General features: G+C 49.0%; 55 protein-coding genes, 2 rRNA genes and 1 pseudogene (1 of these 58 only partly in view). 28 read left to right on the forward strand and 30 right to left on the reverse strand.

The genetic code is table 11. The annotated features are described in order from the left end of the window. The 3 genes from H6F68_RS04225 to mnmE all read right to left on the reverse strand — a co-directional run. A protein-coding gene (locus H6F68_RS04225; RefSeq protein ID WP_190556659.1) for an ELWxxDGT repeat protein crosses the window boundary here: on the reverse strand, window positions 1-3,384 show its 5' portion. Its footprint begins 1,227 nt before the window's first position; 3,384 of the gene's 4,611 nt are visible here — the first part of the coding sequence; the start codon lies at window positions 3,382-3,384; its stop codon lies beyond the left edge, outside the window. Window positions 3,385-3,701: 317 nt separating this feature from the next. Next, on the reverse strand, window positions 3,702-4,478 hold the full coding sequence (locus tag H6F68_RS04230; RefSeq protein ID WP_190556661.1) for a TIGR00297 family protein: 777 nt from the start codon (window positions 4,476-4,478) through the stop codon (window positions 3,702-3,704). Between the two features lie 93 nt (window positions 4,479-4,571). Then, window positions 4,572-5,963, reverse strand: a complete 1,392-nt coding sequence (gene mnmE / locus H6F68_RS04235) for a tRNA uridine-5-carboxymethylaminomethyl(34) synthesis GTPase MnmE (protein WP_190556663.1) — start codon at window positions 5,961-5,963, stop codon at window positions 4,572-4,574. A gap of 85 nt (window positions 5,964-6,048) precedes the next feature. Here mnmE and H6F68_RS04240 point away from each other — a divergent pair, with 85 nt between their 5' ends. Further along, complete coding sequence (locus tag H6F68_RS04240; RefSeq protein WP_190556665.1) at window positions 6,049-7,134, forward strand: mechanosensitive ion channel family protein; 1,086 nt, start codon at window positions 6,049-6,051, stop codon at window positions 7,132-7,134. A 6-nt stretch (window positions 7,135-7,140) separates the two neighbouring features. Next, entirely contained in the window at window positions 7,141-8,247 is a 1,107-nt protein-coding gene (locus H6F68_RS04245) for a mechanosensitive ion channel family protein (protein WP_190431078.1), read from the forward strand. Window positions 8,248-8,270: 23 nt separating this feature from the next. On the opposite strand, the gene H6F68_RS04250 is transcribed toward H6F68_RS04245, so the two are convergent. Together H6F68_RS04250 and H6F68_RS04255 are read right to left on the reverse strand one after the other, a co-directional pair. Continuing rightward, window positions 8,271-9,707 carry a YdiU family protein gene (locus H6F68_RS04250; protein ID WP_190556666.1) on the reverse strand — a complete coding sequence of 479 codons (1,437 nt, stop codon included), beginning with the start codon at window positions 9,705-9,707 and terminating at the stop codon, window positions 8,271-8,273. Between the two features lie 89 nt (window positions 9,708-9,796). After that, a complete protein-coding gene (locus H6F68_RS04255; RefSeq protein ID WP_190556668.1) occupies window positions 9,797-12,046 on the reverse strand; it encodes a bifunctional (p)ppGpp synthetase/guanosine-3',5'-bis(diphosphate) 3'-pyrophosphohydrolase in 2,250 nt (749 codons plus the stop codon). A 384-nt stretch (window positions 12,047-12,430) separates the two neighbouring features. Here H6F68_RS04255 and patD point away from each other — a divergent pair, with 384 nt between their 5' ends. From patD to H6F68_RS04275, 4 genes are all read left to right on the forward strand, one after another. Next, the gene (gene patD / locus H6F68_RS04260; protein WP_190556670.1) at window positions 12,431-12,802 is read left to right on the forward strand and encodes a heterocyst frequency control protein PatD; all 372 of its coding nucleotides are present in this window, start codon (window positions 12,431-12,433) and stop codon (window positions 12,800-12,802) included. Window positions 12,803-12,876: 74 nt separating this feature from the next. Then, complete coding sequence (locus H6F68_RS04265; RefSeq protein ID WP_190550879.1) at window positions 12,877-13,470, forward strand: zf-TFIIB domain-containing protein; 594 nt, start codon at window positions 12,877-12,879, stop codon at window positions 13,468-13,470. Between the two features lie 251 nt (window positions 13,471-13,721). Next, window positions 13,722-15,443, forward strand: coding sequence for an ABC transporter ATP-binding protein (locus H6F68_RS04270; RefSeq protein WP_190556672.1), 1,722 nt, complete (start codon window positions 13,722-13,724; stop codon window positions 15,441-15,443). A gap of 173 nt (window positions 15,444-15,616) precedes the next feature. After that, the gene (locus H6F68_RS04275; RefSeq protein ID WP_190556674.1) at window positions 15,617-15,805 is read left to right on the forward strand and encodes a hypothetical protein; all 189 of its coding nucleotides are present in this window, start codon (window positions 15,617-15,619) and stop codon (window positions 15,803-15,805) included. A gap of 15 nt (window positions 15,806-15,820) precedes the next feature. Here the strand turns inward: H6F68_RS04275 and H6F68_RS04280 are convergent, their stop codons facing one another. Both H6F68_RS04280 and nrtS read right to left on the reverse strand, forming a co-directional pair. Beyond that, entirely contained in the window at window positions 15,821-16,582 is a 762-nt protein-coding gene (locus H6F68_RS04280; RefSeq protein WP_190556676.1) for a methyltransferase domain-containing protein, read from the reverse strand. Window positions 16,583-16,663: 81 nt separating this feature from the next. Beyond that, complete coding sequence (gene nrtS / locus H6F68_RS04285) at window positions 16,664-16,933, reverse strand: nitrate/nitrite transporter NrtS (protein ID WP_190556678.1); 270 nt, start codon at window positions 16,931-16,933, stop codon at window positions 16,664-16,666. A gap of 304 nt (window positions 16,934-17,237) precedes the next feature. Between nrtS and H6F68_RS04290 the strand changes: the two genes are divergently transcribed. Continuing rightward, window positions 17,238-17,957: a methyltransferase gene (locus H6F68_RS04290; RefSeq protein WP_190556680.1), complete on the forward strand. Its 720-nt coding sequence runs from the start codon at window positions 17,238-17,240 to the stop codon at window positions 17,955-17,957. 130 nt (window positions 17,958-18,087) lie between these two features. Here the strand turns inward: H6F68_RS04290 and H6F68_RS04295 are convergent, their stop codons facing one another. The 3 genes from H6F68_RS04295 to H6F68_RS04305 form a co-directional block, all read right to left on the reverse strand. After that, window positions 18,088-19,212: an iron-containing redox enzyme family protein gene (locus H6F68_RS04295; RefSeq protein ID WP_190556682.1), complete on the reverse strand. Its 1,125-nt coding sequence runs from the start codon at window positions 19,210-19,212 to the stop codon at window positions 18,088-18,090. A gap of 359 nt (window positions 19,213-19,571) precedes the next feature. Next, window positions 19,572-19,715: a hypothetical protein gene (locus H6F68_RS04300; protein WP_190556684.1), complete on the reverse strand. Its 144-nt coding sequence runs from the start codon at window positions 19,713-19,715 to the stop codon at window positions 19,572-19,574. Window positions 19,716-19,851: 136 nt separating this feature from the next. Continuing rightward, window positions 19,852-20,085 carry an acetyltransferase gene (locus tag H6F68_RS04305; protein WP_190431066.1) on the reverse strand — a complete coding sequence of 78 codons (234 nt, stop codon included), beginning with the start codon at window positions 20,083-20,085 and terminating at the stop codon, window positions 19,852-19,854. A gap of 368 nt (window positions 20,086-20,453) precedes the next feature. On the opposite strand from H6F68_RS04305, the gene H6F68_RS04310 reads away from it, so the two are divergent. Then, window positions 20,454-20,624: a hypothetical protein gene (locus tag H6F68_RS04310; RefSeq protein ID WP_190431065.1), complete on the forward strand. Its 171-nt coding sequence runs from the start codon at window positions 20,454-20,456 to the stop codon at window positions 20,622-20,624. 145 nt (window positions 20,625-20,769) lie between these two features. On the opposite strand, the gene H6F68_RS04315 is transcribed toward H6F68_RS04310, so the two are convergent. After that, window positions 20,770-20,970, reverse strand: a complete 201-nt coding sequence (locus H6F68_RS04315; RefSeq protein WP_190550864.1) for a chlorophyll a/b-binding protein — start codon at window positions 20,968-20,970, stop codon at window positions 20,770-20,772. A 313-nt stretch (window positions 20,971-21,283) separates the two neighbouring features. Here H6F68_RS04315 and H6F68_RS04320 point away from each other — a divergent pair, with 313 nt between their 5' ends. Together H6F68_RS04320 and H6F68_RS04325 are read left to right on the forward strand one after the other, a co-directional pair. Then, the gene (locus H6F68_RS04320; protein WP_190556686.1) at window positions 21,284-21,775 is read left to right on the forward strand and encodes a hypothetical protein; all 492 of its coding nucleotides are present in this window, start codon (window positions 21,284-21,286) and stop codon (window positions 21,773-21,775) included. A gap of 188 nt (window positions 21,776-21,963) precedes the next feature. Further along, entirely contained in the window at window positions 21,964-22,119 is a 156-nt protein-coding gene (locus H6F68_RS04325) for a hypothetical protein (RefSeq protein ID WP_190556688.1), read from the forward strand. Here H6F68_RS04325 and H6F68_RS04330 read toward each other — a convergent pair. Genes H6F68_RS04330 through H6F68_RS04340 form a run of 3 tightly spaced genes read right to left on the reverse strand, consistent with a single transcriptional unit; the run spans window position 22,116 to window position 26,715 of the window. Continuing rightward, window positions 22,116-23,258 carry a CO2 hydration protein gene (locus tag H6F68_RS04330; protein WP_190556690.1) on the reverse strand — a complete coding sequence of 381 codons (1,143 nt, stop codon included), beginning with the start codon at window positions 23,256-23,258 and terminating at the stop codon, window positions 22,116-22,118. The genes H6F68_RS04325 and H6F68_RS04330 overlap by 4 nt on opposite strands. Window positions 23,259-23,262: 4 nt before the next feature. Next, window positions 23,263-24,831, reverse strand: coding sequence for an NADH-quinone oxidoreductase subunit M (locus tag H6F68_RS04335; protein WP_190556692.1), 1,569 nt, complete (start codon window positions 24,829-24,831; stop codon window positions 23,263-23,265). Between the two features lie 12 nt (window positions 24,832-24,843). Next, the gene (locus H6F68_RS04340; RefSeq protein WP_190556694.1) at window positions 24,844-26,715 is read right to left on the reverse strand and encodes an NAD(P)H-quinone oxidoreductase subunit F; all 1,872 of its coding nucleotides are present in this window, start codon (window positions 26,713-26,715) and stop codon (window positions 24,844-24,846) included. An 825-nt stretch (window positions 26,716-27,540) separates the two neighbouring features. On the opposite strand from H6F68_RS04340, the gene H6F68_RS04345 reads away from it, so the two are divergent. The 6 genes from H6F68_RS04345 (at window position 27,541) to H6F68_RS04370 (ending at window position 32,491) form a co-directional block, all read left to right on the forward strand. Then, the gene (locus H6F68_RS04345; RefSeq protein WP_190431058.1) at window positions 27,541-27,849 is read left to right on the forward strand and encodes a carbon dioxide-concentrating mechanism protein CcmK; all 309 of its coding nucleotides are present in this window, start codon (window positions 27,541-27,543) and stop codon (window positions 27,847-27,849) included. Between the two features lie 78 nt (window positions 27,850-27,927). After that, window positions 27,928-28,275, forward strand: a complete 348-nt coding sequence (locus H6F68_RS04350; protein WP_190431057.1) for a carbon dioxide-concentrating mechanism protein CcmK — start codon at window positions 27,928-27,930, stop codon at window positions 28,273-28,275. Window positions 28,276-28,281: 6 nt separating this feature from the next. Next, window positions 28,282-28,584, forward strand: a complete 303-nt coding sequence (locus tag H6F68_RS04355; RefSeq protein ID WP_190431056.1) for a EutN/CcmL family microcompartment protein — start codon at window positions 28,282-28,284, stop codon at window positions 28,582-28,584. Window positions 28,585-28,744: 160 nt separating this feature from the next. Next, entirely contained in the window at window positions 28,745-30,823 is a 2,079-nt protein-coding gene (locus H6F68_RS04360; protein ID WP_190556696.1) for a ribulose bisphosphate carboxylase small subunit, read from the forward strand. Between the two features lie 85 nt (window positions 30,824-30,908). Further along, window positions 30,909-31,559, forward strand: coding sequence for a transferase (locus H6F68_RS04365; RefSeq protein WP_190556698.1), 651 nt, complete (start codon window positions 30,909-30,911; stop codon window positions 31,557-31,559). 92 nt (window positions 31,560-31,651) lie between these two features. Continuing rightward, window positions 31,652-32,491 (forward strand): BMC domain-containing protein, encoded by an 840-nt coding sequence (locus tag H6F68_RS04370; protein ID WP_199295738.1) that lies wholly within the window; start codon window positions 31,652-31,654, stop codon window positions 32,489-32,491. Window positions 32,492-32,524: 33 nt separating this feature from the next. Here H6F68_RS04370 and H6F68_RS04375 read toward each other — a convergent pair whose 3' ends face one another. Together H6F68_RS04375 and H6F68_RS29575 are read right to left on the reverse strand one after the other, a co-directional pair. Beyond that, entirely contained in the window at window positions 32,525-33,133 is a 609-nt protein-coding gene (locus tag H6F68_RS04375; RefSeq protein ID WP_190556700.1) for a LuxR family transcriptional regulator, read from the reverse strand. Window positions 33,134-33,506: 373 nt separating this feature from the next. After that, the gene (locus tag H6F68_RS29575; RefSeq protein WP_190556702.1) at window positions 33,507-35,138 is read right to left on the reverse strand and encodes a mechanosensitive ion channel family protein; all 1,632 of its coding nucleotides are present in this window, start codon (window positions 35,136-35,138) and stop codon (window positions 33,507-33,509) included. Between the two features lie 427 nt (window positions 35,139-35,565). Between H6F68_RS29575 and H6F68_RS04385 the strand changes: the two genes are divergently transcribed. Next, window positions 35,566-36,666: a hypothetical protein gene (locus H6F68_RS04385; protein ID WP_190556704.1), complete on the forward strand. Its 1,101-nt coding sequence runs from the start codon at window positions 35,566-35,568 to the stop codon at window positions 36,664-36,666. A 205-nt stretch (window positions 36,667-36,871) separates the two neighbouring features. Here H6F68_RS04385 and H6F68_RS04390 read toward each other — a convergent pair whose 3' ends face one another. The 3 genes from H6F68_RS04390 to H6F68_RS04400 form a co-directional block, all read right to left on the reverse strand. After that, on the reverse strand, window positions 36,872-37,351 hold the full coding sequence (locus H6F68_RS04390; protein WP_190556706.1) for a hypothetical protein: 480 nt from the start codon (window positions 37,349-37,351) through the stop codon (window positions 36,872-36,874). Window positions 37,352-37,501: 150 nt separating this feature from the next. Then, a complete protein-coding gene (locus H6F68_RS04395) occupies window positions 37,502-38,089 on the reverse strand; it encodes an SMI1/KNR4 family protein (RefSeq protein WP_190556708.1) in 588 nt (195 codons plus the stop codon). 39 nt (window positions 38,090-38,128) lie between these two features. Further along, window positions 38,129-40,537, reverse strand: coding sequence for a PhoD-like phosphatase (locus tag H6F68_RS04400; protein WP_190556710.1), 2,409 nt, complete (start codon window positions 40,535-40,537; stop codon window positions 38,129-38,131). A gap of 135 nt (window positions 40,538-40,672) precedes the next feature. On the opposite strand from H6F68_RS04400, the gene H6F68_RS04405 reads away from it, so the two are divergent. The 3 genes and pseudogenes from H6F68_RS04405 to H6F68_RS04415 form a co-directional block, all read left to right on the forward strand. After that, window positions 40,673-41,020, forward strand: a complete 348-nt coding sequence (locus H6F68_RS04405; protein WP_206755495.1) for a hypothetical protein — start codon at window positions 40,673-40,675, stop codon at window positions 41,018-41,020. A gap of 109 nt (window positions 41,021-41,129) precedes the next feature. Further along, entirely contained in the window at window positions 41,130-41,333 is a 204-nt protein-coding gene (locus H6F68_RS04410; RefSeq protein ID WP_313930018.1) for a DUF433 domain-containing protein, read from the forward strand. Window positions 41,334-41,349: 16 nt separating this feature from the next. Continuing rightward, window positions 41,350-41,541 (forward strand): annotated as a pseudogene (locus H6F68_RS04415) (DUF5615 family PIN-like protein); the annotation flags it as partial. Here H6F68_RS04415 and H6F68_RS04420 read toward each other — a convergent pair. Then, entirely contained in the window at window positions 41,525-42,751 is a 1,227-nt protein-coding gene (locus tag H6F68_RS04420) for an FAD-dependent hydroxylase (RefSeq protein ID WP_190556717.1), read from the reverse strand. The pseudogene H6F68_RS04415 and the gene H6F68_RS04420 sit on opposite strands and share 17 nt — an antisense overlap. 318 nt (window positions 42,752-43,069) lie before the next feature. Between H6F68_RS04420 and panB the strand changes: the two genes are divergently transcribed. Beyond that, entirely contained in the window at window positions 43,070-43,852 is a 783-nt protein-coding gene (panB, locus tag H6F68_RS04425; RefSeq protein WP_190550838.1) for a 3-methyl-2-oxobutanoate hydroxymethyltransferase, read from the forward strand. Window positions 43,853-43,856: 4 nt separating this feature from the next. On the opposite strand, the gene H6F68_RS04430 is transcribed toward panB, so the two are convergent. From H6F68_RS04430 to H6F68_RS04450, 5 genes are all read right to left on the reverse strand, one after another. Then, window positions 43,857-44,234, reverse strand: a complete 378-nt coding sequence (locus H6F68_RS04430) for a hypothetical protein (protein WP_190431041.1) — start codon at window positions 44,232-44,234, stop codon at window positions 43,857-43,859. 7 nt (window positions 44,235-44,241) lie between these two features. Continuing rightward, window positions 44,242-44,646 carry a helix-turn-helix transcriptional regulator gene (locus tag H6F68_RS04435; protein WP_190556719.1) on the reverse strand — a complete coding sequence of 135 codons (405 nt, stop codon included), beginning with the start codon at window positions 44,644-44,646 and terminating at the stop codon, window positions 44,242-44,244. A 222-nt stretch (window positions 44,647-44,868) separates the two neighbouring features. Next, window positions 44,869-45,243: a hypothetical protein gene (locus H6F68_RS04440; RefSeq protein ID WP_190550835.1), complete on the reverse strand. Its 375-nt coding sequence runs from the start codon at window positions 45,241-45,243 to the stop codon at window positions 44,869-44,871. A gap of 108 nt (window positions 45,244-45,351) precedes the next feature. After that, on the reverse strand, window positions 45,352-45,630 hold the full coding sequence (locus H6F68_RS04445; protein ID WP_190550833.1) for a hypothetical protein: 279 nt from the start codon (window positions 45,628-45,630) through the stop codon (window positions 45,352-45,354). Window positions 45,631-45,712: 82 nt separating this feature from the next. Continuing rightward, window positions 45,713-46,096 carry a hypothetical protein gene (locus H6F68_RS04450; protein ID WP_190556722.1) on the reverse strand — a complete coding sequence of 128 codons (384 nt, stop codon included), beginning with the start codon at window positions 46,094-46,096 and terminating at the stop codon, window positions 45,713-45,715. A gap of 278 nt (window positions 46,097-46,374) precedes the next feature. Here H6F68_RS04450 and H6F68_RS04455 point away from each other — a divergent pair, with 278 nt between their 5' ends. From H6F68_RS04455 to H6F68_RS04470, 4 genes are all read left to right on the forward strand, one after another. Further along, window positions 46,375-47,946 carry a sodium:proton antiporter gene (locus H6F68_RS04455; RefSeq protein WP_190556725.1) on the forward strand — a complete coding sequence of 524 codons (1,572 nt, stop codon included), beginning with the start codon at window positions 46,375-46,377 and terminating at the stop codon, window positions 47,944-47,946. Between the two features lie 113 nt (window positions 47,947-48,059). Next, a complete protein-coding gene (ahcY, locus tag H6F68_RS04460) occupies window positions 48,060-49,337 on the forward strand; it encodes an adenosylhomocysteinase (RefSeq protein ID WP_190431036.1) in 1,278 nt (425 codons plus the stop codon). A gap of 85 nt (window positions 49,338-49,422) precedes the next feature. Beyond that, a complete protein-coding gene (locus H6F68_RS04465; protein ID WP_190556727.1) occupies window positions 49,423-50,025 on the forward strand; it encodes a DedA family protein in 603 nt (200 codons plus the stop codon). Window positions 50,026-50,108: 83 nt separating this feature from the next. Continuing rightward, window positions 50,109-51,839, forward strand: coding sequence for an ABC transporter ATP-binding protein (locus H6F68_RS04470; RefSeq protein ID WP_190556729.1), 1,731 nt, complete (start codon window positions 50,109-50,111; stop codon window positions 51,837-51,839). Here the strand turns inward: H6F68_RS04470 and H6F68_RS04475 are convergent, their stop codons facing one another. After that, complete coding sequence (locus H6F68_RS04475; protein ID WP_199299867.1) at window positions 51,840-52,256, reverse strand: cytochrome c; 417 nt, start codon at window positions 52,254-52,256, stop codon at window positions 51,840-51,842. 192 nt (window positions 52,257-52,448) lie between these two features. Here H6F68_RS04475 and petG point away from each other — a divergent pair, with 192 nt between their 5' ends. Then, window positions 52,449-52,562 (forward strand): cytochrome b6-f complex subunit V, encoded by a 114-nt coding sequence (gene petG / locus H6F68_RS04480; protein ID WP_190431032.1) that lies wholly within the window; start codon window positions 52,449-52,451, stop codon window positions 52,560-52,562. Window positions 52,563-52,736: 174 nt separating this feature from the next. Here the strand turns inward: petG and rsmD are convergent, their stop codons facing one another. Both rsmD and hisH read right to left on the reverse strand, forming a co-directional pair. Continuing rightward, a complete protein-coding gene (gene rsmD, locus H6F68_RS04485; protein ID WP_190556731.1) occupies window positions 52,737-53,285 on the reverse strand; it encodes a 16S rRNA (guanine(966)-N(2))-methyltransferase RsmD in 549 nt (182 codons plus the stop codon). 57 nt (window positions 53,286-53,342) lie between these two features. Further along, window positions 53,343-53,987, reverse strand: coding sequence for an imidazole glycerol phosphate synthase subunit HisH (gene hisH, locus H6F68_RS04490; RefSeq protein WP_190556733.1), 645 nt, complete (start codon window positions 53,985-53,987; stop codon window positions 53,343-53,345). Between the two features lie 62 nt (window positions 53,988-54,049). On the opposite strand from hisH, the gene H6F68_RS04495 reads away from it, so the two are divergent. Beyond that, window positions 54,050-54,562 carry a peptidase C15 gene (locus H6F68_RS04495; RefSeq protein ID WP_190556735.1) on the forward strand — a complete coding sequence of 171 codons (513 nt, stop codon included), beginning with the start codon at window positions 54,050-54,052 and terminating at the stop codon, window positions 54,560-54,562. A 106-nt stretch (window positions 54,563-54,668) separates the two neighbouring features. Next, window positions 54,669-56,042 (forward strand): DUF3370 domain-containing protein, encoded by a 1,374-nt coding sequence (locus H6F68_RS04500; RefSeq protein ID WP_190556737.1) that lies wholly within the window; start codon window positions 54,669-54,671, stop codon window positions 56,040-56,042. A gap of 63 nt (window positions 56,043-56,105) precedes the next feature. On the opposite strand, the gene rrf is transcribed toward H6F68_RS04500, so the two are convergent. Further along, a 5S ribosomal RNA gene (gene rrf, locus H6F68_RS04505) occupies window positions 56,106-56,222 on the reverse strand. 67 nt (window positions 56,223-56,289) lie between these two features. Beyond that, window positions 56,290-56,508, reverse strand: a 23S ribosomal RNA gene (locus H6F68_RS04510); the annotation flags it as partial.

Raw genomic sequence — 56,508 nt, forward strand, 5'->3', positions numbered from 1 at the left:
ATTAACATTGGCTGCCGGATAGGGGGAAGAGCTGCCAGCACCAGGGTCGATATCTCTCACTATAGTAGGTGAGCCACCACTGGTCACAACTTCTAGAGCAAAGCTACTGTTGAGTGTGGTTGCGCCATCAGTGACGCTGAAGTCGAAGCGATCGCTGCTCACCTCTCCACTTGTATTTTGATAGGTGAGACGACCGCCGTTGATATCATCTTGCGTGAAAGTTTGTCCTGCGGCGAGAGCAACATTATTGAAGCTGAGAATACCCTCCGTTGGTAATTGGTTAAGGGTATAAATAATTTGAGTTGCAGGGGTTTCCTCATCAGTCACTAGCAGAGAGAAGTTACTGATCGTGACCGTTTGTCCCGGTCGTACCGTTCGGCCTGTGTTTTTGGTAATGATAGGCGCATCGTTCAGAGGATTGACTGCAATCTGAAAGCTGTTGTCCCTGAGAGTATTTCCTGCCGCATCCACCACACTAAAGCTGAACTGATCAATGCCCACTGAATATGGCTTTCCATTGTGCTGATAGCTGAGGCGATCGCTATCAATATCCTCTTGGGTAAAGGTTTGGTTAGTACCCACCAAAACACCGTTGAGCTTCAAAATGCCTTGGTTAGAAGCCTCTTTGAGTGTGTAAACCAATTGAGCTGCATTGTTGTCTGTATCAGTCACTTGCAGTTGGCTTGCAGTCAAAGTAACACTATCGCCTTCATTCAGTGTTAAACCTTGATTAATCCTGAGAGTCGGTACTGCATTGGCTCCAAAATTGATGTTCTCAACGGTCTGGTTATTACTCAAATTGACAGTGCGGGTGCCAGGACGTCCCAAACCAAACATTCGCACGCCCGCAGTTGTAGACATGAACAAGAACTGCCCATTATCACTCACGGTCATCATGCCAGTGCCATAAGGCGTAGACGTATTGCCATAGAAGTCAGAAGCGATGTCTTCACCAATATCGAGGCGATATAACTCCTCCCAAGTTTGGGTGTCAAAAGCAATGATCTGATCAGCAGCAGAACTAGCCCCATAGAGAATATCTCGAACTGGATCAAACGCAACACCACTGTCAACTCCAAATAGAGTTTGAACTCCAGCCAAGTTTTCATCCAGAATAGAAACTCCGTTCCCCCACTCCAATGCAATTAGCGAGCCGTTCCGATTGGCAGCAGACAAACTGCTACCAAGATAAGTATTTGTCAGTTTTGCTGATGAGAATTGATTCTGAGTCGTGTTGTAAGTAGAAAGAGGCCCAGTGGAGATGCCATCTTGAGTAATGAATAGCAAAGAGCGGTCTGCACTGCGGGTAATTTGAGCGCCCCCATAGTAAGAACCTACATCGGTTCGCTGGGTAATGGTGTCCGTACTTAAGTCAAGCTGACGAGGCTGCGCCCACCAACCAAAAGACCTCACAATAGCTAGGCCATTACTACCAATGGCTACATCACTGGGGAGGTCATCGTAGTTCAAATCAAAAGTCAGATTGGTGACAGTCCCATCATTGAGGTTCACCTTACGAATGAAGCCTTGAGCTGCGCCTTGCTGCCCCTCGGCCACATAGACAGTACTACTATCTACAGTAATATCGCCACCCACTAAAGAACTACCCACATCAAAAGGTGTCAACAGGGTACGAGTGGTAGCATCAAAACGCTCTAGATCTCCATCGTCAGTCGTGATATAGAGATAGTTGCGCTTTGGATCAAAGATCAGATCGTTATGATTAGTGATAGGAATAAGTAAGCTTTGGCCAGGGAATGTTTGTCCCCACCTAGATTGAGGTATCTCAGCCACAGTATAGACACCTGGAGCTAGGGCAACAAAGCTGTAATCACCGTTAGCATCCGTAGTGGTAGAAAGCTCATTAGTATCCAATTGGTTGTTTTGGTTCTGATCGAGATAGATCGTCCAGCCTGCTAAACCTGCCTCATCTGTATCCTGAATACCATCACTGTCGCGATCGCTCCACTTTGTACCTTGAATAGAGGCAGTGGCGGGAGCAGGAACAGATGTAGGCGTAACTGAGAGATTGAGATTGTAGTTGGTGTTTGTGTATTCTGTTTCAGGAGAGACCTGTAAATAGTAGGTACCTGGTGCTAAAATCTCGACAAAATCTGGCACGAAAGTATTGGAAATCGTAGTTATGGTTTGGAGAACTTCACCCTCATCCACTACCCCATTATTGTTAGCATCCTGAGCCAGCTTTAAACTGACTACCCCACCCCCACCAGTAAAACTAAGCGATTGCCGCCATTCTTGAGCCGTTGACAAAGTGAACTCATACCAGTCAGAACTGTCGCTGTTGCCCACAAAGTCAGTTAGACTAAGTGGCGTAGAGCCAAGGCCAATCGCGCGAGCAGTAGCTTCGGAATTACCTGCATAGTCACTGCCTGGACGACCTTCCCCTTGACCAAACGTTAGGTAGTGTTCATAGGCTTGCTGGTAATTGAAGCCTGCTGAAATCAGGTCGGGATTGTTCGCCAGATAAACTTGAACATCAAAGTTAGGAGAAGCCAGTCGCCCTTCTGCCAAACCATAGCGCTGGAAGTGCTCATATATGCCTCGTTCGTTAAGCCCAGCCGCCACTAAATCTGGATTGAGAGAGCGATAGTAGTTCAAGTCGAAGGCTGGCGCAAAAACTCGGCTCTCCCGCAACCCGTACATCTGAAAGTGCTGTAGCAACTGAGTATTGTTCAGTCCAGCATCAATCAAGTCTAGGTTGTTCGCCTTATAGTAGTTGAGATCAAAGAAGGGAGTGAACTTTCGGCTTTCATTCAGCCCATAAGTTTGCAAGTGCTCTAAAGCCAGGTGGCGATTGCCTGCAAAGGCTTGATTCACATCTGGGTTATTCGCCAAGTAAAAATTGAGATCTACAAACGGAGAAAACGCTCGGCTTTCATTCAACCCATACATCTGTAAGTGCTGCAATACTCCAAATCGGTTATTGCCATAGAAGGCAGCTACATCTGGATTATTGGCTAGATAGAAGTTGAGGTCTACAAAGGGAGAGAAAATGCGAGCTTCGCTCAAGCCATAGGTCTGTAAATGTTGAAGAGCCTGCTCGCGATTCCCTGCAAAGGCTTGGTTGACATCGGGGTTATTGGCCAGATAAAAGTCAAGATCTAAGAAGGGAGAAAACGCTCGACCTTCTGCGACACCAAAATCTTGCAGGTGCTGGAAGAGCTGCTGATTGCTAGTTAGACCTGCTGCTGCCAAGTCAGGATTACGAGCTTGATAAAACTGGAGGTTGACAAAGGGAGAGAAGATGCGACCTTCACTCAAGCCGTAGGTAAGGAAGTGAGAAGATGCCTGCTCATCTGTAAGGCCAGCCAAATCAGAATTAAAGGCACGATAAAAATTAGCATCGAACAGCTGGGCAGGCATAAATTATCTTCCTTGCAAATAACGACAAACCGCAACACTAGCAGCAAGCTCTAGTTTCGTCACTCAGGTAGAATAGAGCGCAACTAGGCTTTATGAGCAAAAAATTGAGGGCTGATATGGCTCAGTTTAGGTATAGCTTTCGCTTTCAACTGAGACTAGTGAAACTACAAAGATTCACAGGGATTTTACGGAAGCCTCAAAGATTTCAATGTCTTTAAACATTACTCTTTCTCAGATATAATCCTTGTTTTTTCTGGTCAGTACTAGTGATATGGCTTCAGGAATGCGATCGCCTCAATCTCTATTTCTGCAAGGATCTAAGGAGAAATTAACCAAGCTAGTGAAATTGCTGCAACTGCCCCAATCAAGGTATTCAAGATATTCACCACTTCGTTGGTGAGCCAATCATATTTAGATTGCAGTGTTGCCCCGATCACACTTTCTAGATTAGTGGCAATGAAGGCTGCAATAATGCACAAAGCAACGCCTAACAAACTAATTAAACCCACGCCCCATCCGACAAGGGCGATCGCGGCAGAAGCTAAGATGCCCGCTAAAGTACCTTCTAAACTGACAGCGCCTTCAGTTCCGCGTGGTACGGCTTGGAGGGTAGTAATCAAGAAAGTGCGTTTACCGTAGGCTTTTCCTACTTCACTGGCTGAGGTATCCGAGAGTTTGGTGCTAAAGCTAGCTACATAACCGAGGAGGAAGAGAGGGATAAAGAGACGATCGCTATTAGCAGGATTCAAAAGAGGAACAAGAAACGCTCCTAACGCACATAAAGCACCTACTAATGCAGAACCCCAGACATTTTCTGGACCTCTTGCGCCAGAACGTTTTTCAGCAATTCCTTCTGCCTCCTTTTGGGCCATGCCAATCCGAGTTACAGCAGAGCCAACCAAGAAATAAAACATCACGACTACATATCCCTGCCAGCCTAATGTCCCCCAAATTAGGACACCCAGAAACCAGGCATGGAGTAGACCTGCTGGAGTGAGAAGTTTCTTGGGAGCGAACCATGCGATCGCCGCTAGAACAGAGTTAAGAGCCAGAGCAATTAGCCAGGGATTGAAGGACGCGAGTTCAGCAGGCATATCTCAGGTTGCATTAATGGGGATGTAGTCATTCAAGCAAAAATTATTGAGCTTGCACCTCTGCTTTGAATTTTTTGAAGATTGCTTCCGGGGCTATTTACCGATACAAAAACGACTAAAGATGCGATCGAGCACGGATTCGGTGACTTCTTCGCCTGTGATTTCTCCTAAGGCTTGAATGGCTCCCCGTAGGTCGATTGTCCAGAAGTCGAGGGGGAGGCGATCGCTCATCGTGGCTTGGACCTGCTGGAGGGCAGTTTTAGCGCGAGTGAGGGCGGCGGCTTGGCGTTGGTTGATGGCTAAATCGAGGTTGGCAGCTTGCAAATTTTCAGTTTGGACAGTGGCGAGGATGGCTTGCTCTAAGTCAGCAATGCCTTGATTTTGGGCGGCGGCTGTCCTCACAACCCGCCAGATCGGTGCAGGATAAGTGATGGATTCTAGATGGGAAGTGGCGACTAGATCGATTTTGTTGATGACTAAAATTAGCGGTCGGTGCTGCACTTGGTCGTAGATGGTTTGGTCGGCCTCTGTCCAACCTGCTTGAGCATCGATGGTAAATAGCACCAAATCAGCGGCTTGGGCTGCTGATCGCGATCGCTCTACGCCAATTTTTTCCACTTGGTCTTCAGTGTCGCGGATTCCCGCAGTATCCAACACTTGCACGGGGATACCACCGACTACTAGCTGAGACTCGACCACATCACGGGTGGTGCCAGGGAGATCGGTAACGATGGCGCGATCGCTGCGGCTCCAAGCATTGAGCAAGCTGGATTTACCAACATTGGGACGACCGACGATCGCGACTTTTAGGCCAGCCCGCAGCAGTTCTCCTTGTTCGGCAGTTGCCAGAATCCGAGTTACTTCAGCCACTACTTGATGCATTTGGGCTTGAATTTCGGGTTCATTTAAAGGTGGGAGGTCTTCTTCAAAGTCAATCCGGGCTTCAATTTCGGCCAAGATGTCTAAACAAGTGGTTCGGAGTTGACGGATGGGATGGGCGAGTTTACCTTGCAAGCCTGCTAGAGCAGTTTGAGCAGCCTGAGGCGATCGCGCTCCGACTAAATCGGCAATACTTTCGGCTTGAGTCAAGTCGAGTCGGCCATTCAGGAAAGCTCGGAGGGTAAATTCTCCTGGTTGGGCCAGTTGTGCTCCCTGTTCTAGGCAAAGCTGCAAAACCTGCTGCACCGCCATGATGCCACCGTGACAGTGAAACTCGACGACATCTTCACGGGTGTAGGAACGGGGAGTCAGCATTAGTAGTAGTAAGGCTTCGTCTACCACTTGTTGGGTTTCGGGGTGGCGCACATAACCATAGAGAATTTGGTGACTCTGCCAAGTTTGGTGTCCAGGGGCATGAAACAAGGTTTTGGCGATCGCAACTGCTTCAGCCCCAGACATACGAACAATGCCGACGCTACCTTGTTGCGGCACAATGGCGGTGGCGATCGCGGCGATCGTTTTTCCCTGTGTGACTCTCCTAGACATGATTGCTCCGTAACTAGAAGGCTTCAATTACTTGCCTACCCTTCATAATAGGGGCTGGGATGGAAACGCCAAGAGGAATCGTCCAATGTTAGATGCTTTGGGCACTGGCACCGGAATTGAGTTAAGTTTGCTCGCATTGGTGGGGCTGCTGCTAGTGTTTGGCAGTCGTCGGCTTCCTGCCTGGGTTAACTGGATGCTCGATCGCTTTGCCTCGCCAGGGGTGAAAGAGTTTTACCAAAAAGTCGTGGAGCCACACCAAGAACTGGGATGGATAGTGGCGATTTTGGGATTGGTAGAACTTCTAGCACTATTGATTCCTGAAAAGCGGGGGCAGGCGTTTGTTGAAGTGCCCGTCAGCCTGGGTCTAACTATTACAGCAAGTTGGTTTGTTTCCCGGTTATTCAAGCAATTTTTTGAGTTTTATATTTTAGAAGCAGTTATTAAAAGTGGGCGGAAGTCGAATAGTGAATTCCTGATTTTGATGCAACTGCTGGTGAATATTGGCATTGTCATCATCGCGATCGTACTCTTTGCCCAAACACACCGCATTAACATCGTTGGCTTAATTGCTAGCTTAGGCATTGGCGGTTTGTCTGTGGCTTTTGCCGCCCAGAAAACACTAGAACAACTCTTAGGAGGAATTGTTTTATATCTCGATCGCCCCTTTGTCGTAGATGACTATATTGGCTTACCAGATGGTGTGTTTGGACGAGTGGAATCGATCGGTTTACGCTCAACTAAAATTCGCACATCTGGCAAAGGAACTTTAGTAATTGTGCCTAATAGCTCTCTGACACAGTTAACAATTGAGAATTACACAGGCGGCAAGAAAGTGATGGCTTTGGTTTACTTGAATTTCTATCAAGTCATTGCGATCGCTGACCGAGCTTTAGTCCAACAAATCATTATTGATAGTACAGATGATATTTTTGGCATCGATACCCAGAATACTATTGTTACGTTTAAGGACTTCACCGATGCTTTAGGACAGGCGCGATCGCAAGCTCAAGTTACCTTCTTTATTTTGGGCTCAGAAGAAGTTTCGATGACGCTGCGGCGGCAACTTCTTTACATTGCCAATCAAACCATTACAGAAAAACTTAAAACCTACGGCATTACATTTGATATTGAAGAGCCAACCATTTATGTGGATGCTCCCATCACCATCTAAATCTAGATGAACATCGCTAATTCAGTTTCTAGCTTCCTGCAAGTTGATGTTGCCAGAGCAATATTGCAAAGAGCAACCGTTTTCTTATTATTTTTGCTGCTCTCTTTACTAGTTGGCCGCTACACTCCTGAAATTGTCAAGTTAGTAATTCGACGGTTTTCGCCAGAGCAAGTTGCGGAAATTTACGATCATTTAATTGAACCAATCAAACCAATTTTCAAGGTTGCTGGCACGTTCGTTTTAATTTCCTGGTCTCTAGCTTGGATTCGAGTCTATCCTGCGTTTTATGGCTTTATTAAGCCGTTTATTGATCTAGCAGTCGTTATAAGTTTAGCTTGGCTTGCTTCTAGGTTATTTCGGCAATTTGTTCGCACCTATGGCATTGATTTAGTGCGGAAAGTGGGCCGAGAAGTCGATGAGCTGTTGCTGGTGGTAGAAACGTTAGCCAATGTCTTAATTGGATTTATTGCTGTCTTTGCTTTTGCTCAGAGTCAGCAGTTTAACTTAATTGGCTTGATGGCAAGCTTAGGTTTAGGGGGGTTGGCGATCGCCTTTGCTGCCCAAAAAACCCTGGAGCAATTGCTAAGTACTGTGGTGTTGTATCTCGATCGCCCCTTTGAGCCAGGTGACTATATTCGCTTGCCGAGCGGGTTGTTTGGTCGTGTCGAATCGATTGGCTTGCGGTCGACTAAAATTCGCACTGCGGCTAAAAGTACGCTGTTTATTGTGCCAAATTCGACTTTGGCTAATTTAGAAATCGAAAATATCACTAGGGGCAAGAAAATCATGGTCTTGCTCTATCTAGACTTCCTAAATAATCTGCAAGATCGAGAGCAAGCTTTAGTACAACAAGTAATTATCGAAAGTACAGATTCAGTGTTTGGGATTGACCCAGGCAGCACCAATATTACTTTTACTCAACAAGCTCCACCTCAAGCGACGCAAGCCAGAGTCACATTTTTTATCTTGGGTTCTAGTGAAAACTCCCTGCAACTCAGGAAGCGATTGCTAGAGGTTGCCAATACTAAAATTTCTCAACAACTGAGAAACTTCGGTATTGAGTTTGTACTACAAGAACCCACAATTTATATTGAATCTCCCATCACCATATAGCGTTGATTGAAGCGCGATCGCGCTTAATTTCCGGTGCGAATCTTAGCTAGCAAATCGTAGAACGGTTGCCAGTTATCTTCTTCGGTGATTGGTGCCCAAATCGCTTCAATTTCAGGGCGGATCAATGGTGTCGTGGGGTTATGTCGGTTGAGTCTTTGAGCGATGTGCTCCATTTCCTCGATGGGCTGGCTGATTAGCAGGGTGTGATAATGCTGCCGCCAGCTATCCAAACAGGCTTTTTGCTCATCAATGGTAGCAAAGTCAGCAGTTTGAAGAATGCCGCCATCTTCTCGCCAACTGGCGTTGAACTGTTGTTTTAGCTCACGGAAGAAAGCGTGATATCCCACTTCACACACTTCCAGCAATTGCAGCGTCCGTTTAATGAGTTCATCGGTCTCAGCTTCTGGTAGCTCAGCGAAGCCGAGTTTCTGCAACATACGTTGGCGGTAAGTGGCATAGTAGTAGTCACCAAACTTCGCTAAGCCCGCTTCCATATCTGCAAGCTCAATCACCGCAGACAGCGGAGTTTGCAGCATTTCCAAGTTTAACTGACAGATTCCGGGTTGGTTGCCATAGCAGTAGCGCCCAGAATAGTCAAAATATGCTGCCGTAAACCGCAGATCGTAGCGATCCATAAAGGCATAGGGGCCGTAGTCGAAGCTCTCCCCAGTGATCGACATATTGTCTGTGTTTAGCACCGCATGACAGAACCCTACGGACATCCACTGCGCTGCTAGTTCTGCCACCCGCTGCACTAGCTCTGCATAGAACAGGACATAGCGATCGCTCTTTCCTTGCAAGTGAGGATAGTAGTATTCGATCACATGGTCTAGCAGCTTTTGAATCAGATCTTTGCGTTTCAAGTAATGCAATCGCTCAAAGGTGCCAAAGCGGATATGCGATCGGTTAAAGCGCACCATTACCGAGGAGCGAGTCGGAGAGGGTTCGTCGCCGCGCCACAAGTTTTCTCCAGTTTCAATCATGCTTAAGCAACGAGAAGTCCGTACGCCTAAATAGTTGAGTGCTTCTGCTGCTAAGACTTCCCGCACGCCACCTTTTAGCGTCAATCTGCCGTCGCCACCGCGAGAGTAGGGAGTAGTGCCAGAGCCTTTGGTGCCAAAGTCGTAGAGTTCACCATCAGTACCGCGCACTTGACCGTAAAGGAAACCGCGACCATCCCCCAAAAAGGCATTATATTCGCCAAACTGATAGCCGTGGTAACGCATTGCCAGCAGCGGTTGGCGGCCCTCAAATCTCCCAAACGCCTCAATGAAGTCTTCGTCTGTCACCGCTTGCGGGTCGAGGCCGATTTTGGGCAGGAGGTCATCGTTGCGCCACCGCAAAGTTTGGGCAGGAAACGCAGCGGCAGCAACCACATCAGAGTAGTCTTCCCCCAGCGATTCAAACGCAGGTTCGTAGTTGAGAGCCAGGAAGGGATTGGTACGAGCAGCGGGGGTCATGCAAGATCACAGGTAGTCGTCCGGACTCCTTCATCCTGCCACTGATTCACCTGACTTGTGTGCTGGGTTAGTAGCGCGATCGCCTTGGCTTAATCTTCGATTTGGTTCAGGCGACGAATATTCAGCACATCACTCAGTTTCTTAACTTGGCTAAAGGTACGCTCTAGCTGAGCATGGTCGCGAATATCAATGCCGAGGTTGATCGTCGCTGTTTGGTCGGGGAAGGTCTTCACTTGAGCATTGCGGACGTTGATGTTGTTGTCGGTCAGACGAGACAGAATATCCTTCAGCACCCCGACGCGATCGATCACATCAATTTGAATATCCACCGGATAGTTCTGAGGTCTAGCTCGCTCCTCGTCAATCGGGTTCCAACTCACAGGAACGAGGCGATCGCCGGGAATTTGGTCGCTGTTGTGGCAACCTTGACGATGAATCGAAATGCCATGACTCCCGCGCGTCACCACCCCAATAATGCGCTCACCAGGGACGGGGTTACAACAACCCGCCAAGTGATACAGCAACCCTTCGACTCCGGCGATCGGCGACTTGCTAGTGGGGGCGACAGGGACAGGCCGAGTGCTGGTATGCAGTGGCAACACTTCTGGCACAGGTACTACAGGTTGTTGCGCCTTGACTGTTTCTCGTAAACGGTTAACGACCAAGCTGAGGGTGACTTCTCCATACCCCAAAGCTGCTAGCAAATCTTCCACACTGTGATAGTTGCAGCGCTCTGCCGTCACTTGCATGGGTTGAGACTTAAGCAGAGCATCAAAGCCGCTCTTGCCCAATTCTTTTTCTAACAGTTCTCGACCCCGCAATAGATTCTCATCTCGGTGCGATCGCTTGTACCACTGCCGGATGCGGTTGCGAGCACCACTGGTGACAACAAAGTTCAGCCAGTCGAGGCTGGGGTGTGAGTTTTTCTGTGTCAGAATTTCAACAATATCGCCGTTCTGCAATGGCGTATCTAGCGTGACGATGCGGCCATTCACCTTAGCGCCCGCACAGTGGTTGCCTACTTCGGTATGAATGCGGTAAGCAAAGTCAACCGAGGTCGCACCAGGACAGAGAGGCACCACATCGCCTTTGGGAGTAAAGGCGTAGACATCGCCATCAAATAAGTTATCTTTGACGCTCTCTAAATATTCCTGAGCATCCTTGAGATCACTTTGCCACTCTAGTAACTGCCGCAGCCAGGTGAACTTTTCATCAGAGGCTGTCAGCAGCGTACTACTGCCCCCTGTTTCCTTATATTTCCAGTGAGCGGCGATCCCGTATTCTGCCACATGATGCATTTCGACAGTCCGAATCTGGACTTCCAACGGACGTCCATTCAGGCCGATGACGCTGGTATGCAGAGATTGATAGCGGTTGGACTTGGGCAAGCCGATGTAGTCTTTGAAGCGACCGGGGATCGGGCGAAACGAGTCGTGAACCACGGCTAAAGCGCGATAGCACTCATCGTTGTTTTGCATGATCACCCGCACCGCAGCTACATCGTAGATCTCATGGAATTCTTTTTGCTGCCGCTGCATCTTTTGATAGATGCCGTAAAGATGCTTAGGACGACCACTAATCTCCGAATGCTGCACCCCAATTTGCTGGAGGCGATCGCGCAAAATTTCTGCTACTTTGTTGAGCCGCTCTTCGCGATCGGTGCGCTTTTCGGACACCAACTGCTGCATTTCGCGGTAGGCTTCGGGCTCTAGGTACTTAAACGATAAATCTTCCAATTCCCACTTAAACCGTCCGATCCCCAAGCGGTTGGCGAGTGGTGCAAAGATTTCTCTGGTTTCCTGGGCAATGCTGCGGCGCTTCGCTTCGGGTAGGTGCTCCAGGGTCCGCATATTGTGCAAGCGATCGGCTAGCTTCACCACAATCACCCGAATATCTTGAGCCATTGCCAGAAACATGCGACGGAAGTTCTCGGCTTGACGTTCTCGCTTGCTAGAGAAATTAAACTTCGACAGTTTGGTGACTCCTTCTACCAACCGCCTCACCTCTGGGCCAAAGCGTTCCTCAATTTCCTCGGCTGTCACTTCGGTATCTTCTACCACATCATGCAAGAAGCCCGCAGCAATCATGGCGCTGCTGCCTCCCAAGTCTCGCAGTAACCCTGAAACGGCAACAGGATGAGCGATGTAAGGTTCCCCAGAGGCGCGGTACTGCCCTTCATGCAGTTGATAGGCAAACTCGAATGCCCGACAAATGAGGTCTGTTTCCTCAAAATGACCAGTCGCATTGGCCTCAGAAGCTTTTTGCTGTGTGAGCAAGCATTCCTGAAGCCAGTCAGGAACGACAAAGGGGGTAGTGGGAACTGTTGCCGTTACGTTCATGCTGTGGAAGTGAGGGAAGAATAAGGGGCGGTAGAGTATGGCTGATTCTACTGCATCTAAATGTGTTTAGATATACAAGCATGCCCAGCCAGTAAGCAATTAGCTATTGTGATAGAGGTTGTATAGAGATGCGATAGCTGTTGCAATAGAGGGGACTTGCGGTGCAAATCCACGGAAAATAATCGAAAAACCGTGATCCCCGCCTCGCTGAAGCCAAATCACGATGATATTTGAGTTAAAAAATACTAACGAATATAAGGTTGATTTAATTAAAGTTGGTAGCTTGCCTTTAAACCTTAAGGTCGCAGCCTCAAAGCTGCATCAAACCTTAGGTTTAATAGTAGGAACAAACTCTTATTCTAATCTTAACTAAAGACGCGCCGAATGTTGCCAGAGGCTCATCGCCAAATCTATCAAGAATTTCTGCGATCGCTAGAGCAGCTTCAAGTAAAAGCGACTCAAGCGAAGCCTGATCCCGCTGCCTTAATCGTGGCATTTCAAGAGATCCAGCAGTTTTTTCAGCGCCAAGTTCTAACGCTCAGTTGGGAAAATCATCCTGATACGACGGTGGAACAGCGTGTACAGTCTTATCAAATTGAAATGAATAAACAACTCAAGTTGATGGGAACGGACGTCATGTTCTTGCAAGCAGCTCGCCAATCGAGTACGGCTCAGCAGCGCCAGGTGCAGATTAGCGATCGCCTGAATTTGCTGATTGGGTACTGTAATGTGCTGTTGCAAGTGGATGAGGGGTGACGTTTACCCTGATTCCCCAACCTGATACCCTAATCGTTAAATCGGCAAGTTCTACTGGAGGGGGAAGCTAGCCTGTGCAATGTCCCAAAGATCGACGAGTAGAGCTGGTAGATAGTACGCTGGCTCCTGCGTTGGCAGCGAAGTGCTGCCCTGATTGTCAAGGTACTTGGATTCCAGCGACGGAGTACGAATCTTGGCAAGCTCATCAACCTCAGCCAACGGTTGATGCACTGCCGAAGGTGCTGGATGTGGAGTTTGTCCAGTCTCCGTTTGATACGAAGGCTGCGTTGTGCCCGGAGTGCGGTCGCTACTTATCGCGGGCAAAGGTGGGCGTGAGAATTCCTTTTTATGTGGAACGCTGCCTGGATTGTGGCGGAATCTGGTGCGACCACGGGGAATGGGATGTTTTAGAGAAGATGGGGCTGCATACGGTAATTCAGCAGCTTTTCTCTAGTGAGTGGCAAACCCGCATTCGAGAGAAGGAGTACGCGATCGCGGAGCAACAGGCGACAATTGATAAGTTGGGGCCAGAGTTGGCGGCGCGGGTGTTTGAGTTGGCGGAATATTTGCAGGCACATCCAAATGGGGATTTTGGGGTGGCCTATTTGATGCGGCGGTTTGATAAGCCGGAGCCGTTAAAGAAGATTTCTATGAGTCAGGGGCCTTAGTTTTTTTGTCTAGAACCGAACCCTTGGGGGCGCTTGCCCCCAAACCCCCGCTGAGGGACGGTTGCGTCCCCCAGACCCCCTCCAAACGAATCTAGCTGTCAGCGTTTCGATACTTTTGGTTCTTCTGTTTTCTCATTCCTGCCCCCGTTATCTACCCCTATCCTCCTAAACTCCTAACTCTTCACTTCTGACTCCTCACTTCTCTCCCCTTTCATCATTCATCCCTCCTCTCTCCTTCATCCTTCTTCCCTATGGCTTCCGACGCTCTGTTTTGTGTAGAAAATCTCCGAGTTGCCTATCCTGCTTCAAGTCGGGGGCAGACGACTACTGGGGGAATCTATTGGGCGGTGGATGATGTGTCGTTTACACTGCAACCGGGCGATCGCTTGGGATTGGTGGGGGAGTCGGGCTGTGGGAAGTCTACCCTGGGGCGGGCTGCGATGCGGTTGTTACCTCCTGCAAGTCAGGTGGAGGGGCGGGTGACGTTTCGGGGGCAGTCGGTGTTTGATTTGTCTCCGGGGGAGTTGCGGCGGTTTCGGGGTGAGGCGGTGGCGCTGATTTTCCAAGATCCGATGACTCGGCTTGATCCGTTGATGACGATTGGAGAGCATTGTCTGGAGACGCTGCAAGCTCATCAGCCGCAGTTGTCACGGCGAGAGGCAAAGGAGCGGGCGACCGCAACATTGGAGGCGGTGAAGATTCCGGCGAGTCGTTGGTCGCAGTACCCGCATGAGTTTAGTGGGGGGATGCGGCAGCGGGTGGCGATCGCGTTGGCGCTGTTGCTAGACCCGAAGCTGATTGTGGCGGATGAGCCGACGACGAGTTTGGATGTGACGGTTTCGGCCCAGATTTTGCAGGAGCTGACACGACTGTGTGCAGAGCGGGAGATGGCGCTGCTGCTGATTTCGCACGATTTGGCGATGGTGGGGGAGTACTGCGATCGCATTGCGGTGATGTACGACGGCAAGATGGTGGAAACGGGACCAACTGCTTTGGTGCTAGAGAAACCCCAGCATCCCTATACCAAAGCTTTGTTGGAATCGGCGCTGCATATTCAGGCAGTTCCGGCGGATGCACCGATTCCATTACCAGATCTTTCGAGTTCTGAGTCTGCTGGCGATGAGTTAAGTTCAAGGGCGATCCCCGACCCTTGGGCCTCCCCGGAAGCGTTGCTGCGGGTAGAAGATTTGAAGCAGTATTACACGCTGGAGCAAAATTTCATCGCGCGTCTGTTTAACAAAGAAGAGCAGACGATTAAGGCGGTGGATGGAATCAACCTGGATCTGTACCCAGGTGAAACGCTGGGCTTGGTGGGTGAGTCGGGTTGTGGCAAGAGTACGTTGTCACGCACGATTTTGCAGTTGATTCAGCCTACGAGCGGCAAGGTTGAGTTTCTGGGAGAAGACCTAACTCGCCTCTCTAAGGAAGCCATGCGGCAGCAACGGCGACAAATGCAAATGGTGTTTCAAGACCCGCGTGCTTGCCTCAACCCGCTGATGACGGTAGGTCAGAGTATTGGCGATCCGCTGGTGATTCACCAGTTGGCAAACTCGGTTGAGGTGAAGCAGCAGGTTTTGTACATGCTGAAGCGGGTGGGACTCACGCCTGCTGAGGAATTTTACCAGCGCTACCCAGCAGATCTCTCTGGAGGCCAGCAACAACGAGTAGCGATTGCCCGTGCCCTAATTACTCGCCCGAAGCTGCTAATCTGCGATGAGCCTGTGAGTATGCTGGATGCAACGGTGCAAACGCAAGTATTGGAGCTGATGCGGGAGCTAAAGCAGGAGTTTGAACTCACCTATCTCTTCATCACTCATGATCTCTGGGTGGCGCGTTTCTTCTGTGATCGCATTGCGGTGATGAATGGCGGCAAGATTGTAGAAATCGGCTCAACCAAGGAGATTTTTACCAATCCGAAGCACCCCTACACTCAAACGCTACTGGGGGCGGCTCCGCTACTAGCTCGACACTAATCGCTTGGCACCCAGTAACGCAACTTGTGAGGAAGCATTGCAATTTAGGCTAGCGACCTCAATCGTGATCTAGCTTGAAGGTAAGCTCTGCGATCGCAACATAGGCAGAGTTGGAATAGATCGTAGCCAGGCGTTGCGATCGGGAGCATAACCTATGGCAGAACCGGAAGTATTTGGACTGTCCCAAGTGTGGCAAGAAGGGCTTGGTGCGGTGCTTGCACAGCGAGGATGATTTGTTTCAGTGCGTCTATTGTGACTACAGCCACGACTTAACGAAAGCTAAAGACGCTGATGGAGGGACAGGCACAGTGTTTCTAGCGATCGCATCTGCTCTTCTAATCGCTTTACTCTTGCTGGGTTAAGGATAGAAGCTAGGTTTAAGGCTTGAGGGCGATCACGCGAATCCGGCGGTAATCGGCTACCCAAATGCCGTTTTGGTAGAGTTGAGGACGGATGTGCTCAGCAATTCGGGCAAGAAAAGTTGCTTGTTGTTCAGTGGGAACGGCTTGCAGAAAAGACTGGGCGAACATCTTGATCCAATTTTGGATGCCGTCTGCGTCGGTGAGGGGCGTAGGGCGATCGAACAACGCCGCAAAACAGACTTCAAAGTCTTGCTTTTCCAATAGGGCTGTATATTCGCCAATGCTAGGGAAGTACCAAGGGTTAAGGGCTTCGGGGTTGGGATGGCCGCTCTCTTTCAAGCCTTGCTCTAAGGCAGAAGCGATCGCTTGCACATTGCCTTTGCCGCCGAACTCGACCACCAAGCGGCCTCCTGGTTTCAGGGCTTGCCACATACTAGCAATCGCAGCTTCGGGTGGCTTGACCCAGTGCAGCACGGCATTGGAGAAGATGGCATCAAACTCTTCTATAAAAGGTAGGTTGGTGGCATCAGCGACTTCAAAGCGTAAGTTGGGATAATTTTGCTGGGCTTGGGCAATCATGCTGGCGGCACTATCAATGCCAAGAACTTCAGCACCGCGATCGCTAATCTTTTGAGTGAGTGACCCAGTGCCACAGCCTAAATCGAGAATCTGTTCCTCTAGTTGCGGATCGAGTAAATCTAGTAATGCCGCACCATACTCAGCGACAAAACTATGTTTGCGATCGTATAGGTCAGCGTTCCACTGATGAGTTGTCATCGTCTTCATTCCCCAAAACTGCTGTTGGTTCAGTTTATTCGTGGGGGCATCAATTCCAAGGAGAGCCGAGATAATTCTTGTTTAAATCTCCTGTGTACTGACTTCAATCAAGGGCCTGCTTTGCTGCCCTCGACAGCGGCTAGTATGTTGCCCGTAGACATTCACGAGATAAGGCATGAGATAAGTTAAGGCTCCAGAGATCCAGCGATCGCGGGTCATGTCACCTCGGAGCGTCGCAGAACCGTGATTGATCACAAACAAGAGAGAGCCAACGAATAAAGCTGTTTTCAGGCCAGTGGGAATAAACTCTTTGTCGAACAAGCTAGCCAGATAGCCTTTGATTCCCTTCATCGCCAATGAGCCATCACATCTAATGCTCAAGTTAAACTATTTCGCCTATTGAAGCTGTGGAACAAATAGCAAACATTTTGAACAAAATGTGGTATGAGCAGCGATATAACTGCTTTAGTTAGTAACTAGTTGATCTAAGGAGTGATCGCCTCTTGAAGCTAGAGATTATCACTTTCTTTACTTTGAGAAACAATGATCCCAATCACAAGCAGACAAACCAAACCTTTAGATATAGAACTGGTGGCAGAGGTTACAGAAATGCTGAGCAACTATCTTTTGGATAGGTGTTTAGTTAAAATACTTCATGCTTCTCTCATCTAGACCGCTAAAAGATATATTCTTCTGTCCTGAAGAGTCAAACTTTTATTCAAACTGTATAGAAAATCTAGTTCTCAAGCATTGCGTTGGTTCAGAATCTATTATTGAATTTGGCTCAGGCGACGGTAGTCCCGTAATCCAAGCTTTACTCAGAACTGAATTTGAAGGCACTGTTCACGGTTTTGAAATCAACCCTTTAGCTTCTGACGTTGCCAACGAAAAGATTAGCGAACAAGGATTAAGCGATCGCTATCAAGTGCACTGCAAATCCTTCTTCGATTCCCTTAAGTTTCAGGCGGATTACTTAATCTCAAATCCCCCTTACTTACCCGCTGTAGACAACAAACTTTATCAGCCTTTACTACATGGCGGCGTTGATGGAATCACTATCACCAAGAAGCTACTCTCTTGCAATCATAAAAATGTCTTAGTCATGGCCGCTAGCTATTCCGATCCTCAAGGATTGGTAGACTACGCCAGTGAGCAAAACTACTTCGTTTCCGACTTCATCATTTCACCCTTATCCTTCGGTTACTACAGCTCTGACCCCAAAGTGCAAAGTAGAATCGCTGAAATGCGTCGAGAGAACCGCGCCTTCTACTCCGATAACCTATATCTCCTAGCTGGAGTGCTATTCACCAAGCAAGAAACCACCGATAAGGAAGATGTCTCCCCGGAACTCATGCGGTTGATGACAGCGCTGTAAAACTTACACTGTGGTATCTCTCCCCAAAGTCCCTCTCTTTTTAGGAGAGGGACTTTTAATATGTTTTTGCAATATATTCTTTAACTCCCCTTCCCTGGTAGGGAAGGGGCCGAGGGTTAGGTCTTATATCTCAATCTAACGTCGCTGCCGTATCTGCTTCTCGCACCGATCGCACCATTGCATCTCCCGCGCGATCACCAATCAGCTTCTCTTGGTCATATCCCAATACAATCTGCCAAGCCTCATTGGGATAGCGATCGGCCAGAGGCAACGCCACATCATCAATCATCCAACGACCATGACGCTCGTCCTCACGGATATGTAGCTCCCAGTAACCAGAGGCCGTATCCGACAGGTTCAAGCGTTGTGCCGCCGTCATGTAATTACGATAAATCCAAGGGCCAGCAATTTCAAAATAAGCTAAGCCACCGTTGTAACGGAGGTAGTGCTGCTTGCACTCAGTTAGCAAGAAGTTATGGTTAATGCTCGCCAACACTTCCCAAGGCACCAGGTCAAAATACGCCTCTGGCTCTGTGCTCAAGCCCAACTCAGCCATCATATTTGCAAAGAAAGTTGAGTGCTTGCGGTTCAGCCGTCCGTTGCCGTACTCCTCCAACAACACCCGCACCAACGTGCAATGCACCTCATTGCTGGCACCGCCCAAAATCCGTACTAGTCGGCTCGCTTCCACCAAGCCATCAAAAGACGCGATCGCCAACAAACGACGATACCCGGCCAAAGTCGCTTCTTCCCGGAGATAACAGCTACTCGCATTCAGAGGTGGATCGAGGTCAGCATCAGAGCGCTCAATCAGCGCTTGCTTCACCGCTGCCAGATCCAACTGCCGCAACGCCGCCACATCCAACTGCTGGCCTTCCCAGACCTGCCAAACCGACTCAATCCGGTTGCGAATTTGTTGTAGATAGAACGATCGCTCATTGATGTAATGGCGTAGATCGTCATACCAGAAAAACTTGAGGCGATTAATTCGATACAGCACCCGCTGCACAAAACGATGAGCCGCTTCTGCTTCAGGCTGCTCATTTACATAAGCTGCATCTAAAGCGATCGCTAACACTCGCTCAAAATCTTGAACCAATCCTGGCTCCGCCTGCACTCTCTGGTCCAGATCTTCTAGTTCCAGTAACCGAACAAATTGTTGCTCCGCCTCCAAGTAGTTGGGAGCTACTTGAGCTTCGGATACAGCGCTGACTCCAGCCTTCGGGTTCTGGAGCATCATCGTACTGCTCTGCATGAAATCTTCCTTTGTGTTGAAAACAGCTAATCGCGATCGCTCAAAAGCTCTCCGCTACGAAACCTCAGGACACGAGTGCCAAAGCAGTGCCAGAAGTTTACTGTCTTCAAAGTAACGAAACCACACAAACTCTCCGTCCATCCCCAGAAGGACAGCGACTTCTACCTTTTGACGTGTCGGAAAGAAAGAATGAAAGGTAACAAGCTAGAAGCCAAAGTATCAAAGCGCTCACACCTTAAACTCGTCTGGAAGGGGGTCTGGGGGACGCAGCCGTCCCTCAGTGAGGGCTTGGGGGCGAGTGCCCCAAAGGTTCGGATTTACCAGAAGCTAAGCGTGGCAAACCTAAACATGACAAAACCCTAAACCACCACTCCCGCAAAGAAAACCATCATTACCAGCCAAATCCCCAAACCACAAGCCAAAATCACCATCACCTCCCAGGCCAACGAATGACCCGATGATCCTGGCACACCCTCATGCAACAATTTATTATGGCTAGCCATCTGACTACCCTCCTAAATCTAATTACCTATCCGAAAACTCAGAGCCGTCTGAGACGCTCAACCCTGACAAATTGTCTTCGGATAGAGTCTTCAGGGTTTAGCCTACATAGATCATAGCAACACCATAGGCCCTATGTTATGAAGCCATTGCCGCAGGAGAAGTGTTCTCCCGATAATGACTATCTAACCAGCAGCGCGGCAAAGATTCACCTGAAGGAAAAATCAACTCCGTTTTAGCAAAGGATTTTGGATCTTGCTCCTCTTGACCATCTTGAATACGACCCTGCACCTTATCGTGCATAGGATTAGCCAAGTCTTCAACAGAAATCACTTCAATCAAAGCGTCATCGTTTTGTTGCTTAAGAAACATAGATAATCTCCTAAATTTAAGTTTCAACCTGAAGATAACTAAAGTGACGAAACCGTTAGATCTTGCAAGCTTGGCTCAGGCTAATGCAGAGATGCCTAGCTCAACGCCCCCCTTTAGCTATATCTTCGACTTTATGAAGCCTGGCAACCCATTAAAGTCTGAGTTTCAACCGTTTCACTACACAAATACTTCCACTACACGAATAAGTCGTGATTAAAGCGTCACTATCCAACCAGTTTGCATTAAGAAAGCTGAACGATCGTCAACCTTAATTACAAGATCTCCCTAGCGAAATCAGCAGCTCAGTCTTGAGTGGTAGATTGATTGGAATTAGCAGGTTCTTGCCATCAACCTATCAGCTAGGAAATATGTACGATAAGAATTCCAAGAAAGACTGGGTGAGTGCGGGTGCCACGGCAACCGTGGGAGCAAGCCTTGCGGCAACCTTTTCTGTGCTTCAGGGACGTGATCCGTTCGTTGCCTTTGTCATCCTGGTTTTTGCAGTTGCAGTTGCCTTAGTTATCGATCACTATTTGTAAGATTAATAGTCACAGTCACTAAAGTTTGAACATGAAAAAACTTCACACCTTCTGGGAGAGATGTGAAGTTTTTTATATTATCTATTTAATTTTTGTAGCTGAAACCTAAATTTGTGTTTTGCTTTCAAAAAGAAGCAAGCGTTGATTAGTGGATTAGGTTAAGAACGTCACGGACAACACTGAATCCAGCTAAATCCCAAAGCAGATAAGCAGCAAAGCCGATCATCGCCAGACGTCCGTTCCATAATTCTGCTTGAGGCTTCCAGCCCAAAAGAAATGCGTTGCGGTCGATGCCGTTATATGCGGGGGCTACAGGAGGTAGTTCAGTTGCTTTGTTGGTCTGCATGTTTACATTCCTTAATAATCAAGGGATGCCTCCATGCTATGTCCGGGTTCAACTTCTGAGGTCTGCCATTAGAGCTATCTATCGTCTCTACCTAAAAGTAGACCTTAAGAGTAATTCCGCAGTCGCGCTCCTAAAATTGTGCGATCGCGTTCCACCGCCCTCGCAAGGTCATCCAATCGGGTGAAAGTTAGGCAAACAACCAGTAAGTTTGCGGAAAAGCGATCGCTGATCGAGATGTTGCAATCATCGGGTTGGGTCAGTCAATCTGACAACTACTGCCCCCTTGCTCCATTGACCAGAGGAAGACGTTGCCATGATTCATCACATTTCTATCCCCGTTGAAAATCCGCTTCACGTCGCTCAAGTCCTAGCTGAGCTACTCAACGGTAAAGTTGCTCCTTTTCCCTCTAACCCCAACAGTTACATGGTGATCGCGGGTGATGCGTATGGCACCATGATCGAGCTTTACCCTGTAGGCACCGAATTGATGCCAGGAGGCTCCACCAGCCCCGTTACCTTTAGCCAAAATGCGTTTACTTCTCCCTTCACTGCGGTACATGCGGCGATTTCTGTTCCTGCCAGCGAAGAGCAAATTGCTGAAGTCGGCGCAAGAGAAGGGTGGCACACGGTCTGTTGCGATCGCGGTCCCTTCCAGGTAATCGAGTTCTGGATTGAGAACAAACTGATGCTAGAACTCCTCCCCGCACCTCTTGCTACCTGCTATCTCAATTTCATGGAACCCGAAAATCTAGCGCAGTTCTTTGCAGGTGCTTCAATTCCACGGCCTGCGGCTGTTACTGTTTAAGTTGTTAAAGCCATTGTCTGACTCTCCCCGCTAGCCGCGATCGCCACTTCCCTTCAGAGCGATCGCGGTTTATTTCATGGAGGGAATGTGATGGCTGACTCAGACGACATCAATTTGTGATGCCAAGTTCATACATCATCCAAAGCGATTGACTAGCATACAGTTGCAACTGACATCCTGAAGCTGCTATGAGACGATTCCGACAAGGGCTGCTGATTCTGATCTGTCTTTATGGGCTGTATCTCATCAAGACAGCCTTGGGAATTGACATCTCTCAGCGCTACACAGCTTGGGAGGTCTTCAAGTTACCAGTCAAATCCTTGATCCATCGCTCCTCTGGCTAATACCGATCTGGAACGTTCACGATCTCCAAACGAGAGGGAATAAAGCGATCCATCCACTTTTCTAGATAAGCTCGATTAGCTTGGCGTTGCTTCGGGTCTTCTGTATCGAGTGGGTGAGGCATCAAGCCCCGAATCGCTGCCGTGGTCACACAGAACATCGACTTTTGGAAGCTCTCACAAATTTTCACCCGCAGATCATCTTCCCCACGGAGTCCCTGCCGATAGATGTCATGCAAGTAATCTGGCAAGAAATGCCGCATGTCTTGCATTAGTAGCGTCGGAGGAATACCAGCTCCACCAATCGGTAGTGGGTCGGCATACAGCGCTCCATAGATAAACTGGTCCTGAAACACTGGAATTTGTTGAGCTTGAGCGTTGTAAGATACCGTGCCGAGGAAAGGGGTGCCTCGGAAGAAAATAGTATCTACATAAGGAACCGCTGCATCCATCAAGAAAGTCAGCCCTGCCGATTCAGGAATAATGTCATACACCTGACCTTTGACTTCGACGGTATAAATCAAAGGTTGATTGGCAGCAGCAACCAAAGCATCTTGCACATGCTGCACCACTTCTGCGATCGACTGAATTTCCTTGCGATCGAAGCGATCCGAGAGGTCAATGAACATATCGCTCATCACTCGCCAGAACAGTCCCAACACCTTGTAATAAGCTAGTTGCCGAATCTGTTCTGGCAAAAAGTCTGGAAACACCCGTTGCAAACCGCTCACCAACCAATTATTTTTGGTCTTGGCTTGCATTACCCGCTGTGCCCGCTCTAAAAATTCCGGTGAGTCTAGGTAAGTGTCCAGATCACCACCGCCATGCCATAACATGGTTTTCATCACGTACTCGGCATACTCGTAATTAATCCGATCGTGATTCCAAAATTGCAGCAGTTTCCCTAGAGAAACTTCCCCATTGAAATATTTGAAAAACGGGAAAAGTTCTAAAAACTGATGGTCAGCAATATAGATCAAGTTTTTAGAGTAGGCATCTAGCACAATGCCATAGCTCTTGAGGATACCTACGACTTCTAAAACATTGACCTGACTGTTGGCAAGGAGTGCTTCTCCCGCTTCTAGCCGATGCACATACTCCGCCAAGGGATGATTAGAGGGTTGCTGGATAGTACTGACCATCGGTTTAGTTCGCCTCCAGAGCGATCGCCGCTGAACTAGTTAGTAGAGGTGCCTTTAGCAGCTTTTCAGTCGGATCAGCCGCATCAGGGACAGGTGTCGCTTTGACCACCACAGTTTCGGGTACAGGTGCCATCGCTGTAATCGTCGCTTCGCCCCAAACTGTCAACCATTTAGGTTGAATCCCTAAAACCACGATCAAGATTGCCAGAAAAATGGCAGGAGCGCGATCGCGCCAGGTGACAGGGGGTAAGTTTTCCACTGCTTCTGAGAGCCGCCCGAAGAAAGCCCGATTCATTAACAAGAGAAAGTACACTGCCGTTAAGCCAGTTCCCACCATACAGAGCAATGTCTGCACCGGAAATACCGCGAAGCTGGCCCGGAAAACAATGAATTCAGAGATAAACCCGACCATGCCAGGAATGCCAGCACTCGCCATCACTCCCACAATCATCAAAGTGCCGATTAGGGGCAAGCCGCGCTCTGGATTCAACAAACCTCGGACGACATTTAAGTCGCGCGAACCTGCTTTGGTGTAAACCACACCCACCAGCAAGAACAGCATGGCGGAGATTAAACCGTGGCTGACCATTTGCATTAAAGTGCCGATCAAGCTCAAAGGAGTCGCTGCCGCCATCGCTAGCAACACATAGCCCATGTGAGCAATGGAGCTGTAAGCCACCATTTTTTTCATATCGGTTTGGGCGATCGCCGCTAATGCCCCATAGAGCACACTCACAACCGCCCAGCTCGCTAACCAGGGTGCAACCACTTGCCAAGCATCGGGAAATAGACCATACCCAAACCGCAGCAAGCCATAAGTGCCCAGCTTGAGCAATACACCCGCCAGCATTACTGAAATGGGAGTAGAAGCTTCTACGTGAGCATCGGGCAACCAAGTATGGAAAGGAAAGAGAGGAACTTTGATGCCAAACCCTATCAAAAGCAGGCTTAGCAGCACCACCTGCTGTCCCAGTGGGAGCGTATGGGCGATGACGGTTTCGTAGTCGAAGTTGAAAGAGCCGCTCAGCCAAGCTAGGCCGAAGTATGAAGCCAGAACTAACACCCCAGAAATGGCGGTGTAAATCAGGAATTTGGTAGCCGCATAACCCCGACGAGCTCCACCCCAAATGGCAATCAGCAGGTACAGCGGAATTAGTTCTACTTCATAGAACAAGAAGAACAGCAGCAAATTCTGCGCTAAAAACGCCCCAGTCACAGCAGCACTGAGCAACAGGAGCAAGCCATAGTAAAGTCGAGGCCGCTGAATTTCTCCATCAGTGCTGTAAATAGCAACGCCAGTGAGGAGACAATTCATCACGACCAAGGGCAATGACAAACCATCGACTCCCAGACGATAGGTCAGTCCTAAGTTATCTAGCCAAGGCAGTGATTCTTGAAACTGTTGTCCTGGTTCGAGCTGGATAAACTGACTCGCCAATGCCACTGACAAACCTAAGGTGATGATGGCAAACACCAAAGCCAGGGTCCGATAACGATGGGAAGCCAAAGTTTGAGGCCAAAATGCCACCAAAATTGCTCCCAAAACAGGTATCCAGATTAAGCCACTGAGCATGATCTCTCCTCCTTACGCTGCTGAACCCATCAGAAAATTGATGATGCCATTCACAAGAGACCTGTTCATAAACAAGCCCAAGAAGGTAATGCTCAGAAAAACAATCAGAGCATAAAACTGGCTTTGGCCCGAAGCACTGTACTTCAGCGTCTCACCACTAAAGATGGAGGCGATACCCACAAAGTTGACAAAGCCATCAACCACGTAGCGATCGAACCAAGAGGTAAGCCGAGACAGTACATCCACACTCAGCACCACACTGACGCGGTACAGGCGATCGACGTAGAAATCGTAAGCCAGCAAGTCTTGCACAAATCTCAATGGAATCAAAATTGGTCTGGACAAGGTTCGGGTCAAGCCAATCGTTGCCCCTATCCAACAACCGAGCGCACCTGAAAGGACTAGGAGGAAGACTGCCCCTAGGTTTAAGTAACTCCAGTCAGGCAACAACAACAGCTTTTGCATCATTAGGGGTACGAGCAGCGTCAGGATGGTCAAGCTCACCATCGGTACTGCCATCTGCCAAGGTACTTCTGGAGCTCGTCGAGATTTAGGCTGCACAGCGCCTAAAAACACCAGGCGAAATACCCGCGTCAAATTAATAGCACTCAAAGCATTGGCAATCAACAAAATTGCTACGATCCACGGGTGCTCCGTCCAGAAAACATCCACCCCTCGCTCTAGCGCCCAAAAGCCTCCCAGGGGGAATAAGCCAACTAGACCCGCAATCCCCACCAGGAAAGCGATCGTGGTTGCTGGCATTCGGGACCACAAGCCACCCATTTCTGTTAGGTCTTGGCTGTTGGTGGTGATGATTACCGAGCCCCCACTCATGAATAGCAGAGCTTTGGCAATTCCATGAGTAAACAGCACCAAGAGGGCAAACCCGCTCCACTGCATACCCACTGCAATGAACACCAAGCCCAAGTAAGCACTGGTGGAATGAGACAAGGCCCGCTTGATATCTATTTGGGCGATCGCTACCAAAGCAGCCCCAATCGCCGTTACTGCCCCTAACACCACCAACGTGGCTAGTACCACAGGGGACAAGCCCAAAATGGGTTGTAACTTAATCAAGATATAAGCGCCACAACCAACCACTAGAGAATTTCGTAACACCGAAGCGGGGTTCGGGCCTTCCATCGCTTCGTCTAACCAAAGGTGCAGCGGAAACTGGGCGCACTTGCCCGCAGGCCCTGCAATCAAAGACAAACCGAGCAACGTTGCCGTTACAGGCGACAAATTTGCTGTTTCAGCCCATTCATATAAATCAGAAAAATTTAAGCTACCCGCCATGTTGGAGAGAGCCACTACCCCCATCAGCAGCAGCAAATCCCCTACCCGCTTAGTTAGAAAAGCATCCCGAGCCGCAGTGACAACCAAAGGCTGAGCATACCAAAAACCTACTAGCAAATAGGTAGACAGCGTCAGGAGTTCCAAAAGCCCATAACTGAGAAACAGTGAGTCACTCAGCGCCAAGCCGCTCATCGCTGCCTCAAAAAATCCCATCAAGGCAAAGAAGCGAGCCAAGGCCCAGTCCTTCTCCATGTACCCCAAGGCAAAGAGCTGCGATAGGAAGCTCAGAATTGTGATCAATTCCATCGCCCCAACACTGACCGAAGAGATGTCGAGAGCAAAGGACAAGTCTAAATCAGCCACGCTCAGCCAATGAACTATGTACTGCTGTGGCGCTTGGTTCCAAGTCGCTCGGAAGAGCAACGTGCCATGGACCAAGGCAACAACCGTCATCAAAATATTGAGGTAAGCGGCTGGTCGGGGACCGGTGCGACGTACAATGCCGGTTGACCACGGCAGGGTAATGAGCGCACCCAGTAACCCATAAAAGGGAACCCACCAGCTGGACTGGAGGAGAAACTGGTTCATTGAAATCGCCCTTGAAACTTCACCATCTAGTGCTGCTTAGAAACTCCCCAAAGTCAGCGAACCAACCCCAGAGAGCTCAGTTAAAAGTGGCCTATTAATCAGTGGATTAAATCTTTATTAATATCCAGCTTAACGCCTCAACCCCGATAAATCTAGGGTTTATTCGCTAAAAAATCATCAGAGGCAATCCTAACTTTTACTTATATAAGTAATCATAACTTGGCCTTTTAGCAACGCGATCGCAAACGTATCTGCCGCTATGGTGAGGGGTGATTCGACTATTACGTCGCCCCTTTCATTGCAGCAGAGATCTCAATCCCTTATTTAATCCATCATCTCATAAGGGCATCCATAATTCTTGCTAGATTTCTCTCCAGCACCCGACTAAATTCGTTGGTCTAATTTATAGTCAGCTCAAGATTCTAACCCAGGACAGATTTCAATTTCAGCCTTTACTGAGCGCTTTAGCAAACGTCCAGCGGCGCAGCTTGCCAAGCTAGTTGCCGTCATCAAAAAGCCTAAAAATCGCCTGAGAAAGTAAGCTTTTTAGCAAAAAAATTTCAGATGCACAAAATTGACCTTTAAATTGATTATTTAAAGAAAGCTAATATTCAATGGAGTTTGCACTTCAAGCAGAATTAATTAAATTTAATAATAAGCGTTATTAGATAATATCATTTTGTCTTATATTGCCAATGAATAGACCGTCCTCTATTCTTTAACACAGGATGTTAAAAGATCCGCTGAAGCTGAAACAATGACCCTTTCCGTGAATTTTTCAGCTCAGTTCATTCCAATATTTTTATCTAATCCGGGAGATAAGCGATGCCAATTGCAGTGGGCATGATTGAAACCAGAGGCTTTCCAGCTGTTGTAGAAGCCGCAGATGCAATGGTTAAAGCCGCTCGCGTAACCTTAGTCGGCTACGAGAAAATCGGTAGCGGTCGCGTTACTGTCATCGTGCGGGGTGATGTGTCTGAAGTTCAAGCTTCTGTAGCGGCTGGTGTAGAGTCTGTGAAGCGGGTCAACGGTGGCGAAGTGCTATCGACTCACATCATTGCTCGTCCCCACGAAAACCTAGAATATGTGTTGCCCATGAGCTACACCGAGGCGGTGGAACAGTTCCGGACCTGATTCCGGGTGCCAAGGCTATCAAGCTTTGGTTCAGTATTTTTTAATCCAGCGCTCAAAGAGAGAAAGGAGTCAAAACTCATGGCAATTGCAGTGGGTATGATCGAGACCTTAGGCTTCCCAGCGATTGTGGAAGCCGCAGACGCAATGGTCAAGGCCGCTCGCGTCACCCTAGTTGGTTACGAGAAAATTGGTAGTGGTCGTGTCACCGTCATTGTGCGCGGCGACATTTCTGAAGTCCAAGCATCTATAGCAGCAGGGATTGAATCTGTGAAGCGGGTCAACGGGGGACAAGTGTTGTCTACCCACCAGATTGCTCGCCCTCACGAAAACCTGGAGTACGTGTTACCCATCCGTTACACTGAGGCAGTGGAACAGTTCCGCGAGAGCGTAAATGGTCCTCGCTCTCTCCCCTACACCAGACCCTAGGCTTGAATGCTAATTGCTAAAGTTCGCGGCACGGTTGTCAGTACACAGAAAGACCCTAGTCTACAGGGTAGTAAATTCCTCTTGTTGCAGCTGATCGATGAAAATGGCAACCTTTTACCAGAGTATGAGGTAGCAGCAGATTGTGTCGGGGCAGGGTTGGATGAATGGGTACTGATCAGCCGAGGAAGCGCAGCTCGTCAGCCTTCTAGCCAAGAAAAGCGCCCGATTGATGCGCTTGTAGTGGCAATTATTGACACGGTTACGGTTGACAATTCCCGGCTTTATAGCAAGAACGAGGTCTATCGTTAGTCGCCCACTAACAGTTGCTTAGCAGCCAACTGGGTAATGAATTGTTGGCTGTTCTTGCAAGTCTAAGCCAGCAGTTCTCGTCGGGGCGGGTCTACACCTGCCCTAATCAACCATTACTGCTGAAAGCCAGCATGGCTATTTCAGTTAGGAGATATCAGTTATGGTAGTCCGCAGTCCTGCGGCCCCTCCCACTCCGTGGTCCAAAAGCTTGGCCCAACCGCAGATTCATGAGACGGCTTACGTCCACTCTGTCTCCAACATTACTGGAGATGTTCATATTGGTGCCAATGTCCTTGTTGCTGCTGGAACCCATATCCGAGCGAATGAGGGCAGCCCGTTCTATATCAGTTCGGGTACCACTATTCAAGATGGAGTGGTGATTCATGGTCTAGATAAGGGCCGAGTGCTTGGGGATGACCAGAATCAATACTCTGTCTGGATCGGCAGCAATGCTTCGATTATGCACAAGGCTTTGATTCATGGGCCAGCCTATGTTGGAGATGACTGCTTTATTGGTTTCCGCTCCACAGTGTTTAACGCTCGGATCGGCAAAGGCTGCATTGTGATGATGCATGCTTTGATCCAGGATGTGGAAATTCCGCCGGGTCGGTACGTGCCCTCCGGTGCAGTCGTTACCAATCAGCATCAGGCCGATCGCCTCCCCGATGTAGAACCTTCGGATATTGAGTTTGCGAGGCACGTGGTGGGCATCAACGATGCACTGCGTTCTGGTTATCTCTCTGCTGAAGATATTGCTTGTACCATACCCATTCGTAATAAATCAACGGAGCCTCATACCTCTGGGCTTGATACCCCTAAGGTAGATCAGGGTTCTGGCAATCGCAACCATCAAGAGTCAACTATGCAACTAAGTTCAGAAGTACTGCAACAAGTGCGCCAACTTATGGCTGGGGGTTACCGAATTGGAGCTGAGCACGTGGATCAGCGTCGCTTCCGTACCAATTCCTGGCAAAGCTGCACTCCCATTCAGGCGAATAGCGAATCTCAAGCGATCGCGGCACTACAAGCTTGCCTAGCCGAGCATCAGGGGGAATACGTCCGTTTGTTCGGCATCGACACCAAAGGTAAGCAGCGGGTTTCTGAATTAATTATTCAGCGTCCTGGTGATCCGCAAGTAACTGCCTCTAGCAGCGCCACCAGCCGTAGTAGCAACAACGCCAACCACAGCACTTACCAATCCAGCTACACCGCTAGCGCTAGCGGTAGCAAGCTCCCTGCTGATGTCCAACAGCAAATTCGTAGCTTGATCAACCAAGGCTATCAAATTGGTACGGAGCATGTGGATGCACGTCGTTTCCGGATGAACTCTTGGACGAGCTGTTCTCCGATTCAATCCACCCATGAAGGTCAGGTATTTGCTGATCTAGAAGCTTGCCTCAACGAGCATCAAGGGGAATATGTGCGACTGTTCGGCATTAATCCCAAAGGCAGACAACGGGTAGGCGAAATCATTATTCAACGCCCTGGCGAGGAGTCTGGTGCTCAGACCCATAGCACCACCCGCAGTGTCGCTACCTCCAGTGCCTCTAGCTCAGCATCAAGTGCTAGCTCCACTGTGAGTGGAGATCTACGCGATCAAGTTCGACAACTGCTAAATCAAGGCTGTCGCATTGGCACCGAATATGCCAACGAACGGCACTACCGCACTAACTCTTGGAAGAGTGGTCCTTCAATTCAAGCCAGCAGCGAATCTCAGGCGATCGCAGCCTTGGAAGCTTTCCTAGCAGAACATGCAGGCGAGTATGTCCGCTTAATCGGCGTAGACCCTCAGGCCAAGCGTCGCGTGGTTGAACAAGTGATTCAACGTCCTGGCGATAGCAGCCGGAATAGTCAACCTAGTGGTCAAGCCAGCAGTCACAGCAGCAATGGTGCTAGCAGCTACAGCAGCTCTGCAAGCAACGGTCATAGAAGCGCTGCAACCAGCTCTGGTTCCAGCAGTGGTTTGCCTGCGGAAGTGCAACAACAAGTTCGCCAACTGCTGAACCAAGGTTGCCGCATCGGTACTGAGTATGCAGATGAGCGTCGTTACCGCACCAGTTCTTGGAAGAGTGGCCCCTCCATTCAAAGCAATAACGAATCTGAAGTGCTCGCTTCGCTCAGGGCGATCGCGGGTGAGCATGAAGGGGAGTATGTCCGCTTAATTGGCGTAGACCCCAAAGCTAAGCGGCGGGTGTTGGAACTCCTGATTCAGCAGCCTAACGCAGTCGCTCAGCGTTGATGATATAAATTCCGGTGGAGGTTCTGATCTGCCAAGGTCACCTAATACAGCCGATTCTTGTTTGACCCTAGAGGTGCCCACGCTCATGTCTTTGCCACCACTTCACCCGCCTGCAAATCCTGAAATCTATGTGCGGGGTGACGTGACAATTCATCCAAGCGTTGCGATCGCACCGGGAGTGCTGATTCAAGCAGAATCTAACAGCCGGATCATCATTAATGCGGGAGTATGCATCGGCATGGGCAGCGTCCTGCATGCTTACAAAGGAACTTTGGAGCTGCAAGAAGGCGTGAACTTGGGTGCAGGTGTTCTAGTCATCGGTGAAGTGACCATTGGCGCGAATGCCTGCATCGGTTCCTCTGCTACCCTCTTCAATTGTGCGATTGAGGCAGGACAGTTGTTACCCTCCGGCTCTTTGTACGGAGATTCAAGCCGTCAAGTAGTTGTGGAGAACGGTTCAGGAGCGAGTGTCCAAACACCTCCTGAACCTGCATCTGCCAAATCTGAGCCTGTCACTGCTGCAACTACGACATCGGCACCGAGCGAGACCACTGCAACATCAGAGGCAGCCTCGAAGCCGACCCCAGATCAATCCGCCCTAGCAACAAAATCTCCGGAGCCGCCACCGACTCAAGTTTATGGGCAGGCTTATATCAATCGGCTGTTGGGAACGCTCTTACCCCATCGACAAGCGCTCAATCAACCAATTAATGATGATTTAGCGAATGATGCCTAAGGAGGGCGGAGAATTCGGCTAACGACTTCTACAATTTAAGGAAGAATCATGACCCGAATACTCCGCTTCTATAGGTTCTGATTAAGGTTTAGATGATGACACCTCCGAACATTCCTCCTGCCTCTGAACGGCTCCGTCGCATCCAAAGCCTCAAGGAAAGCGCTCTCGGTCTCGTCTGTACCCAGAGTTTTCCCGCCATCATTGGCACTGCCGATATGATGCTCAAGTCGGCGGGTGTGACCTTAATTGGCTACGAAAAAACAGGCAGTGGTTTTTGCACTGCGGTGGTCCGGGGCAGAATTGCGGATGTCCGCCTGGCGGTGGAGATGGGGGCAGAAACAGCTGAGAAGTTTGGGGAACTGGTGTCTGCCGTAGTCATTCCTCGGCCCCTACCCAACCTAGAAGCCGTATTACCCATTGGTACTCGCTTAGCCGAGTTAGCTTTAGAAAATTCCCAAAGCCGTTTAAGTAACTTAGCCGTAGGTCTGCTGGAAACCAGAGGCTTTCCGGCGATGGTTGGTGCCGCAGATGCCATGCTCAAATCGGCGGATGTGCAGCTGGCTGCCTACGAAACAACCGGGGCTGGCCTCTGTACGGCAATTATTCGTGGCTCTGTAGCAGATGTAGCGATCGCGGTTGAGATCGGGATGCAAGAAGCTGAGCGGATCGGAGAATTGCACGCCGTCATGGTGATTCCCCGACCCTTAGACGACTTGGAAGCAACGCTGCCAACGGCAGCTTGCTGGATCGAACAAAAACCTGATCCTTTACCAATCCTGCTCTCAATTCCAGTCAAGGAAGAAGAGAAAGAACTCGTCGAGCTAGAGCGAACTGAGGTCCAGCCTCTAGCCCTTCCCGCCCAAGCACCTGAACCAGATTTGTTAGAACTTCCTGATCTCCAAAAGCTACCGAAGCGATTAGAAGAACTCTAACCGTACTGGCTAGCTTTTGGAAGCGATCGCCCGCTAGGATTCTATTTCTAGAACTCCCTTTCTTTTGGCATGAATACTTTTCATATGCCGCTTCACAGTGTTGACTGTGATGTATAGCTTTGTAGCGATTTCTTTATAGGAATAGTTGTCTTGATACAGTAACCAAACTTCTGCTTCTCTTGGTGTGAGGCGATATTGCTGTACTTCCGCGATCGCTTTATTTTGCATCGCTTGATACCGATCTTCAAGGGTGACTAATACAAATGGAGATTCGCTGTTCTCAGGCTTCAGCCAACTAGCCCGCACCCGAATAGTATTGAAATTAGGCGTAGTAACTTCTGACTCCACAACTAAGGCTGAGCTACCTCGTTGGTGATTTTTCACTAGAACCTCACAAACCAGCCAAATTTGCTGAGGGGCACGATGGGGTTGGGTTAAGTTCTGAGTTAGTTGACCACAAACTTGGCGGGCGTAAGAATTGCCATGCACCCAGTCACCAGCGGGTGTTAAGAGCAAAATGCCATCCATAAAGCCTTCAATGGCTTCTTGCAGCAGAGCAGGTTTTAATCTTGAGGTTAGTCGTCGGTCTAAACCTTGAATGGATCGATCAGTTCTTTCAGGGGCATTGATTAAACTGTTCATTTCGGGGTTACTGAATAAGTATTTTGAAATTTGAACCTACAGAGTTTTAGTTGGACTTATTTCAGATCACTCAATAGGTTGGACTTCGTTTTTTATGCGCTTAGCTCATAATTTCGAGAAGAATTACCTTAAAAACGCAAAGCGTTATAAAAATTAAAATTGTCAGCAAAAATCTACTAATTCTCTCTAAAAAGACCTACCATTCTGGCAGTATTACCGAAAAAATTGGCCTTTCACCTAATACTGAGTGTCGAAAAGTTCTTTCTAAGCGATCGCCCTTATTATCCTTCACCCAAAAGAGCGATCGCGCATCTCCTTGCTATGATTCAAGGCTCGATTACGGATTTAGCTTGAGCATTAAGGATCTTGTTTTCTAATCATGGTTGCCATTATTTGCCGTCTCAGGTTCACCGAGAGCGTCCACCTGCAACTTAGCTGACAGTTGTAGAATTGCTTTTTGCAGTTGAGGAGAAAGTTCTATCGAGCCAGAACGGATATGCAGATCTCGTTGTGGTAAGGGAACCTCGATCTGGCGTTGCCGTAATAGTGCTTCTATACGGAAGTAAAGCTCACTCTTTAGGAAAAACTGTTTGCTCGGCTCCGCTGTCCACACCAACAATTCAAAGTTGAGTGCATGTTCGCCAAATCCTTGAAACCAGACTTGGGGCGGCGGCACAGTTAGAACTCCCCGATGAGCCTTGGTCGCTTCTAGCAGCGTGAGACGCACCAGATTAGGCTCTGAGTGATAGGCCACATGCACAGGCAGGTGCAAACGAACAATGGAGCTATGGTAGGTCCAGTTTTTCACCTCTCCTTCTAGCAAGCGCGAATTCGGCACAATGATCGAGATCTGGTCGAGGGTGCGAATAATCGTGCTGCGGGCTCCAATGCGCTCAATCGTGCCCTGATATTCCCCGACTTCAACAAAGTCCCCCACCTGCACCGGTCGCTCAAACAGCAGCACTACGCCACTACCAAAATTCTTGGCAATGTCTTGAAAGCCAAAGCCAATCCCTACGCCCAGGGCACTAGCCACGATCGCTAATGAGGTGATGTCTAAGCCCCAAATTTGCAGCAGTACAATGGAGCCAATGAAGATCAGCGTGTACTTGGTGATGATAGCAACTGCTTCTTGAGCACTACGGTTGATGCCAGAGACACTCAAAATTCGCGATCGCAGGACATTGGTAACGGCTCCCGCTAAACCGACTAAACCTAGCAGCAAACCCACCAGAATCAGCAAATCGATGATCGAATAGGCTTGCTTGCCCAAGCTAATGATGGGAGCGGTAAAACTCGTCATCAACGCACTGACAGCGCTGTAGGTCCATCGCCGGGACACCGGAAACAGATTCATGACATAGAAGACTGACCCTAGCCAGAGAATGCTGCGAGCGATCGCCAAGCTTAGATAAAGCAGCAGATCGAGCAAACGAGGTTGTCCCTCAGGTACTGCATTCAAGTTGGGAAACAGTCGCTGAAATCCAGGGCGCAGGGAGTAGTGCCAGAAACGCCCTAGCAACAGATGCAGGATCAAGTCAACTAGCAGAACACTAGCCGCAATCAGCAACGCCTTTCGGACAAACTCATCGCCACGCTCGGTCTGGGATTCGTAGACTAAGGCCTGAATTTGTTCTGCCCAGAGCAACGCTTGGTCCATCGGCGTGCGAGCCAGAATCGTATCCCGCTCCGTCACTGTCAGCAGATAGCGATCGTTGATGACAATGGTAGGTAACTGATTGCGCTCTTCCACCTCAACGACTGCTGGTTCTGACGTCTGAACCACTTCTCGCAGTTGCAAGTTGATTAAATCGGCTCGATCTTGAGCGCTAAAATCTCCTGAAGCACTGACGCGAAACACGGTGCGGCCATCTAGAACCACAGGCGCTTTTGCCGTAGATTGCGCCTGAGCTACAGGTGGACTCAGCACGAGGAAGCCGATTAATGCGATCGCCACTCCAGCCGTCCTGAGTAGCTGAGAGAAAGCTGCTAAATACCGATTCACGTAGCTATCACGGATAGAAACACAATGAAGAGTCAGAGGGATGGCATGACTTAAAGGGCCAACACTCGTAACGTTTTAGCAGCTATTAGTTGTTGCTGTCGTCTCCCTGTTGGTAGGCAAATTCAGATAATAACCAAGGTCAGTGTAAAACGATCGCCCAAAAATAGCACCGCTCGTCAGGGTAAGAGGGGTGGGCAGTCAAATAATTGGCTGTGTGTGAGCAAGCAGTAAGTACGATAGTGCGATCGCAACGTCTCCCAGTTTTCCTGGTCCTCCATCGCTTATTTCTCTTCTATGGAAACTTCAGCTCAGCCAGTGTGCCAGATCTTTTTTTGGTATTAATTAGCGGATGGTTTCAGAAACTCCTGGGACAGGCAATGAAGCTTGAATCATCAACCTGAAAATTGTCACTGCCTAGGAGATTTTTATGCGTCAGCTAATTCTCAAACAAATGAAGTGCTATGAATCAGAAGATTGGGGTGCCGATGAGTGCCGCCTCGAAATCTTTGCCGATGGAGCACTTCAGCCTTATTTAAAGACCAGCCTAAATAACGGCCAAGCTTGGACCCTCAATCGAACTTACAACTTTAGAAACAACATCGATATTAAGCTGTGGGACGAAGATTCTCCAGACGGAGATGATTTTTTAGGCTCAGCCAGAATTGAAACAGGGATAACCGATAGCGCTGTATCTTTTACTCAAGACGGCGCAAATTACAAGCTCTGGTATCAAGTCGTAGAAGTACCAGATGTTGACCCCGTGCAAGCGGCGATCGCAGCCTTTGAGCGATCGCCTCAGCCTGGTGTTTGGCCCTACATCGAAAAAGCTGCTCTCCTAGCCGATATTCGGGCTACGGTGCTCAATCCCTTCGCTGTCAACCAAAGCTACACGCCTTTTTGTGGCCCTACAGCAATCGTATATGAATTAGTGTCTAAGCAGCCTGCTCGCTATGTTTCTATCTGTCAGTCTTTGTATGAAACAGGGCAGTTTCAGAGCCGCACGAAAGTAGTTAGACCTGCGGATGGGTTGCGAAATAGCAAAGTCCGTGACGGTATTTCGGTTGCCGATTGGATGTTGATTGCGACGCTGCGAGACACTGAGAACCTGGTCTTTCCCGTTGATGCTAGCTCTAGCGGACTGGTGAATAATATTGCAGGTATCACCACTCCTTGGGAGATGAAAGGCTGGATCTACGAAATTCTGGGCTATGACCAGGTGAATTTTGAATCAACCTTTATCTATGGTGAGTTCGATGCCATGCGCAGCGCTCAAGCGGCTCGAAAGCAAGGTGGTGTTGCCTTTTTATTGATTGACGCTTCCATGCTGCAAGGCTCTGCCCCTGCGATCGCCTACCCCAACCATTGGGTGTCCTATCTAGGCAACTTGCAGATCGATGATGGGGTTTGGTATCAACATGACAGCGGTCATATCCGTTTCGACTGCTATAGCTGGGGCCGCAAATACTCGGTTGATCTAGGTGAAGGCCCTTTTGAAGACTACATGTGGGGCATCGTCACTGGATATTAGAGTTCTTGTAAATCAATTGAGGTAGACGAAGCACCTACCTTAATTGAGCAAAATTTAGTTGCCGCCAAACAGCAAAGGGACGATATCCAAGAAATGCTGATTTGGCGGATCTTGAAGCGCTAGCGATCGCTCGTTGGCTTGATATACCGCTGAACAAGGTGAGAAAAGTTCGCCGTTTCATTCGCACTGCTGTACTCGTAGAACTCTAGGAGCTACTGACACAGGAATATTGCAATTCACTAAAATCTTTGGGATTGAAGACGGAATTTGATCCCGTAAAACCTTGACCTCGCCCAAATTGATTGCGGGGTAGCTGTCCAGATTGAAGCTGGTAGACCTGACTGGAAATCGGTAAATTGTTGACCCCTGGTTTTACGATTGGGGTGACAATCAGCTGCACCAACTGCCCTCGATCAGGCTCGTCATAATAGAGAGCTTGAAACTCAAAATTATTGAGTGTTACCTTTGCAGGCTTGCGATCGCGCCGAATCGTTAGTTTGGCTTGCTGCTCTGGACGATAGCTGAGGGTAATACTAGGTCTGTAAACCAGCGTACATTGAGCGATCGCCGCAGGAGTTGGTTTTGGTGTAGATGCAGCGGTAGGTGCTGGTGTAGATCCATTAACGAGTAAACCAACCAACAGCATCGGCGAAATGATCGGTTCTAGATGTCGAAAGAGTGCCATTGTTCTCAACTTAAGCGGGGTTCATCTAGTTCTAATCTGCCACTTTCAACGACCCAAGCTAAGGTTGTTACAGTTTTAGATCTGCCTATCCACTCAAGCCCTGTGCAATATTAGATGCTCATGCTTAATCATCTTGGAGTTAGAGTTCAGCTACCAACCATCAGCATAAAGAGCGGCAACAGTATCCAGATTGTATTTGCGACGAACTTCACCAAATCGCACCACATCTGCAACTTCTAAATCTCCATTGATGTGGGTGTAAATTCCTGTTTCATAGCATTCCGCGATCGCCAACATCATGTTTGTCAGACTGGTAAAAGCAAAGCTAAGGGAGCCATCATCGCAACCGATATGAAACACAGGCGTATGAGAACTTGAGGCATCTCCCCCAGGAACCGCAAAGTACTCCCCATCAAAGTCCAACACCGGAAAGAGATATTGCGGATCTCCATCTTGTTCTCGAATTTCTAGCCAGTAAGATTCATTAATTGCCGCTGCGCACTCCAAGGCACTGTCTAAGCCGAGTAAGCGGTGATAGACGAAGACTCCATCGTACGGGTTGCCATTTCGCCATTGATACAGTTCATAGACTTCCTGGGATACCCGAAAAGGTAACTGGCTCAGCTTGGTTTCAATCTCTACCAGCGGCAACCCTGGTGCGAAACCTGATATAGCATTAGGGCTATACTGTTGCAGCCAATGTAGAATCCGGTTAAGAGCTTCGGTCAACGCTGACATACACCACTTCTCCCAAACATATCTACTCCGCGAAAAGACTCAATCAAGATGATTTACAGGATGATGCGGAGGCTGAATCTTTGCCAGCAGCGTTTGATTCGGGGCAACGGAGCTAACAAAGGAGCTATAAACAATTTGAGTTGGTTGCCAAGGCGAGAACCAGTAGAGATATTGAGCGATCGCATAAGCTCTACTACTAGCTGTAGGTTCAAACTGAATCACTGCTAAGTTATTTAATCCCACGACTTCTCGCCCATCCTGAAACCAGCGGTATCTCCAAAGCAGGAGAGGTTGTAACCAGCGGTGTCTAATGTTCCTTGCTCGTCTCCAAGGAGGTAGCAACCACGGCACCTCAACGCCAAAGGGAGAAATTCGCGTCTGATCTCGTGGCACCCATTCTAAAGCACAGGTCCAATCGGGTTGGGTAGAGGGAAGATTATCTTCTTTTAAAGAGGCGATCGCTCTGCCAGAACGTTTTTCAGTTAAAGAAAAAGCTCCACGGCGAAGGCGAGGCAACTGTTTAGTTGAAAGCTCTACCATATCGGGCGAGTTGCTCCACCCCATCCAGTAACGTGTCTTTTCTGGTAGGAGCCAATCCTTTAATCGTGTGTGAATCAGTCGAGTTATGGTTTCTTCATTCTTCAGCGCACTACAAGTCAATTGCACCAAGACAGAGGCTGGAGCAGCAGAGGGTGGATTGCTTTGATGAGATAGACGCACCACTGAGCTGTAATGGATATCCCCAGACATCACGATCACTTGTTGACGCTGCTCAAATAAGGTAGTGAGGAGTTGCGCTAAAGCTTCAGTATTGACGTTCCAAGCATCGCCGACATCTGTAGCAAATACTTTATTCTTGCTTAACTGCCACTGATGAATCCAGTCAATCACTTTCATCCCAAACACATTGGTTGGGGCAATGATAAAGGTAGCTTGGAGCTTGTCTGTGTTTTGCAGGGGTAAAGTGAGTTGCCGCTCGAACGCTTGAGGACACAACAACATAGGTGGGGCGATCGCTTTTTCATCGGCGGGATAACCTCGCCAAGTGCGCGTATCCAACACCAAAACTTCGTGGCAAGCGCTCCGGACTGTATAGTGCCAAGTGATAGCTTCCGGATGCCGTTCTAACACCAGCACAGGTCCATCGGAGACAAAGGTGGGTAAGCCTGTGAGAGAGTCAGGACTAGGCATTCCCACATGACGAGCGATCGCCTCATAAGCCGTTCTGTCCGTTCCCTCTGAAGCAGACCAAGCTTGTGCAGCAGCCAATAGCTTTTCGCCTGAGCTTCCTGCAGCAAACTGCTCTGGTGTGTTGCCCCAAGCTTGGAACACAGCATACCCCAACAGAGAATTTTGCACCGCTCGTCGCCCTAGCGGTCGGCCCAACACCCGCAAACACCAAGCTTGATTCAGGTTCCAGTCATCACTAACATCATGATCATCAAAGATGGTGTACATCGGAACATTGGCAAGAGCCCGCCGCACTTTCCAGAGGGTATGAATAAACTGCCGCATATCCCTAGCTTCTCGGTCCCAAGCTCGAATTGCCTTGCGATCGCAAGGCATCTCTTTGCCCAAAGGGATAGGATTTGGCCAACAAACCGGAGACCAAGCGAGAATATAAGATGCGTAGTACTCGCCCAAACTCAGGAGATGGCTCGTTGTCTTAGCACGTTGATTTCTTAACCCTGCTGTAAAGCCCGCCTGGGTAGTCGCCACCTCAGCGCGTTGTCCGGCGGGTAGTTCGTCAGGTGTGCGATAAACCACGTCATTCGGCTCCCGCCGTCCTATGGGTAGCTTCTCTTTCCAACCTAGAAGCGCATCGCCGAGATGGCTGGCTACCCACAGCAAGGGATCTGCCACATCATCTCCATAAATTTGATCTCCAGTCAAAAACAACTGATGAGGACGATGCCGAGGTTGGTTTGCCGTCTCCTCAATCAGACAGTCGAGTAGCGGTAGGGCATCGAAGCCATTGCCATGAGGTTTGCGGCAGGAGCCTTGTGCTATTCGCAGATCTTGCAGTCGAGCTGGAGACAAAGCAAAAGTTGGTTTCTCATGAGTAAAGTAGCTGATGGTGACAGTAGGAAAATTGTCAGCACATAAAGCTTGTTGCAGCGTATAGAAAATAGGTGTTGGCTCTAGGGTTTCAAACCGGAGATCGTAAGCATAGATGCGATCGCTTGTGAGCTGCTTAGTAGCATGAGCTGTCACTGCCACGACATGCAGGAACTTGCCCAGCGCTACCGTAGAGCGGCTTCCTTCTAATAGGCAATCGCTTAGAACTTCACCTTGATCTGTCGTTTCGTATATCTTGAGTTCTACTTGACACGGCTGTCTCAGGGCTAACCAAACTGTGACTGATTCTGAGTCTGTATGTTGCAGAATTGGCCCTGCTAATATCAGGGGCAGTTCACTCAAAAACTCGTCCCAGGCTTGGTCTTTCATCGCAAACTACCGAATGATTTCCGTAGTCTAGCCGAAAATTGTAGTCTTGCTTACAGAACAAGCACTGAAAGAGGCGATCGCCATTAGATAAAATTTTGGAAAGGCGATCTAAGCCAACCATTTATAGCAGCCACTATGGTCATGCATGAAGTTTACAGGGAGGATGGCTCCACCTTTTTAGCTAGAGAAGTTCAAGCCACCCTAAAGCCACAAGAAGTTATGCAAATCGTATCTTCTCATGCCATCCAATTTGCTTTTTTGGAAATCAACAAAAAGATTTATCTACACGAACCTGAAGACATCAATTTATTTTGGGAAGAGGAGGTCAAGCCAAAATTATGTAGATCCTTAGGTCCAAAGGTTTCGAGAAGGCTCACTAAAAAAGGTATTCCCACACATGAGCAATTTAATTATTGCTACTTTGCCTCACTTTGGAAGTCTGAATTTTCAGAGAAGATAATAGTTTTATTCACTGCTCATTAGGCAGTCTTACTAAGAAATTGCTTCTTTACCAAAGCAGTTTGTATATGAAAGCAACCAACTCTACTTTATGAGGCATCTCATGAATTAGATATCGAATCTACTAAATCGAATTACCCAAACGCCAGGTCAATGCGGAGGTCGTCCTTGTATTAGAGGCATAAGAATTCGAGTAAGCGATATTTTAGAGATGTTAGCTGAAAACGTCAGTACTACAGAAATTCTAGAAGATTTCCCTGACCTTGAGTTTGAAGACATTCAAGCTTGCTTAATCTTTGCGACACGGCGCACTGATTTTCCTCGATTAACCGCATGAACAAACTGCTAATGCTGTTGTAATGACCAAAGATAGTGACTTTATTGATTTGGTTTGCAGACTAGGAACACCACCCCAAATCCTTTGGCTAACTTGTGGCAATGTCACCAATCGCAATTTACAACAGCTCTTAACAGCAACTTTGCCAGAAGCTCTAGAAAAGCTAGGGCAAGGTGAGGCAATCGTAGAAATCAGTAATGTTCCATAAGGGTCTGATGTCTCGCTAGTTGGGGCGAGCGCCCAGTTTGCCCAGTCATTAATCGCAAAGCCAGATACTTTAACGGTCTAAGAGTTCCCATCAGCTGAAGACCCAAGCGGCGGATAATTACCAATGGCAACCAATTAGTTGAGAAACAGCGATCGAGGAAATCGGTAAAGCCAAGGATTGTGAGGTTTTCGAGTTTGCGCCAGCGTTCGTAGCGTCGCAGCACTTTCAAATCACCAATGTCTTCTCCTTTTTGGTGCGCCTGCAATAACACCTGAGCCAATGCTGCCGCATCTCGAATTCCCATGTTTAAGCCTTGACCACCTACCGGATGACAACAATGGGCTGCATCTCCCACCAACGCCAAACGCGATAACGTATAGCAATCGCTCTGCATCAACTGCACCTGAAACACATAGCGATCGCTAGCCAGAGATAACTTGCCCATTTGGTCGCCATAGCGCCGAGAGAGTTCTGTAAGGAAAGCTCCATCGTCTAAATCAGCCATTGCCTTCGCTTCTGCGTGGGGAGCTGTCCAGACAATCTGGCAACGATTTCCAGGTAGGGGCAAAATCGCAAACGGGCCACTTGGCCAGAACCGCTCATAGGCAATGCTGCCGTGCTCTTTTTCCGGCTGAACCACACAAGTAATGCAGGACTGCCAATACTTCCAGCCACGAGTGCGAATTCCAGCCTCTTGACGAATGGGCGATCGCGAACCATCCGCCGCTACCAGCAAGCGGGTGCGAATGATCCGAGTTTCTCCCTCAACCTTAACTTGCAACTCCACCCCATCCGGTTGATAGTGCGCCTGCACCACCTCCGCCGGACACAATTCCATAATGTTCGGGCTGTTGTCTAAGCACTCATACAACGCCTGCATGATGACGTTGTGTTCTGCGACATAGCCCAGCGCCTCCGTACCCAAATCCTCCGGCAAAAACCGCACCGCGTGGGGGTAGTCTGCATCCGAAAGACGAATTTGGCAAAACGTCGTAATCTTCGGCAGAATCTGCTGCCACAACCCCAAACCCTGAAAAATCTTGCCCGATAGCAACGTCACCGCGTAAGCCTGCCGTCTGCTCAACCCCGCTGTCCGAGGTCGCGCCTCAATTAGCGCCACCCGCAACCCCGAATCCCGCAACGCACAAGCCAGCAGCGTCCCGACAATTCCGCCACCCGCGATCGCCAAATCATAGTCAAACCCAGCCATGCTTAACCGTCTTTAATAAAACAGCCTGAGAAATTGTGATTTTTCTTAATTGTTACGCGAACCGCCCAGAGGAGCAAGGAGAAGTAAGGATGGAAGAGGAGGGATGAAGGATGAAAGGGGTGAGGAATGAGGAGCAAGAACAGAAGACCAAAAGTATCGAAACGCTTATAGCTAGATTCGTCTGGAGGAGGTCTGGAGGACGCAGCCGTCCTTCAGCGGGGGTTTGGGGGCAAGTGTCCCCAAGCTCTTGGTTTTAGCGCCTAGTTGCGATCGCACACATAAACAAGTGAGACTAGAACTTCGTTCAGCAAAGTAAACATGACAGTTAAAATCCAGCAGTTGAGCCAATGGAAACAGCAAGGTCGTCCCATCGTCGTACTTACCGCTTGGGACTACGCATTCGCTCAAATTCTGGATCAAGCAGGTGCCGATATTCTCCTCGTTGGAGATTCGCTAGCAATGGTGGCACTAGGCTACGAAACCACATTGCCCATTACTCTCGAAGAAATGCTGCACCATGCTAAAGCAGTTCGCCGAGGAGTCAAACAAGCACTAATTGTCGTTGACCTACCATTTTTGAGCTATCAAGAGAGTTGGCAACAAGCCATCCAATCAGCAGGGCGAGTCCTCAAAGAAACAGGTGCCCAAGCCGTGAAACTAGAAGGCGGATACCCAGCGATGGCTGATACTGTCACTCATTTAGTCCAGGTTGGCATCCCTGTGATGGGGCACGTCGGTCTGACCCCACAGTCAGTCCATCAACTTGGCTACCGTCAACAAGGCAAATCCGTAGAAGCCAAAGAACGAATTTTGGCAGAAGCGATCGCCCTCGAACAAGCGGGAGCCTTCGCGATCGTCTTGGAACATATCCCTGCTGATTTAGCTCAGCAAATCACCCAGAAACTCACTATTCCTACTATCGGCATTGGTGCTGGCCCGCACTGTGACGGTCAGGTGCTTGTTACAGCGGATTTGCTAGGGCTCTCCAGTTGGCAACCTCCTTTCGCCAAAACCTACGCCAACTTACGAGAGAGCATTACCCAAGCAGTGCAAGGCTTTGCCAGTGAGGTGCGATCGCAGGAGTTTCCGCCTAAACCATAAAAGCCTACAGTTTTTCTTCCAGCGGCTTACAAAAATCGTCGATTCCAGCTTTAGCGGCGTAGATGCTCACGAGAGTTGCCAGTTCCCAAGGTAACGCTTTGGTCTCGACTAGCTGTGTGATGGTAGTCGCCACGCGGTTGTCCACCAAATCGGCTCGTAATTCTGCCTGACATAGCCTGGGCCGCCAGCGCTTCGCTAAACTCGTGATCCAACCCTCAGAGGTGGTAGGTTGTTGCCCAACCTGGATTGCTAGGGCGATCGCCGCATCCTCCAGATCCCCCTCACAGTCCTCAATCACATCTAAAGCAACCAAAGCTTGAGGATAATCGCTCAGTTCAGCGCGAAAATCAGAAATTTCTGTCGGCGTGAGAATTGTATCCATAATCAAATTAACTAGACGAATGAATAGAAGCTGATGGCCGCTTTACTTCAGGCTGGCTAAGGCGTAATTCTTGCACCAATCCTTCAACAGATCCCCGGAGTTGGTCCACCGCTAGCTTTAAATCTGCAAGCTCTGTATCTAAGTGATCTAAACGCCCTTCTATCGCTTTAAAGTCGAAATTTGTCTGAGTAGTCGTCAATTGCCAGAAGGAACAATTGAGGGCAGAAAGCACTTTTTGAACGGTAGAAAAATTAGGATCGTAGTCCGAATCATTCAGAATCCGATTAATTTGCTGAGTATAGCCTAAAGCACTGCCTCCATGCTCTTTAGCAATTCGCGCGGAAATTTTGCGAATGCTCATCTGCTGAGTTTTCATCAGCTCTCGAATTAATTCCACCACATTTTCTTGCATAAACCTCCTTCATCTACTAGGCTTAAATTAAGAACTTGAATCACTAAGTGACCTTCACCTCGCGGCGGGGGCCACTTTTTTATTTCTATTTATTTGTATAAGTAATTAAGTGTAGAAATACCGCTTGATTTTCAAGAAAAAAGCAGCAGGACAAGGGTCCTACTGCCACTACATTTCTCTCAAAAACAGATTTGAGAGCAGAGAAGCTGAACGGTTAAGTGACTAAAGCCCAACGAACTCGCGAGTTTCCAAGCCAGTGAGCTGCTGAGCGATCGCGAGACGAGTTTCCAGCTTGGCAACGCTAAACTCGTTCCGCAAATGCTCTAGATGAGCCAAGGCATTAGATTTCTCGGTGCTCAGACGCAGCAGGGCATCCATCGCATGCTGATACTCAGGATTTACTTGCAGCACTTCAAAACGGCGAGCCTTGCGTTGGTTGTCATTCTTCAAGTTGGTTTCAAACGCCACGACCATGTCAGCATTGCCTTCTAAGCGAGCAATATGCTGGCGGGCTTCCCCAATTTGGTGCTCCAGCTCATTCACTGCCTGAGCAGCTTGAGCGATCGCGGCAGGATACTGGCTGATGCTGAATTTCATAAATATCTTCCCTAAGCAAACTAAGAACTTGAATGTAAGGGTCAGGAATCAATAAGAGGCTGAGTAGAACAGCAACCCAGCCTAGAAAGCAATAGGCATCAGCCTAAATTACGCAGCTAGTTCCTCCAACTGCACTCGCTGCGATCGCACTGCCGCATCCAGATCGCTGGGAAGCAGACGCTTCGCTTGAGCATTAGGTGCGGTCTGCTCCAATACCTGAACTTCAATATTGACCGATACCAAATAAGAGCCAGCCGCTTCCCCGACTGCCTCGGCAATTAGCTCAGCCAGGTCAGGGCGATTGGCGGTGATGGGGTCGCGGAGGGTACAACGGTCCCAGTCATATTTGGCGGTTGGGTCCACGCTGAGAATGTAGTGCTTAGTCATGGCGCAAGAACTTGAATCACTGTATTTATTGTAGTGTATTGCCACCACATTTTCAAGAAAAAACAGGCCCGTTGTACACTGCTTAAGCAGCCAAAACTGGAGGTGCAACCTGTAAGGCGCGATCGCGAATATTGGCTTGACTAGCACTCAAACTGGGCCGTTTTACGTCCATCCGATCCCAATAGGCTAAGACCTTTGCGAGGTCAGTATGCTCCCGCAAAGCGATCTCATAGGTGTACTGAGACAGCATCTTTCCGCGCCGGAGCTGATAGGTATAACCCAAGCCAGATAAGTACTTGGCGAAAGCTTGAGCCTTGCTCAACTTGTCGAAACCGAAGTAGCAAGCTGCGGCAGGTCCACCCGATTTAGGCAACTTCTGAAAGGGGCTGCGTACGACCAAAACTCGGGATGACAGGTACTGACCGACGCGACCTTGCTGTAACGAAAAAAAGCGACCGATCTGCATATTTAGAACTTGAATCTCACTAGATCTATTGTAGTTTATAAGCACTACATACAGAGCCTATGTAGATGTCTTATTTTAGGGTAATAACCACCCTGGAAGCGCTGAAAAATCGACCATTTTTGCGACCAAAACTGAGGAGCTAGCCTTCGATACCATTATAGTATTTCTGTACTAACAGCGTCTTGGTTCAATCCAATAGCCTCTAGATAGCATCCGGGGTGAGTATGTCACTATGGCAGCAAATCACAATCGTGATTTGTTGTTCATTCTTCGTAACTATGGCTGTAGAAGCAATAACAGAGGGAGTTGCGATCGAGCAAAATCTCAAGCAATTTCTCTTGGTGCTCTCTGTCTCCTTAAGCGTTGCTACCCTACCCCGGATCATTAGTTGGTTTCGCCAAATCCCCTACACGCTGCTGTTGGTGATTGTGGGGCTAGGGCTGGCGTTTATTGATATTCGCTTAGTGAATCTTTCGCCAGAGCTAATTCTGTCTATCTTTTTACCACCGCTGTTATTTGAGGCAGCTTGGAATATCAAGTGGTCTAACCTCAAGCAAGACTTGATCCCGATTAGCTTATTTGCAGTCCTAGGGGTGGTCATTTCGATCGCCGGGGTCGCTGGGGGACTGATCTACTTAGGGGGTGTCTCCTTGACCACAGCCCTGCTAGTTGGGGCTAGCTTATCCGCCACCGATCCGGTGTCTGTAATTGCTTTGTTTCGAGAGCTAGGCGCAGGTAAACGGTTGACCACCTTGATGGAAGGCGAAAGTCTATTTAACGATGGCATGGCTGTGGTTGCCTTTGGGTTTCTGGTGGGCCTGCCCCTCGGCACTAGCAACTGGGACATCTCAGCTCTGCTCGCCAGTTTAATTGGGGTGGTTGGGATTGGGATTGGCGTGGGCTGTCTGATTGGCTTTGGTATTTCCTATCTGACCCAGCGGTTTGATTTACCCTTGGTGGAGCAATCTCTGACCCTTGTTTCAGCCTACGGTACCTACTTGATTACCGAAGACTTGGGTGGTTCTGGTGTGATCGGCGTCGTCACGACTGGCATCATTTTGGGCAACATCGGCTCTCGGATTGGCATGAGTCCTCGAACTCGGCTGGTAGTGACTGAGTTTTGGGACTTCTTAGCTTTTTTCGTCAACTCAATCGTGTTCTTGCTGATTGGTGATCAAATTCATTTTTCGGTGCTCGGTGCGAACCTAGGCACGATCGCCATCACGATTGGGGCCATGCTCCTCTCCCGTGCGATCGCCATCTATGCTTTAGGTGCCCTGAGTAATAGGGTAGCCAAATCTGGCATTTCCTTACCAGACCAGACGGTGTTGTGGTGGGGAGGACTGCGCGGCTCGGTTTCCATCGCTCTGGCCTTGAGTGTACCCACGATTTTGGGAGAGCGAGAAGAAATCATTGCCACTGTCTTTGGCGCGGTTCTATTCACCCTCTTAGTCCAAGGACTTACGGTCAAACCTTTACTAAAGCGGCTAGGGCTCCTAAACGATCAACCCATTCGGCAAAAATATGTAGAAACGATCGCTCGTTGGGTGGCGATTAATCGAGTCAAAAAACACCTGACGCAAAGCGATCGCCCAGAAATCGACCCAGAGTTCTACCGCTACCAAACTGCATTAGTCAAAGGTCAGCTCAGCGATTTGCAGAGTGAGATTGACCAACTCCACAATGAGTATCCGGATCTGCGCGATTTTAGCCATGAGCTTCTATGGGAAGAACTAACGGCGATCGAAGCTGATACCTATGCAGAATTTGTGCGGGCAGGTCGCCTGAATAGCAAACTCGCTCCTCTGCTGGCAGAAAACTTAACTCAGGTTGAAGAGAAACCCCTGTAGTCTTTACCGCAGTCTTTGCCGCTAATCAGACCTGCTCCCAGGTGTTAGATCATCAGCAAATGCGGTTAGTCTAGTTTAAGTCAGTGAGTTCAATATTCTAAGGAAGCAATTTCATGACCGCGACTCCCATCCGGCTGAAGCACGAAGTCAAAGATTTATCACTTGCACCCCAAGGCAGACAGCGGATCGAATGGGCTGGGCGGGAAATGCCTGTTCTACGTCAGATCCGCGATCGCTTTGCTCAAGAAAAGCCATTTGAAGGGCTGCGTCTCGTTGCTTGCTGCCACGTTACCACGGAAACTGCGCACTTGGCGATCGCGCTCAAAGCGGGTGGAGCCGACGCCATCTTGATCGCCAGCAACCCCCTCTCTACTCAAGATGACGTGGCTGCTAGCTTGGTTGCCGATCACGACATCTCTGTATATGCCCAAAAAGGCGAAGACAACGACACTTACCACCGTCACGTCCAAATCGCGCTAGATCATCGTCCCAACATCATCATCGACGACGGTAGCGATGTGGTTGCAACTCTAATTCAACAGCGCCAGCACCAAATCGCTGACCTGATTGGCACCACCGAAGAAACCACCACCGGGATCGTGCGCCTGCAAGCCATGCTGAGAGATGGCGTGCTCACCTTCCCCGCCATGAACGTCAACGACGCTGACACCAAGCACTTTTTCGATAACCGCTACGGTACAGGCCAATCCACCTTAGACGGCATCATCCGCGCCACCAACATTCTGCTGGCTGGTAAAACGCTGGTGGTCGCTGGTTATGGTTGGTGTGGTAAGGGCACCGCTATGCGCGCTCGCGGCCTTGGCTCCAACGTTGTCGTGACTGAAATCGACCCCATCAAGGCGATCGAAGCAGTCATGGATGGCTTCCGGGTCATGCCCATGTCTGAAGCTGCCGCGATCGGCGATATCTTTGTGACTGTTACAGGCAACAAGCATGTCATCCGGGCCGAGCACTTTGCAGCCATGAAAGATGGTGCGATCGTTTGTAACTCTGGTCACTTCGACATCGAAATTGACCTCAAATCCTTGGGTGCTAAAGCGACCGAAGTGAAGGATGTTCGTAACTTTACCCAAGAATATCGCTTGCAAAACGGCAAGTCGGTTGTGGTACTAGGAGAAGGCCGCTTGGTCAACCTGGCTGCGGCAGAAGGCCATCCTAGCGCTGTGATGGATATGAGCTTTGCCAACCAAGCTCTCGCTTGCGAACACTTGGTGAAAAACAAGGGTAACTTGGCCCCTGGCATTCACTCTATTCCCACTGAAGTCGATCGCGAAATTGCGCGCTTGAAATTGCAAGCAATGGGTGTGCAAATTGATACGCTCACCCCTGAGCAGATTGAGTACATTAACTCTTGGACTGCTGGAACCTAAACCTAGTTTTTAGCATTCTCTGAAATGGGGCGTTCTCAGCGCCCCATTTGTTTATGTTCTAAATTACCTGTGAGGAATTGAGCAGATGGCTGAGTGGATTACCAACACCATGAACTCCCTAGGCTACGTGGGTATTGGTCTATTGATGTTTTTGGAGAACCTCTTTCCACCCATTCCATCTGAGCTAATCATGCCTCTGGCAGGCTTCACAGTTTATCAAGGCAAAATGCAGTTTTTCTATGCCGTCTTAGCAGGGGTTCTGGGTACGGTATTGGGAGCCTTGCCCTGGTACTATGCAGGCAAATTACTGGGCGAGGAGCGGTTAAAAGCTCTAGCCGATCGCTATGGCAAATGGTTATCTATTTCTAGCAAGGACATTGACCGAGCCGATGACTGGTTCGATCGCTACAATGCCAAGGCTGTCTTTTTCTGCCGTCTCGTCCCTGGTGTCCGGACGCTGATTTCTCTCCCTGCTGGCATTAGCGGCATGCCGATGATACCGTTTCTGATCTACTCCACCCTAGGCACCACTTTATGGGTGAGTCTGTTGACTTATGCAGGCTACGCCCTTGGCCAAAACTATCATGTGGTGGATAAATATATCGGGCCGCTCTCTAAAGTAGTCCTCTGCATTCTGATTGCAGCTTTCATTATTTGGGTGGTTAAGAAGAACTGGAAACGCGCCTAAGTTTCCTCAGGCTACGCCATTCAGAAACTACCAAAAACTGGTAGCGTCAGACAAAGGAGAGAACACTTGCTGGACGCTACCCCTTGAAGACACGATCGCACTATTGGCAGTTACTGCCCTACCTCAAACCTCACTGGCGCACGATCGCGCGAGCTTTTGCTTGCACGCTTGTATTTACTGCTTTTTGGCCTGCTTTAGTCTGGTTAGCAGGGAAGCTGCTGAGTCTCACTGCCAAAGGAGACATCAGGGAGCTGGCTCAAGTGGCAGGGGTAGTTGCCGTCGGGTTTTTGGTGCAGAAAACAGCTCAGTATGGGCAAGATTCGCTCATGGCTAAGGCTGCTTTGGCGATCGCCTATGATCTACGTCGGCGAGTCTATAGCCATCTGCAAACCCTCAACCTCAGCTATTTTGAAACCGCTCAAACTGGAGACTTAACCTACCGCCTGACCGAAGATATCGATCGCATTGGCGAAGTCGTGAATAAGATCTTTCATGACTTCATTCCTTGCGTGTTGCAACTCATAGTCGTGTTGGGCTACATGATCTATCTCAACTGGCAACTGACCCTCGCAACCTTTCTTGTTGCTCCCCTGATGGGGGTTCTGATTAGTTGGTTTGGTCAAAAAATGCTGCTTTTTTCTCGCAGCAGTCAAAATCGAGTTTCTGACTTGTCCTCACTGCTCACCGAAGTGTTTAGTGGCATTCGCTTAGTGCGGGCCTTTGCCGCCGAGGACTATGAAATCGATCGCTTTAGTCGCGAAGCAGAGCGCAATCGCCAAGCCAAATATCTAGCCGCTTGGTTGCGGGCGGTGCAATTTCCTGTAGTGGGGTTTCTCTACGCGCTAAGTGTGCTGTTGTTGCTGCTTTTAGGGGGTTGGCAGATCTCCCAAGGCAACCTAACTGGAGCTGAGTTTGGTAGTTATGTGGCGGGCGTTGGCTTGCTGATCGATCCGATCGCGCACATTACCGATAACTACAACGAATTCAAGCAAGGCGAAGCGTCGGTTGATCGCATCTATGAGTTGTTTGCCATCCAGCCCGCTGTCACGGAAAAAGCGAATGCTCAGTCCATGCCTGCGGTGACTGGCAAAGTGGAGTGTCGCAACATTGGTTTTAGCTACCAACCCGATCAGCCTGTGCTGGAAAATCTCAGCCTCCTAGCTTTGCCTGGAGAAGCGATCGCCCTCGTCGGTGCTTCTGGAGCGGGAAAAACGACATTGGTCAACTTGCTCCCCCGGTTTTATGACCCTCAAGCAGGACAAGTATTGATTGATGGCGTGGATATCCGCGATGTCACTCTCCGCAGTTTACGGCAGCAGATTGGCATTGTCCCTCAAGAAACGATCTTGTTTTCTGGAACGATCGCCCAAAACATTGCCTTTGGTCGCGCTAAGTTTGACCTAGATGCTGTGGAATCCGCTGCCAAAGTTGCCAACGCCCATCAGTTTATTAATCAGCTTCCGGAAGGTTATCAAACTTGGGTGGGAGAACGTGGGGTTAATTTATCGGGAGGGCAGCGCCAACGAATTGCGATCGCCCGTGCAGTACTTCTAGACCCCCGCATTCTCATCTTGGATGAAGCGACCTCAGCTTTAGACTCCGAATCTGAAGCCTTGGTGCAAGAAGCGTTAGAACGGTTGATGCAAGGTCGTACTGTGTTCATCATTGCCCATCGTCTTGCGACTGTCCGGCGCGCCGATCGCATTTTGGTATTGGAAAAAGGCCGTGTGGTGGAGTCGGGGACTCATGCCGAACTTTTAGCGCAAGGCGATCGCTATGCTCGCTTCTACGCTCAACAATTCCAAATTGGCTAGTTAAAGCGTTTCCAGGTAGCTCAGCAAATCTGTCATTTCTTGCGGACTCGGCTGGAATTGCGGCATGGGGGGCGTTCTGCCGCTAATCACTTGATGAATTAGCTTTAACTTTGACTTTCGCCCAGAGATATTCCGCAAACTCGGACCCACGCGACCGTCTGCTTCTAGGCCATGACATCCAGCACAATTCATTTGAAAGATGGCATGGCCCAGCACTGGGTCTCCTCTAAGAGACAGCACACTTTTGACGTAAGGATCAGAAACCTGCCATTGGTGGACACCCAGAATCACCAACAAAATCGTCAGCAAAATTGACAGCGCAATTAAGCTGATCTTCTGAATTAAAATTTCGGGCTTAATCGTCTGGTTATCCAAAAGATTTCTAACTGTAAAGGAGATATACAAAGAATTTTTCATTCAATAACATAGCTTAAAAGTTTCAAAGCGTGCAGGCAACCGGAGAGAGTTTTCTCAGATGGCTGACCAAAGTCAACAATCCTGTGGCCTCACACAACCTCAACCAACAAAATCAACTTGGTGAAATACTAGTAGTATGAGAAACAGGCAAGAAACGTTAACGTACTGCAAACGGTCATAAGGAGATTTGACGTGGTAGAGCCTTTGCTTTCTGGGATTGTTCTCGGTTTGATTCCCATCACCCTAGCTGGATTGTTTGTTGCAGCGTACCTACAGTACCGTCGCGGCAACCAGCTCGGCCTGTAAAATCCATAAAATCTAGCCCTGGCCCTTGCGGAGTTTTCCTCCTAGGTCAGGGCTAACTTTTTGACTAGGATTTGCGATCGCGCCAAGCTGCCATTGCCCTGAGATATAGTCCAACACAAGGGTTAACCTGCCTTTGCTTACTAGATTGCCCAAATCGGTTTCTAGGGCTGCAAATCAAGTCGTAGCTTGACAGTAAAACGTTAAGGAAGTGTTGCCATAGTTTTTCTCACGGCAAACTTCCAGCGTGGGTATTTGACCGATTGTCCAACCTTGAGGGTCATGTTCCACAGCTACTTCGCCTCCTGGCGCTAGAAGTTCATAATGAGCGATCGCCTCTAAAACAGGTTGATACAAATCGCTAGCATAAGGCGGATCAAAATAAATACAGTCAAACTTCTGTCCCGCTGCGCCTGGCAAGCGCTGCAAGATATCTCCCCGCCACACCTGAAATTGCTGCTCTGGTTTGGCTACCTGCTGCCAATTTTGCCGAATCAAACTACAAGCTCGGCTCGATTGCTCAATTCCCAGTACTGAAGTAGCTCCCCGACAGAGGGCCTCTGCTCCCATCGCGCCGCTACCCGTACACAAATCCAGCCAACGGCAGCCTTCCACCTTTCCCTGCCACATGTTAAATAAAGCTTCTCGAACCCGAGCAGATGTAGGCCGAGTGACCTGTCCAGGCAGAGTCTTTAGTTGGCGATTTCCATAAATCCTTAAACTCATGGCTCAACGCAGCGATCGCTTACCATAGTCATCTTGCAGGGAAAAATATAATTGAAATTATCGTGATTCAACTAAACTGGCAGTCCGAACCTGACTGACAAAGTTCGCTAAAATCTGTAAGCCTGCGTCAGAAGACTTTTCGGGATGGAACTGCACCGCCATCAAGTTGTCTCGGGCGATTGCCGCTGTCACAATTTGGGAACCATGCGTCACTGTGGCAGCCCGAACTTGAGGATCAATAGGATCAACATAGTAAGAGTGGACAAAATACACCCAAGGCTGAGTTGGTAAGCTTTGCCAGATGGGCAGCTGGGGTTGCGTCAAGTTGAGCTGATTCCAGCCCATGTGGGGAATTGTAATTCCAGGCTCTCGGCGGAAATGACGCACCACCCCAGGCACAATTCCTAAGCCTGGTTCTTGGCCTTCCTCACTACCGTCAAACAAAATTTGCAAGCCTAAGCAAATGCCCAGAAATGGTTTACCACTGGCGATCGCTTGTTTGATTGGTGCTTCTAAATGGCGCGATCGCAGATGTTGCATTGCTGGGTCAAAGGCTCCCACGCCAGGGAGGACAACTGCATCCGTTTGGGCGATCTCATCAGGGCGATCGGTAATTTGAGGTGTGGCTCCTGCTCGCTCCAAGCCTTTGCAAACCGAGTGCAAGTTGCCCATGTCATAATCGACCACTGCAATGACTGCCATTAACCCACTTCCCTGCGCTGATTCAAAGTACTTTCATTGTAGTTGGTTGTAGATTACCTCTCATGCCACAAACCATCCTCCTCACTTCTTTTGCCACCTGGCAACCCCACCAGCAATCGAACTCTTCTGATGACTTACTGGAAATAGTCTCCCACCAAAATCCTTACCCCCAACAACTGCATTTTCTCCGCCAGATTCCAGTCAATTTTGATATCGCCCCATCTCAGCTTCTAGCCAAAGTAGATGAATTACAACCCAGCATCATCCTTTGTTGTGGCATGGCAGAAAGCCGCTGTCTGCTCACAGTGGAGTCCAATGGCAAGCATGGCGATGAGGTTATCACCACACCTCTAGATTTAGAGTCCTTAATCGCAGCCCTACGCATAACAGCCATCAGTCACGATGCTGGGCAATTTGTTTGTAATTGGCTTTATTACTCGCTCTTGAAATATTGCAGAGAGCAAAAGCTCCAGAATCATTGCCTCTTTGTTCACGTACCAGTTTTGACTCCACAAAACCTAGAACTCGTCGTGCCCGATTTCTTAACAATTATGCAGCGCTTGCTGAGCCTGTAACCGATCGGATTCACTCTAGACAAATCAATTTTCTCGAAGGCAAATATAAAAACCTACCGCACCCCGTAGACTTCTTATTATTGATACGTTTCGAGCAAACTGCCACATGTTCTCGTTGTTGCCCCTCTTCACTTTGGCTCAAGCCACTCCTACGCCTTCCCCACCGCCTTCGGAAGAATTTGTGCGTCTGCAAGAAGTCAGGGCGTTACCTGGTCAGTTAGATGATGTTTTAGTCTTCAATAGCAATAGCCCGGAAGTAGTGCAGAAAGAAGGGATTCTACTTTCGACCTTTCCTTCTGCAAATAAACGCTTTCCTGCGGCTCATCTTAATGTCCCCCTTCAGGGCCGCTTCGATCTCTTCGCACATCACATTGCTAAAGCGACTACCCCTGAAGATTTGAAGACACTGTATTTAGGTGCAATTCTCCACAACTCCAGCAGCCAACCAGTCACCGTTGATATTCTGCAAGCCGCTAGTTATCTCAGCCAACCAGATGCCCCCTTTATTGAGCTACCTCCCTACATTGAAAATCCAACTGGGAGCGTCTACGCAGGCCCAGGCGATCGCGCCATGAATGATATCTTGCGAGGCAGAAGGCAAGCTGACTTTCCAGCACAACTGGTAATTCCACCAAGAGAGAGCCGCATGCTCCTCAATCTCCCAATCCCAGTTAAAACTCTCGATCCGCCTATCAATGGTCGTTCTACATTAATGCGCTTAAGGAGCAACGGACCAGTCTATCTGGCTACTTTAGGGATGTTTGCGCAGACCAATGCGGATGGTAATGAACGGCCTCCCACACTAAAGGAATGGGAAAACCTCTTAAACAATGGTGAGTTATCAGGACCACGCGATCGAACTCCTACACCTCCAGATACCAAAACAGGCCAAGTAATTTACAGTCGAGTCGCTGGAGTCGCTCAAGGATCTACCTGGCAGTCTCAACTTGTCGATAGCTCCACTAACCAATTCCTAACCATTCCAACGGCAGGACAAGCATTCTCCTATGGCCTCAGCACATTACTAGCTGGCACTCTAGGGACGAATCAAATCCAGAGCGCTCCGATACAAGCTCGTTATTCCGATACAGCATACCAAGCCCACGGCAACTACGCAGTTCAGTACAACTTGACTCTGCCGCTCCACAATCCCACTAGCCAATCACAGAAAGTTACCGTTTCCCTAGAGACACCCCTCAAAGAAGATATGCTCAGCAAGCAGGGCCTACGCTTCCTAGAACCACCCGCTCGTCAAGTCTTCTTTCGGGGTAGCGTTCGGGTCCGTTATAACGATGAGGGCGATCGGCCGCTCACTCAATATATCCATTTAGTACAACGACGGGGCCAAGAAGGTGAACCACTCGTCACCTTAAACATTCCTAGCAACCAGCGTCGCCTCCTTCAGGTTGATCTTCTTTATCCTCCTGACTCAACTCCACCTCAGGTTCTAACAGTCAAAACCTTAAACACCACCAATTAGGCCCAAGAACTGTAACCAAAAAGGCTCCCTTGATTACAAAAAGGAGCCTTCTCTTAAATATTATCCTGGCATCGAGCTATTGTCCCGTGGGGCTGCCCCCAAAGTATCGTCGCCGCTACAGCGTTTCACCTCTGAGTTCGGGATGGGTCAGTGTGGTTCCACCGCGCCATGAACACCAGGAATATCTCCAAAACCTTGAAGGCTGCATAGTCCCTTGTCTTTTCGTCACCAACGTCTGTTGTGATTTGAGGTCAAGCCCTCGGTCTGTTAGTATTGCTCGACTTCATGTGTTGCCACACTTCCATCTACAACCTATTAACGGGTGTTCTGCCCGTGACCTTACTGGATTAACTCCATGAGAGCACTCATCTTGAGGTGGGCTTCCCACTTAGATGCTTTCAGCGGTTATCCGCTCCGCACTTGGCTACCCAGCGTTTACCGTTGGCACGATAACTGGTACACCAGC

This window comes from Trichocoleus sp. FACHB-262, assembly GCF_014696035.1.
GTDB lineage: Bacteria > Cyanobacteriota > Cyanobacteriia > FACHB-46 > FACHB-46 > Trichocoleus.

Bases quoted from the DNA above. Each gene is read 5' to 3' on its own strand.
- H6F68_RS04230 (WP_190556661.1), bottom strand. From the start codon at position 4,478: ATGCCTGCTGAACTCGCGTCCTTCAATCCCTGGCTAATTGCTCTGGCT.
- mnmE (WP_190556663.1), bottom strand. From the start codon at position 5,963: ATGTCTAGGAGAGTCACACAGGGAAAAACGATCGCCGCGATCGCCACC.
- H6F68_RS04240 (WP_190556665.1), top strand. From the start codon at position 6,049: ATGTTAGATGCTTTGGGCACTGGCACCGGAATTGAGTTAAGTTTGCTC.
- H6F68_RS04245 (WP_190431078.1), top strand. From the start codon at position 7,141: ATGAACATCGCTAATTCAGTTTCTAGCTTCCTGCAAGTTGATGTTGCC.
- H6F68_RS04250 (WP_190556666.1), bottom strand. From the start codon at position 9,707: ATGACCCCCGCTGCTCGTACCAATCCCTTCCTGGCTCTCAACTACGAA.
- H6F68_RS04255 (WP_190556668.1), bottom strand. From the start codon at position 12,046: ATGAACGTAACGGCAACAGTTCCCACTACCCCCTTTGTCGTTCCTGAC.
- patD (WP_190556670.1), top strand. From the start codon at position 12,431: ATGTTGCCAGAGGCTCATCGCCAAATCTATCAAGAATTTCTGCGATCG.
- H6F68_RS04270 (WP_190556672.1), top strand. From the start codon at position 13,722: ATGGCTTCCGACGCTCTGTTTTGTGTAGAAAATCTCCGAGTTGCCTAT.
- H6F68_RS04280 (WP_190556676.1), bottom strand. From the start codon at position 16,582: ATGACAACTCATCAGTGGAACGCTGACCTATACGATCGCAAACATAGT.
- nrtS (WP_190556678.1), bottom strand. From the start codon at position 16,933: ATGAAGGGAATCAAAGGCTATCTGGCTAGCTTGTTCGACAAAGAGTTT.
- H6F68_RS04290 (WP_190556680.1), top strand. From the start codon at position 17,238: ATGCTTCTCTCATCTAGACCGCTAAAAGATATATTCTTCTGTCCTGAA.
- H6F68_RS04295 (WP_190556682.1), bottom strand. From the start codon at position 19,212: ATGCAGAGCAGTACGATGATGCTCCAGAACCCGAAGGCTGGAGTCAGC.
- H6F68_RS04300 (WP_190556684.1), bottom strand. From the start codon at position 19,715: ATGGCTAGCCATAATAAATTGTTGCATGAGGGTGTGCCAGGATCATCG.
- H6F68_RS04305 (WP_190431066.1), bottom strand. From the start codon at position 20,085: ATGTTTCTTAAGCAACAAAACGATGACGCTTTGATTGAAGTGATTTCT.
- H6F68_RS04310 (WP_190431065.1), top strand. From the start codon at position 20,454: ATGTACGATAAGAATTCCAAGAAAGACTGGGTGAGTGCGGGTGCCACG.
- H6F68_RS04315 (WP_190550864.1), bottom strand. From the start codon at position 20,970: ATGCAGACCAACAAAGCAACTGAACTACCTCCTGTAGCCCCCGCATAT.
- H6F68_RS04320 (WP_190556686.1), top strand. From the start codon at position 21,284: ATGATTCATCACATTTCTATCCCCGTTGAAAATCCGCTTCACGTCGCT.
- H6F68_RS04325 (WP_190556688.1), top strand. From the start codon at position 21,964: ATGAGACGATTCCGACAAGGGCTGCTGATTCTGATCTGTCTTTATGGG.
- H6F68_RS04330 (WP_190556690.1), bottom strand. From the start codon at position 23,258: ATGGTCAGTACTATCCAGCAACCCTCTAATCATCCCTTGGCGGAGTAT.
- H6F68_RS04335 (WP_190556692.1), bottom strand. From the start codon at position 24,831: ATGCTCAGTGGCTTAATCTGGATACCTGTTTTGGGAGCAATTTTGGTG.
- H6F68_RS04340 (WP_190556694.1), bottom strand. From the start codon at position 26,715: ATGAACCAGTTTCTCCTCCAGTCCAGCTGGTGGGTTCCCTTTTATGGG.
- H6F68_RS04345 (WP_190431058.1), top strand. From the start codon at position 27,541: ATGCCAATTGCAGTGGGCATGATTGAAACCAGAGGCTTTCCAGCTGTT.
- H6F68_RS04350 (WP_190431057.1), top strand. From the start codon at position 27,928: ATGGCAATTGCAGTGGGTATGATCGAGACCTTAGGCTTCCCAGCGATT.
- H6F68_RS04355 (WP_190431056.1), top strand. From the start codon at position 28,282: ATGCTAATTGCTAAAGTTCGCGGCACGGTTGTCAGTACACAGAAAGAC.
- H6F68_RS04360 (WP_190556696.1), top strand. From the start codon at position 28,745: ATGGTAGTCCGCAGTCCTGCGGCCCCTCCCACTCCGTGGTCCAAAAGC.
- H6F68_RS04365 (WP_190556698.1), top strand. From the start codon at position 30,909: ATGTCTTTGCCACCACTTCACCCGCCTGCAAATCCTGAAATCTATGTG.
- H6F68_RS04370 (WP_199295738.1), top strand. From the start codon at position 31,652: ATGATGACACCTCCGAACATTCCTCCTGCCTCTGAACGGCTCCGTCGC.
- H6F68_RS04375 (WP_190556700.1), bottom strand. From the start codon at position 33,133: ATGAACAGTTTAATCAATGCCCCTGAAAGAACTGATCGATCCATTCAA.
- H6F68_RS04385 (WP_190556704.1), top strand. From the start codon at position 35,566: ATGCGTCAGCTAATTCTCAAACAAATGAAGTGCTATGAATCAGAAGAT.
- H6F68_RS04390 (WP_190556706.1), bottom strand. From the start codon at position 37,351: ATGGCACTCTTTCGACATCTAGAACCGATCATTTCGCCGATGCTGTTG.
- H6F68_RS04395 (WP_190556708.1), bottom strand. From the start codon at position 38,089: ATGTCAGCGTTGACCGAAGCTCTTAACCGGATTCTACATTGGCTGCAA.
- H6F68_RS04400 (WP_190556710.1), bottom strand. From the start codon at position 40,537: ATGAAAGACCAAGCCTGGGACGAGTTTTTGAGTGAACTGCCCCTGATA.
- H6F68_RS04405 (WP_206755495.1), top strand. From the start codon at position 40,673: ATGGTCATGCATGAAGTTTACAGGGAGGATGGCTCCACCTTTTTAGCT.
- H6F68_RS04420 (WP_190556717.1), bottom strand. From the start codon at position 42,751: ATGGCTGGGTTTGACTATGATTTGGCGATCGCGGGTGGCGGAATTGTC.
- panB (WP_190550838.1), top strand. From the start codon at position 43,070: ATGACAGTTAAAATCCAGCAGTTGAGCCAATGGAAACAGCAAGGTCGT.
- H6F68_RS04430 (WP_190431041.1), bottom strand. From the start codon at position 44,234: ATGGATACAATTCTCACGCCGACAGAAATTTCTGATTTTCGCGCTGAA.
- H6F68_RS04435 (WP_190556719.1), bottom strand. From the start codon at position 44,646: ATGCAAGAAAATGTGGTGGAATTAATTCGAGAGCTGATGAAAACTCAG.
- H6F68_RS04440 (WP_190550835.1), bottom strand. From the start codon at position 45,243: ATGAAATTCAGCATCAGCCAGTATCCTGCCGCGATCGCTCAAGCTGCT.
- H6F68_RS04445 (WP_190550833.1), bottom strand. From the start codon at position 45,630: ATGACTAAGCACTACATTCTCAGCGTGGACCCAACCGCCAAATATGAC.
- H6F68_RS04450 (WP_190556722.1), bottom strand. From the start codon at position 46,096: ATGCAGATCGGTCGCTTTTTTTCGTTACAGCAAGGTCGCGTCGGTCAG.
- H6F68_RS04455 (WP_190556725.1), top strand. From the start codon at position 46,375: ATGGCTGTAGAAGCAATAACAGAGGGAGTTGCGATCGAGCAAAATCTC.
- ahcY (WP_190431036.1), top strand. From the start codon at position 48,060: ATGACCGCGACTCCCATCCGGCTGAAGCACGAAGTCAAAGATTTATCA.
- H6F68_RS04465 (WP_190556727.1), top strand. From the start codon at position 49,423: ATGGCTGAGTGGATTACCAACACCATGAACTCCCTAGGCTACGTGGGT.
- H6F68_RS04475 (WP_199299867.1), bottom strand. From the start codon at position 52,256: ATGAAAAATTCTTTGTATATCTCCTTTACAGTTAGAAATCTTTTGGAT.
- rsmD (WP_190556731.1), bottom strand. From the start codon at position 53,285: ATGAGTTTAAGGATTTATGGAAATCGCCAACTAAAGACTCTGCCTGGA.
- hisH (WP_190556733.1), bottom strand. From the start codon at position 53,987: ATGGCAGTCATTGCAGTGGTCGATTATGACATGGGCAACTTGCACTCG.
- H6F68_RS04495 (WP_190556735.1), top strand. From the start codon at position 54,050: ATGCCACAAACCATCCTCCTCACTTCTTTTGCCACCTGGCAACCCCAC.
- H6F68_RS04500 (WP_190556737.1), top strand. From the start codon at position 54,669: ATGTTCTCGTTGTTGCCCCTCTTCACTTTGGCTCAAGCCACTCCTACG.